Genomic DNA, 56,026 nt, shown 5'->3' with positions numbered 1-56,026 from the left:
CGAGGTCTCATCGACCAGCTGCAGCGGACCGAGCGGCATGCCCATCATCTTGGCGGCGTTCTCGATCAGCGTGGGGTTCACGCCCTCGGCCACCATGCGGATCCCCTCGTTGATGTAGGGGATGATGCAGCGGTTGGCATAGAAGAACCGCTCGTCGTTGACGACGATGGGGGTCTTGCGGATCTGGCGCACGAAATCCAGGGCCTTGGCGACGGCCACCGGGCCGGTCTGTTTGCCCTTGATGATCTCGACCAGCGCCATCTTGTCCACCGGGCTGAAGAAGTGGATGCCGATGAACTGCTCGGGCCGCGCGCTGGCACGCGCCAAGTCGCTGATCGGAAGGGTCGAGGTGTTGGTGGCAAAGATCGCACCGGACGGGATCACGGCTTCGGCCTTCTTCGTCACCTCGGCCTTGACCGACGGGTCCTCGAAGACCGCCTCGACGATCAGATCGCAACCCTCAAGGGCCGCGTAATCGGTCGTGGCGGTGATGCGGGCCAGAACCTCGGCCTTCTTCTCCTCGGTCGCCCTCTTGCGGCTGATGGCCTTGTCCAGAAGGCCCGTCGAATAGGCCTTGCCGCGGTCCGCGCTCTCCTGCGCGGCGTCGATCAGCACGACCTCGATCCCGGCCATGGCGCTGACATAGGCGATGCCCGCGCCCATCATGCCCGCGCCCAGGATGCCGACCTTGCGGACGGACTGGTCGGGTGCCTCGGGGCGGTTCGCGCCCTTCTCCAGGGCCTCCTTATTGATGAACAGGCTGCGGATCATCGCGGTGGAGGACGGGTTCATCAGCACATGCGTGAACCAGCGCGCCTCGATCCTCAGCGCTTGGTCGAAGGGCACCTGCGCCCCCTCGTAGACCGCCGACAGCAGCGCCTTGGCCGCCGGATAGACGCCCATCGTCTTGCCATGCACCATCGCGGAGGCGCCGACGAAGGTCATGAAGCCCGCCGGATGGAACGGCTCTCCTCCGGGCATCTTGTAGCCTTTGGCGTCCCAGGGCTTGACGATGTCGGCATCGGTCGCCGACAGCACCCAGGCCCTGGCGGCGGCCAGCGGGTCCTCCACGACCTCGTCGATCAGACCGGCGGCCTTGGCCTTCTTCGGGTCCGACAGCTTGCCCTCCAGCAGGAAGGGCGCGGCCATCATCGCGCCCAGCTTGCGGGCCAGACGCGTCGTGCCGCCCGCGCCGGGGAAGATGCCGACCATGATCTCGGGCAGGCCGATCTTGGCCTTGGGGTTGTCTGCGGCAAAGATGCGATGAGTCGCCAGCGGCAGCTCCAGCCCGATGCCGAGCGCGGTGCCGGGCAGGGCGGCCGCGATCGGCTTGCCGCCCTTCTTGGTCTTGGGGTCCATCCCCGCCAGTTCGATTTTGCGCAGCAGGTGATGCAGCGTCATGACGCCGTCGAAGACGCCCTGCGCGCCGTTCGCGTCCTTCATGCCCGCGATGACCTTGAGGTCCATCCCGGCGGCGAAGTCCTTCTTGCCGCTGGTGATGACGATGCCCTTGACGGTCTCGTCGGCCAGCGCGTCGTCGATCAGCCCGCCCAGGGCGGTCGCGCCGTCCATCGACAGCACGTTCATCGACTTGCCCGGCACGTCCCAGGTGATGATCGCGACGCCGTCGGCGCCCTTCTCCATCGTGAAATCGGTCATGTTCTCTCTCCCTCGGTCGGATAGGGGGTTCCGTCCAGATGCGTATAGCCCTGCGGCGTGTCCAGCAGGTCCAGTCCGGGGTAATGGCAGGTGTTCCGGGGGTCCCGGCTGCCCGCGATCAGATAGGTGGCGGGCGCGCCGGTGTGGTTGCGCAGGCAATGGGCGACCGGATCGCCCGCCTTCCACGCGCAGGCGTCGCCCGGATGCAGCACGGTCTCTACGCCGTCCTCGATGACGGTCAGGCTGCCCTCCAGCAGATAGAGGAACTCGTCCTCGTGGCTTTCCCAATGCGGCTGGCTGGACTGCCGGCCCGGATGCAGCGTCTCCAGCGCGATGCCGAATTGCGTCAGCCCGCCGACCTCGGTCAGGTGGCGATAGTGCAGGTGGCCGCGGCCCAGGCCGAAGGGGGCCGGATAGTCCGACACCCCCTCGGTCAGCGCCACGTTGTCCTTGCGCAGCACGGTCATCAGACGCGTTCGATGATCGTGGCCGCGCCCATGCCGGACGCGATGCACAGGGTGGCCAGGCCGACCTGCTTGTCCTGGCGCTCAAGCTCGTCCAGCAGGGTGCCGATGATGATCGCGCCGGTGGCGCCCAGGGGGTGCCCCATCGCGATGGAGCCGCCGTTCACGTTGACCTTGGAATGATCGACGTTGAAGGCCTGCATGAAGCGCAGCACGACCGAGGCGAAGGCCTCGTTGACCTCGAACAGGTCGATGTCGCCGATGGCCATGCCGCTGTCCTTCAGGATCTTCTCGGTCACGGGCACCGGGCCGGTCAGCATGATCGTGGGATCGGTGCCGATCTTGGCGGTGGCGCGGATGCGGGCGCGCGGCTTGAGGCAATGGGTGCGGCCGAATTCCGCGTTCCCGATCAGCACGGCCGCCGCCCCGTCCACGATGCCCGAGGAGTTCCCGGCATGGTGGATGTGGTCGATATGGGTCAGATGCGGATATTTCAGCAGCGCGACCTTGTCGAAGCCGGGCATCATCTCGCCCATCTCCTTGAAGGCGGGCTTCAGCTTTGCCAGGTCATCCGCCGTGGTGCCGGGGCGCATGTATTCGTCGCGGTCCAGGATCGTCAGGCCGTTCTGGTCCAGAACGGGGACGATGGACTTTGCAAAGCGACCTTCGGCCCAGGCCTGCGCCGCGCGGCGCTGGCTTTCCAGCGCCAGGGCGTCGGCATCGGCGCGGGTGAAGCCGTATTCGGTCGCGATGATGTCGGCGCTGATGCCCTGCGGCACGAAATAGGACTTCATCGCCAGGCTGGGATCGACGGCAATGGCGGCGCCGTCGCTGCCCATGGCGACGCGGCCCATCATCTCGACCCCGCCGGCGATATAGGCCTGGCCCGCGCCGCCCTTAATCTGGTTGGCGGCCAGGTTCACGGCCTCCATGCCGCTGGCGCAGAAGCGGTTGATCGACAGGCCCGGGATGCGCTCGTCCAGGTCCGAGGCCAGAACGGCGCTGCGCGCGAGACAGCCGCCCTGCTCCTTGACCTGGGTAACGTTGCCCCAGATCACATCCTCGACCGCATGGCCTTCAATGCCGTTGCGCGCCTTGACGGCGTTCAGCAGGCGGGCGGACAGGGCCAGCGACGTGACCTCGTGCAGGCTGCCGTCGGGGCGGCCTTTGCCGCGCGGAGTGCGCGCTGCGTCATAGATGAATGCGTCGGTCATGGTTCCTCCTAGATCGCCCGGATGGCGCCGGGCCGAAACGGCCGGGGGGCTTCGCGCCCCCCGGACCCCCCGCGGGATATTTTCATGAAGAAGAAGGGGCGGGTTAACCCTTTCTCAACGATTCGCCCTGAAGCTGGCGGGTGCGGGACAGGCTGGGAAGCCGATGACCGCTGAAGGAGAAGTCCCCGGTCCGCGCATGATGCCGATGGCCGCGCGCGGGCCGGGGATGCTTCTTCTTCACTCAAATATCCCCGCCGGAGGCATCCGGATCATCGGCCCGCGCGACGGTCGCGCGGGCTCGACAAGGGATCAGAACGCCTCCGCTTCCAGCTCCATCACGGTGGCCGCGCCGGATTGGATGCGGGCCAGGTGTGTGGCCGTCATCGGCAGCTGACGCTTCATGTAGTAGCGTCCCGTGGCCAGCTTGGTCTTGTAGAACGCCTGATCGCCGGCGCCTTCCTCCAGCGCCTTGCGTGCCGCGACCGCCATGCGCGCCCACATGAAGCCCAGCGTGACGTGGCCGAACAGGTGCATGAAGTCGTAGCTGCCCGACAGCGCGTCGTTCGGGTTCTTCATTCCGCGTTCCATGAAGAACATCGACGCCGCCTGCAGGTCCTTGGACGCGGCCTTCAGCGGGTCGATGAAGTCGGCGGCCAGGGCCTCGTTGCCGGACTGCTCCTTGCAGAAGGATTTCACCATGTCGAAAAAGGCCATGACATGCTTGCCGCCGTCCTGGGCCAGCTTGCGGCCGACCAGGTCCAGCGCCTGCACGCCGTTCGCGCCTTCGTAGATCATGGTGATGCGGGCGTCGCGGACGAACTGGCTCATGCCCCATTCCTCGACATAGCCGTGGCCGCCGAAGACCTGCTGGGCCAGCACCGTCGCCTCGAAGCCCTTGTCGGTCAGGAAGCCCTTGATGACCGGCGTCATCAGCGACACCAGCCCCTCGGCGTCCTTGTCGCCGGCCAAGTGGCCGCGGTCGATCAGATGTGCGCCCCACAGCGCCAGCGCACGAGCGCCCTCAATGAAGCTCTTCTGGTCCAGCAGGCTGCGGCGGATGTCGGGATGCACGATCAGCGGATCGGCGGCGCCCTGCGGATTCTGCGCGCCGGTCACCGCACGGCCCTGAAGGCGGTCCTTGGCATAGGCCAGCGCATTCTGATAGGCGGGCACCGCCGCGGCATAGCCCTGCAGGCCCACGCCCAGACGCGCCTCGTTCATCATGGTGAACATGGCGCGCATGCCCTTGTGCAGGTCGCCCAAGAGCCAGCCCTTGGCTCCGTCATAGTTCATCACGCAGGTAGCGTTGCCGTGGATGCCCATCTTGTGCTCCAGCGCGCCCACGGACACGCCGTTGCGGTCGCCCAGAGAGCCGTCCGCGTTCACCAGGAACTTCGGCACGATGAACAGGCTGATGCCCTTGGTGCCCTCGCCGCCGCCCGGCGCCTTGGCCAGGACCAGATGGACCACGTTCTCGGCCATGTCGTGATCGCCGGCCGAAATGAAGATCTTCTGGCCCGTGATCAGGTAGCTGCCGTCATCCTGCGGTTCCGCCTTGGTGCGCAAGAGGCCCAGATCGGTGCCGCAATGGGGCTCGGTCAGGTTCATCGTGCCGGTCCAGTCGCAGCTGACCATCTTGGGCAGCCAGGTCCGCTTCTGGTCGTCGGTGCCGTGGGCGTGGATCGCGGAATAGGCGCCGTGGGTCAGGCCCTGATACATGTTGAAGGCCATGTTGGCCGACACGAACATCTCTCCGGTGGCCACGCCCATCGTGTAGGGCATGCCCTGGCCGCCATATTCGGGGTCGCAGTCCAGCGCGGTCCAGCCGCCTTCCTTGACCTGCTCGAAGGCCTCGCGGAAGCCCTTGGGGGTGCGCACGACACCGTTCTCCAGCACGCAGCCCTCCTGGTCGCCGGACAGGTTCAGCGGCGCCAGCACCTCGGAGGACAGCTTGCCCGCGGCCTCCAGCACGGCCTCGGTGAAGTCGGGGGCCAGCTCGTCATGGCCGGGCAGGTCGGTTTGCGACAGGTTCAGAACATCGTGCAGGACGAACTGCAGGTCGCGGATCGGGGGCGTGTAGGTCGGCATGTCGATATCCTCTACGGCTGTTCGGTGGGGGCTGCGGAAAGCCGGGTCCGGGCGTCCTCGATCTGGCTCCGAAGGTCGGCGATCGCCTCGCGCAGTTCGGCGTAATGACGCTCCATGTCGGCCAGGCGGTCGTGGCCCACCGCGATGGTGGCCGCGATCTGGGCGCGGTTGCCGCCGCCCGGCTCATAGAGTTCCAGCAGCTGGCGGATCTGCTCCAGACTGAAGCCGAAGCGCTTGCCGCGCAGGATCAGCGTCAGCCGCGCCCGGTCGCGCCGGTCATAGAGCCGGTGCTGCCCGCGGCGCTGCGGAAAGATCAGCTCGCGCGCCTCGTAGAAGCGCAGCGTGCGCGGCGTGACGTCGAAGGCGTCGCACATCTGCCGGATGGTCATCAGATCGTCGGACATGGGGTGCGGCTCCTCCTCAAACCGGCTTTCCGTCCTCAACCCACCATAACCCCAAGTTGACGCAAACGTAAGCAGGACGCGGCGTCACGGCGGGGGCTGCCGCCGCGTCACGACATGCGGTCCAACTCTTCGACTGTGGTGCGGCGCAGCTGGTCCAGATCGGCCCGCGCGGCGGTCAGCTCGGCGATCTGCCCGTCCAGCACGGCCAGCTGACGGTCGGCCATGTCGATCCAGACCTGATACTGCTCGCGCGAGCCCTGTCTGTCATAGATCTGCAGCCACTGGCGGATCTCCTCCAGGCTGAAGCCGAAGCGGCGGCCGCGCAGGATCAGCGTCATCCGCGCCACCTCGCGCGGGCCGTAGAAGCGCGCGCGCCCCTCCTTCCGGGGGGCCAGCAGCTCGATGTATTCGTAATAGCGCAGCGTGCGCGGCGTCACGTCGAAGCGCGCGCACATCTCCTTGAAACTGATCCGGTCCTCGGTCACCCGTGGCCTCCTGCACGATTTCCCTTTGCGTCAACCTAAGCACAGCCGCATGCTTTCTCAACCGAATCGCGCGGGCCGGGGTTGCGCCGGATGCGCGCGGGACGCTACCGAGTGGCAAGGCGGCCGGGTGCGCACCCGGCCCAGCAAGGATGGCCCCGATGACCGACCCGACCGATCACGCCCGCATCGCCCAGCAGTTCATCGAGGCGATCCCCCACGCCCGCGCCCTGGGCATGCGCGTCGATGAGATCGGGCAGGGCCGTGCGGTCATCAGCATGCCCTGGGCCGAGCATCTGGTCGGCGATCCGCGCACCGGTGTCATCCATGGCGGGGTCGTCTCGGCGCTGATGGACACCTGCTGCGGGGCGGCGGTGATGGCGCATCCGACGAACCCGCGTTCGACCGCGACGATCGATCTGCGCATCGACTACATGCGGGCCGCGACGCCGGGGCAGCGCATCACCGCGCGGGCCGAATGCTATCACATGACCCGCAGCGTGGCCTTCCTGCGCGCCGTGGCCCTGGACGAGGACGAGGCCAACCCCGTGGCCTCGGCCACCGGTGCCTTCACGGCGGAGCGCTGATCATGGCCGACCGCAACGAACCCCTCCATCAGATCAAGTCGCGCCGCGATTCCGCGCTGGCCGCGCTGGTCACCGGCGTGCCCTACATGACCTGGCTGGGCATCCGCTTCGACCGCCGCGGAGATGAGCTGACCGCCATCCTGCCTTATGACGACAAGCTGATCGGCAACCCGATGCTGCCCGCGATCCATGGCGGCGTCACGGCGGCCTTCCTGGAGGTCACCGCAATCATCGAACTGGCCTGGACCGCCATGTGGGAGGACCTGGAATCGGGCCGGATCGCGCCGGACGCGGCGGTGCCCGACAGCCTGCCGCGCCTGCCCAAGACCATCGACTTCACCGTGGACTATCTGCGCTCGGGCCTGCCGCGGGACGCCTATGCGCGGGCCCGGGTGGTGCGGTCGGGGCGGCGCTATGCCAGCGTGCATGTCGAGGCCTGGCAGGACAACCGCGCGCGGCTGATGGCCCAGGCCACCGGGCATTTCCTGATGCCGCAGCCTTGACGGCGCTGACCCACGGCCGGGTGCTGCGCATCGCGGCGCCCATCGTGCTGTCGAACCTGACGGTGCCGCTGCTGGGTCTGGTCGATACCGGCGTCGTGGGACAGCTGGGCCAGCCGCAGGCCATCGGCGCGGTTGGCATCGGCGCGGTCATCCTGACCTCGATCTACTGGATCTTCGGGTTCCTGCGCATGGGCACGTCGGGGCTGGTGGCGCAGGCCCATGGCGCGGGCGACGCGCCCGAGGTGGGCGCCCATCTGCTGCGCGCGCTGACCATCGCGGCGGGGGCGGGGCTGGTCTTCGTCGCGCTGCAGGTGCCAATCTTTGCGCTTGCCTTCCGGCTGGCGCCTGCCTCGGACGCGGTCGAGGCGCTGGCCCGCGACTATCTGGCGATCCGCATCTGGGGCGCGCCCGCGACCATCGGCCTCTATGCGATTACCGGCTGGCTGATCGCGGTCGAGCGCACGCGGGCGGTGCTGGGCCTGCAGCTGATGCAGAACGGGCTGAACCTGGCGCTGGACCTGTGGTTCGTGCTGGGGGTGGGCCTGGGCGTCGCGGGGGTGGCCTGGGCCACGCTGATCGCCGAGTTGTCGGGCCTGGCCCTGGGCCTGTGGCTGGCGCGCGGCGTGCTGGCGCAGGCGCGGCGCGCGGCGGGGCTCTGGGCGGGGGACCGGCTGGCGCGGCTGGTGCGGGTGAACGGCGATATCATGATCCGCTCGGTCCTGCTGCAGGGCTGCATGACCAGCTTCCTGTTCCTGGGAGCGGGGCAGGGCGACGTGCCGCTGGCCGCCAATCAGGTCCTGCTGCAGTTCCTGGCCCTGACCGCCTATGCGCTGGACGGCTTCGCCTTCGCGGCCGAGAGCCTGGTGGGGCAGGCTGTCGGCGCGCGGCGCCCCGAGCGGGTGCGGCGTGCCGCGCGGCTGGCATCGGCCTGGGGGCTGGCCGGGGCGGCGGTGCTGGGGGTTCTGTTCGCCATAGGCGGCGGCGCGATCATCGACCTGCTGACCACCTCGCCCGAGGTGCGGCAGACGGCGCGGGACTATCTGCCCTGGCTGGTCGCGGCGCCGCTGGTTGGGGTCGCGGGCTGGATGCTGGACGGCATCTTCATCGGCGCCACCCTGACGCGCGAGATGCGAGTCGCGATGATCCAGTCCGTCGCCGTCTTCCTGCTGGGTGTACTGATCCTGCCGCCGGTCCTGGGCAATCACGGCCTCTGGGCGGCGCTGACGGCTCTGAACCTGGCGCGCGCCGCGACCATGCTGCGCCTCTATCCCCGCGCCGAGCGGGCCGCGGAGCCATGACGATCGTCGATGCCGAACGCCTGTGTCCAGGTCCTGACCGCGGTTGCTCACGGGAGTGACCAGTGGCCACGACCGGATCGCGGGCTCCGGCCTGTCCATCACTCGACGATGAGCGGCAACGAGAGATCGGGAATTGCGCGCGGTCGGGAGGGAATCCTTCCCATCCGTTATTTTTTGCATTTACCCAAGATGGGGAAGGTGCGTCGCATTGGAAAATCAATGCCATGCAATAGGGAGCTGTTCGCTGACCTGGGTAGCTCGTTCAACGAATGACGCTGAAATTGGCTCCGGCGGTAGGGATCGAACCTACGACCAATTGATTAACAGTCAACTGCTCTACCGCTGAGCTACGCCGGAACACGGGGCGGATATAGCAACCTCTATGGGGGGCGTCCAGTGGCCGCGGGCGCTTTTTTGTCATACGGGTGAAAAAATCGTGTCGAGGGACAATTCGCCCGTGAAATCAACGGCTCCGATCTGCCAGAGGGCGATCAGATGCGCCAGGACGTTGCGCGCGGCCGCCGGCAGCAGCGCGGGCGGGACGTCGTAGATCCGCCGGGCGAGGGACGGCGCTGAATCGGACTGCCCGCGCAGCGCCGTCAGGATCTGTGCGGTGCGCATGCGGCGGTGGCGGGCAAGCATCGCCAGATGGGGCAGGGGATCGTCGATCGCCGCGCCATGCGTCGGCAGCAGCCGCGCCGGGGCGAGGCCCGCCAGCCGGTCCAGCGAGCGCATGTAGTCCCCGAGGTCCCCGTCCGGAGGGGAGATCAGCGTCGAGGACCATCCCATCACCAGATCGCCGCAGAAGATCGCGTCGTCCCACCGAAAGCACAGATGGCCCGCCGCATGGCCGGGCATGTGCAACGCCTCGAGGCTCCAGTCCGGGGTCTCGATCCGGTCGCCGTCGCGCAGCAGCCGGTCGGGGGCGAAGGCATGGTCCAGCCCCTCGCCGCCGCCCATCGCGGCGTGGCCGTCGCGCGCAAGCCGCGTCATCACCGCCGACCGCCCGGCCAGGGCGTCGCCGAAGGCCAGCACCGGCGCCCCGGTCAGGCGGGACAGGCGGGTGGCCCCGCCGCTGTGGTCGCGATGGGCATGGGTCACCAGGATATGCCCGATGCGGCCGCCTCCGGCACGGGCCACGGCCTCGATATGGGCGGGATCGTCGGGGCCGGGGTCGATCACGGCGACATGCCGCGTGCCGATCAGATAGGTCGTGGTCCCCGGACCCGTCAGGGCCGAGGGGTTGGGCGCCAGGATCGGCAGCGGGTCTTTCGCGGGCGTGCTCATGGCGCTAGCCTAGCGCGGCAAGAAGGAGGCCGCCATGACCAACGACGCCGATCCGCGGGTGCCGCGCAAGCTGATCCCGCGCGGCCTCTATGCGCGGGCGGCGCTGATCATGTTCCTGCCGGTCGTGGTGGTGACGACGGTGGTCAGCGTGATGTTCCTGCAGCGCCATTTCGAGGGGGTGACGCGGCAGATGACCACCAGCCTGTCGCATGAGCTGGCCTTCGTGGCGCGGCTGGTCGACGGGGCGGCAGATGCCGAGGCCGCGCGGCGGGCGGGCGTGTCGGTCGCCCGGCCGCTGGAACTGGACCTGACGCTGCCGGCACAGCCCGCGCCGCAGGACAGCCGGCTGTTCTACGACTTCTCGGGGCGGGTCGTGACCGAGGTGCTGCGCGATGCGCTGCCGCAGGTGATCTCGGTCGATCTGGCGGGCGACGACCGGCGCGTCGTGGTGGCGCTGGAGGGACGGCAGGGGCCCTATGCGCTCAGCTTCGACCGGCGGCGGGTCAGCGCGTCGAACCCCCATCAGCTGCTGGTGCTGATGGTGTTCACCTCGCTGTTGATGACAGGGATCGCGACGATCTTTTTACGCAACCAGCTGCGCCCGATCCGGCGGCTGGCGGCGGCGGCCGAGGAATACGGCAAGGGCCGGATCGTGCCCTATCGTCCCTCGGGCGCGGTCGAGGTGCGGGTGGCGGGCATGGCCTTTCTGGACATGCGCAACCGGCTGGAGCGGCAGAACGAACAGCGCAAGCTGATGATGTCAGGGATCAGCCACGATCTGCGCACGCCGCTGACCCGGCTGCGCCTTGGGCTGTCGATGCTGGGCCCCGACCTGCCCCCCGAACCCGAGGACATCGCCGCCATGGAGGCCGACATCGCCGAAATGAACCGCATGGTGGACGGATTTCTGGACTATGCCCGCGACGATGCGCAGGACAGCCCGCCCCAGCCCGTGGCCGCGGCCCCCTTCCTGGAGGCGCTGGTCGCGGATGCGCAGCGCGCCGGACAGACCGCCAGCCTGATCCAGTTCGAGGGCGACCCGCAGGGGCTGGCGACCTTCCGGCCGGACATGCTGCGCCGCGCGCTGGAGAACCTGATCGGCAATGCCGTCCGCTATGGCAGCCGGGCCGAGATGGACGCGGCCCTGGGTCCTCGCAGCCTGCGCATCGGCGTCGAGGATGACGGGCCGGGTATTCCCGAGGACAGCCTGGAGACGGTGATGCGGCCCTTCACCCGGCTGGACGGCTCGCGCAGGCGCAACAGCGGGCAGGGGGCGGGGCTGGGCCTCGCCATCGCGGCGGATGTGGCGCGGGCGCATGGCGGGCAGCTGCGCCTGGGGCGCGGGCCGCGGCTGGGCGGGTTGCGCGCCGAGATCGTGATCCCGCGCTGAAGCCATAATAGGCAGCATTCTTGCTGTCATATTGAACGGCGCGGGCCATGGCCCTAGATTGTTCCCATGCAGAGGCCGCGCGTCGCCATGACGGGGCCGCGGCTTCGGGCAGAAAGGACATACCATGACGCAATTCACCACCCCCACCTATCCGGTGCTGCCCCTGCGGGATATCGTCGTTTTCCCGCACATGATCGTGCCCCTGTTCGTCGGCCGCGAGAAGTCGGTTCGCGCGCTTGAGGCGGTCATGGAGACCGACAGTCCGATCCTGCTGGCCGCCCAGAAGGACGCGGCCGTGGACGAGCCGACCGAGGAGGGCATCTTCCGCACCGGCGTCCTGGCCAACGTGCTGCAGCTGCTGAAGCTGCCCGACGGCACCGTCAAGGTGCTGGTCGAGGGGCGCGAGCGGGTCGAGATCACCGAGTTCGTCCCGCACGAGGATCATTTCGCCGCCCAAGCCCGCCCCATGGCCGAGACGCCGGGCGACGAGGCCACGGTGACTGCGCTGGTGCGCACCGTCAGCGAGGAGTTCGAGCGTTACGTCAAGGTCCGCAAGAACATCCCCGACGAGGTCGTCACCGCCGTCTCGGACGCGACCGAGGCCGGCAAGCTGGCCGATCTGGTGGCGGGTCACATGGGGATCGACTTGGACCGCAAGCAGGACCTTCTGGAGACGCTGGAGATCGCCGAGCGTCTGGAGAAGATCTATGGCCTGATGCAGGGCGAGATGTCGGTCCTGCAGGTCGAGAAGAAGATCAAGTCGCGCGTCAAGACCCAGATGGAGAAGACGCAGCGCGAATACTATCTGAATGAGCAGATGAAGGCGATCCAGAAGGAGCTGGGTGACGGCGAGGACGGCCAGAACGAGCTGACGGAACTGGAGCAGAAGATCGCCGCCACCAAGTTCAGCAAGGAGGCCCGCGACAAGGCCGAGGGCGAGCTGAAGAAGCTGAAGTCGATGTCTCCGATGTCGGCCGAGGCGACCGTCAGCCGCAACTATCTGGATTGGCTGCTGTCGCTGCCCTGGGGCGTCAAGTCGCGCACCCGCAAGGATCTGGGCCGCGCCGAGGCGATCCTGGACGCGGACCACTATGGCCTGGACAAGGTCAAGGAGCGGATCGTCGAGTATCTGGCCGTGCAGGCGCGCAGCAGCAAGCTGAAGGGGCCGATCCTGACGCTGGTCGGTCCTCCGGGCGTGGGCAAGACCTCGCTCGGCCGGTCGATCGCCAAGGCGACGGGGCGCGAGTTCATTCGCATCAGCCTGGGCGGCGTGCGCGATGAGTCCGAGATCCGCGGTCATCGCCGGACCTATATCGGCTCCATGCCGGGCAAGATCATCCAGGCGCTGAAGAAGGCCAAGACCACCAACCCGCTGATCTTGCTGGATGAGATCGACAAGATGGGCCAGGATTTCCGGGGCGATCCGGCATCCGCCATGCTGGAGGTGCTGGACCCGGAACAGAACTCGACCTTCGTGGACCACTATCTTGAGGTGGAATACGACCTGTCGAACGTGATGTTCGTGACCACGGCCAACAGCTACAACATGCCGGGCCCGCTTCTGGACCGGATGGAGATCATCGGCCTGTCGGGCTATACCGAGGACGAGAAGCGCGAGATCGCCAAGGGCCACCTGCTGTCCAAGCAGATCGCCGCGAACGGTCTGCGCAAGGGCGAGTTCAGCGTCACCGACGAGGCGCTGACCCACATGATCCGGTATTACACCCGCGAGGCCGGGGTGCGTTCGCTGGAGCGCGAGATCGCCAAGCTGGCCCGCAAGGCCGTGACCGAGATACTGAAGGGCAAGGTCAAGTCGGTCGATGTGACGCCCGAGAAGGTCGAGGAATACCTCGGCGTGCGCCGCCACCGCTATGGCCTGGCCGAGAAGGAGGATCAGGTCGGCGTGGTGACGGGTCTGGCCTGGACCTCGGTCGGGGGTGACCTCTTGCAGATCGAGGCGCTGCGCCTGCCGGGCAAGGGTCGCGTCAAGACCACCGGCAAGCTGGGCGAGGTGATGAAGGAATCGATCGACGCTGCTTCCAGCTTCGTGCGCTCGATCGCGCCGGATATCGGGGTCAGGCCCCCGGAATTCGACAAGCGCGACATCCATGTCCACGTCCCCGAGGGCGCCACGCCCAAGGACGGACCGTCGGCGGGCATCGCCATGGTGACCTCGGTCGTCTCGGTCATGACCGGCATCGCGGTCCGCAAGGACATCGCCATGACCGGCGAGGTGACGCTGCGCGGCAATGTGCTGGCCATCGGCGGGCTCAAGGAGAAGCTGCTGGCGGCGCTGCGCGGCGGCATCAAGACGGTGCTGATCCCGCAGGACAATGAAAAGGATCTGGTTGAGATCCCGGACAATGTCAAAGAGGGCCTGACCATCATCCCGGTCGGCAACGTCCGCGAGGTCCTGCGCCACGCCTTGGTGCGCCAGCCCAAGGCCATCGAATGGGACGAGGCCGCCGAGGAGGCCGCCGAGGCCGCCCGGATCGCTGCGCAGCGCGGCACCGATGGCCCCGGCAGCGCCGTCGCGCACTGATCCTGTCGCGGGCCGGAGACCCTCCGGCCCGCGCAAACCCGTTTGACGTAGCGTCAAACTGCGCTAGGCTTTCCGGATCGCATCTCCCATCGGAGGCTCGGACGATGACAGCGCAGGGCACCGGGGCCGATCTCCCGACGACCACCATCAACGAACCCCATGCGGCGATCGTCGTGCACAAGCGCGACTTCGTCGATCGCGTCGTCGCCACGACCGGTGCGCGACGCGCCGACGCGCGCCCGATCATCGAGGCGACGCTGCTGCAGCTGGGGCAGATCCTGTCGGCGGGGCAGACGCTGGCGGTGCCGCCCCTGGGCCGCGCGCGGATCAACCTGGAGCGGGACGCGCGCGGGGGCGACGTGATCACCCTGCGGCTGCGCCGGCGGCCGCTGCTGGGGGCTGCGCCGGATGAAAACAGCGCAATCGGCCCCTTGCACCCGGGCGAATCTGACGGTAATAGCCTGCCCAACGGGTGATTAGCTCAGTGGTAGAGCGCTTCGTTCACATCGAAGATGTCAGGGGTTCAAATCCCTTATCACCCACCATTCTCCTTCCGGTTTGCAGTTTCGGCCCGACGCGCCTATATCCGCGCCTCGCCCCTCTGCCATGACCGGACCCCCGCATGACCGACCCGATCGCTGACGCCGCGCGCCTTTCCGTCGCGCCGATGATGGACTGGACCGACCGGAACTGCCGGCGGTTCCACCGCATGATGTCGCGAAGGGCGCTGCTCTACACGGAGATGGTGACCGCCCCGGCGGTGATCCATGGCGACCGCGCGCGGCTTTTGGACTTCGATGCGGCCGAACATCCGCTGGCCCTGCAGCTGGGCGGGTCGGACCCGGCCGAGCTGGCGCAGGCCACGCGCATCGCCGCCGCATGGGGCTATGACGAGATCAACCTGAACTGCGGCTGCCCCAGTGACCGGGTGCAGTCGGGGGCGTTCGGCGCGATCCTGATGACCATGCCCGACCGCGTGGCCGCCTGCCTGCGCGCCATGCGCGACGAAAGCCCCGTGCCCGTCACGGTCAAGTGCCGCATCGGCGTGGACGATCAGGATGCCGCGACCGTCCTGCCCGAGTTTCTGGCGATGGTGCGGGATGCGGGCGTCCGGCGCGTCACCATCCATGCCCGCAAGGCTTGGCTGAAGGGCCTCAGCCCCAAGGAGAACCGCGAGATCCCGCCGCTGGACTATCCGCTGGTCCACGCGATGCGGGCAGCGTTCCCCGAGCTGCACCTGTCCATCAACGGCGGCATCGCCACGCTGGATCAGGCGCGGGCGCAGCTGGAGGTGATGGACGGCGCGATGATCGGGCGCGCGGCCTATCACGAACCCTGGAAGATCCTGGGCGAGGCCGACCGTCTTTGGGGCGACGTGCCGCCCTTTGCCGACCCGGCCGATCTGGCGCTGGCCATGCGGCCGCTGATCGTCGCGCATCTGGCCGAAGGTGGGCGGCTTCACCAGTTCACCCGGCACATGCTGGGCCTGTTCCACGGCCTGCACGGGGCCCGCGGCTGGAAGCGCACTCTGTCCGAGGGCGCCTCCAAGGGCGGGATCGAGGTCTATGACGCGGCCTTGGCGCAGGTGACGCAGGCGGCCTAGGCCTTGCGTTCGGCCGCCTTGGCGGCGTCCCACAGGCGATCCATCTCGGCCAGGTCGCTGTCCTCGGGGCGGCGGCCTTGGGCGGCCAATGCGGCTTCCACCGCGCCGAAGCGGCGCGTGAACTTGGCATTGGCGCGGCGGAGGGCCAGTTCCGGGTCGATCTTCAGGTGCCGGGCCAGGTTGGCCATCACGAACAGGAGGTCGCCGAACTCCTCCTCCATGGCCTCGGGACCCAGGCTGTCGCGCGCCTCGACCATCTCGGCCGTCTCCTCGGCGATCTTGACCAGCACCTCGCCGGGACCGGGCCAGTCGAAGCCCACGCGCGCCGCACGGTTCTGCAGCTTGATCGCCCGCGTCAGCGCGGGCAGGCCCAGGGCCACCCCGTCCAGCGTGCCGCGTTCGGCCTTGCCGGCGCGCTCGACCGCCTTGATCGCCTCCCAGTCCCTGACCTGCTGCTCGGCCGACTTGTCGCGGGATTCGTCGCCGAAGACATGCGGATGGCGGAAGATCAGCTTGTCGCTGATGCTGGCCGCGCAATCGGCAAAGTCGAACATCCCGGCCTCGCGCGCGATCTGGGCCTGGAACACCACCTGCAGCAGCAGATCGCCCAGCTCTCCCGGCAACTCGTCCCAAGCCTCGCGCTGGATCGCGTCCTCGACCTCATGGGCCTCCTCGATGGTGTAGGGGGCGATGGTGGCGAAGGTCTGCTCGATGTCCCAGGGGCAGCCCGTCCTGGGGTCGCGCAGGGCGGCCATGATGTCCAGCAGGCGGGCGATCTCGGTCGCGGGGTCGCGGGGGTCGGCCATTGCAATTCCCTTCGTCACGCGGATGATGGCCCCTCGACTGCCACAGCGAAAGGCCCAAGTCCACATGCCCGTCCTGAACCGCATCGCAGGCTTTGCCGATCAGATGACCGAATGGCGCCGCCATCTGCACCAGAACCCCGAACTGGGCTTCGACTGTCATCAGACGGCGGCTTTCGTTGCCGCGCGGCTGCGCGAGTTCGGCGTGGACGAGATCCACGAGGGGATCGGGCGGACCGGCGTGGTGGGCATCATCCACGGCCGGGGCGAGGGCCCGACCATCGGGCTGCGCGCCGACATGGACGCGTTGCCCCTGACCGAGACGACGGGCGCGCCCTGGGCCTCGACCGTGCCGGGGCGGATGCATGCCTGCGGCCATGACGGCCACACGACCATGCTGCTGGGCGCGGCGAAATACCTGGCCGAGACCCGCAACTTCGCGGGTCGCGTCGCGCTGATCTTCCAGCCCGCCGAGGAGGCCGGTGGCGGCGGCGACGCGATGGTGCAGGACGGCATGATGGAGCGCTTCGACATCGCCCGGGTCTTTGCCATGCACAACAATCCGGGCCAGACCGAGGGCAGCTTCCAGACCACGCCCGGCCCGATCATGGCCGCCGTCGACACGTTCGAGATCCATGTCCAGGGTCGCGGCGGGCATGGCGCCATGCCGCATCTGACCGCCGATCCGGTGGTCGCCGCCGTGGCCGTGGTGGGCGCCATCCAGACGATCAGCAGCCGCAACCACTATACCGGCGACGACCTGGCCCTGTCGGTGACGCAGATCCACACCGGCAGCGCCGACAACATCGTCCCCGACACGGCCTATGTCTGCGGCACGGTCCGCACCTTCGCGCCGCATGTGCGCGACATGGTGCGCCGGCGGATGACCCAGATCTGCGACGGGCAGGCGGCGGCCTATGACGTGCAGATCCGCCTGGACTATCAGGAGGGCTATCCCGCCACCGTCAACGACCCCGACCAGACCGGCTTCGCCGTCGCCGTCGCGCGCGAGATCGCGGGCGAGGATCAGGTCCTGCCCGATGCCGGGCGCGAGATGGGGGCCGAGGATTTCAGCTACATGCTGAATGCGCGGCCGGGCTGCTACCTGTTCCTGGGGCAGGGCGACGGGCCGGGGGTGCATCACCCGGCCTACGACTTCAACGACGCGGTGGCCCCGGTGGGCGCCAGCTTCTTCGCCCGCCTGGTCGAACGCGCCCAGCCCGTTCCGGCCTGATGGCGGGCGCCGATCACGGTGACGTTCGCGGCCCCCGGGCCGCGGCGGTCCGGCGCTTTCTTGCCAAGGACCGGCCGCGCCGCTAGGTTGCGCGCCAATCCTGACGCGGCCGCGGCTGCGCTCCCTGACCGAAAGGACGATCGATGTTCGTGACCCCAGCCTATGCCCAGGCCGCCGGAGGCGCTGGTGGCGCCGCCGCCTTCGCGCAGTTCATCCCGCTGATCCTGATCTTCGCGATCATGTACTTCCTGATGATCCGCCCGCAGCAGAAGCGCCTGAAGGCCCATCGGGCGATGGTCGAGGCCGTCAAGAAGGGCGACCGCGTCATCACCCAGGGCGGCATCCTGGGCAAGGTCACCAATGTCGGCGAGGAGGACCTGGAGGTCGAGATCGCGACCGGCGTGCGTGTCCGCGTCGTCCGCAGCACCCTGGCCCAGGTCGTGACCAAGACCGAGCCGGTCGCCGCCAACAGCTGATAAAGGCCCAAGCCAAAATGCTTCAGATCGACCGATGGAAGCGAATCCTGATACTCGGGATCTGCCTTCTGGGCCTGCTCTATGCGCTGCCCAACGCCTTCTACGCCCGTGTCGAGGCGCATAACGATGCCGTGGCCGAGATCGAGGCCACCGGCGTCGAGACGCCCGAACTGGTCGCGGCGCGCGACGGCTGGCCCTCGTGGCTGCCGTCCCATCTGGTCAATCTGGGGCTGGACCTGCGCGGCGGCGCCCATCTTCTGGGCGAGGTGCAGGTCGAGCAGGTCTACAAGTCGCGCATGGACGCGCTGTGGCCCGAACTGCGCCGCGCGCTGAGCGAGGCCCGCGACACCGTGGGCGCCGTGCGTCGCGTCGCCGCACCCGACGGCGTCCTGGCCATCGAGATCGGCAATCCCGACCAGATGGCCGCCGCGACCGAGATCGTGCGCGGATTCTCGACCCCCGTCACCACCCTGACCGGCGCGGGCCAGCAGTCGCTTGCGATCAGCACGCAAGGGGCGACCCTGACCATCCAGCTGTCGGATGCCGAGAAGGCCATCACCGACGACCGCACCATCCAGCAGTCGCTGGAGATCGTGCGCCGCCGCGTAGACGAGGTCGGCACCCGCGAACCCACCATCACCCGCCAGGGCGAGGACCGCATCCTGATCCAGGTGCCCGGCATCGGCTCGGCCGAAGAGCTGAAGGCGCTGATCGGCACCACCGCCCAGCTGACCTTCAACCCGGTCGTCGGCACCACCGCCGACCCGCAGGCCCAGCCCGGCGTCGGCCAGCAGATCGCGCCCTCGATCGACCAGCCGAACCTGTTCTACATCCTGGAGCAGAGCCCGGTCGTCACCGGCGAGGACCTGGTCGACGCCATGCCCGGCACCGACGAGAACGGCCAGCCCTCGGTCAACTTCCGCTTCAACCCCACCGGGGCGCGGGCCTTCGGCTCCTACACCTCGGCCAATATCGGCCAGCCCTTCGCCATCGTGCTGGACAACGAGGTCATCTCGGCCCCGGTCATCCGCTCGGCCATCACCGGCGGCTCGGGGCAGATCTCGGGGTCGATGACCTTCGACGAGGCGAACCAGCTGGCCGTCCTTCTGCGCGCGGGCGCCCTGCCGGCCGAGCTGATCTTCCTCGAGGAACGCACTATCGGCCCGGAACTGGGCCAGGACAGCATCGACGCGGGCCGCATCTCGGCCCTCGTGGCGACGGCGCTGGTCGCGGCCTACCTGATCGCCAGCTATGGGCTGTTCGGAGTGATCGCCTCGGTCGCGGTGACGGTCAACGTCATCCTGATCCTGTCGATCATGGGCATGATGGGCGCCACGCTGACGCTGCCCGGCATCGCGGGGATCGTGCTGACCGTCGGCACCGCGGTCGACGCCAACGTCATCATCTTCGAGCGCATCCGCGAGGAGCTGCGCCGCGGCAAGCGGCCGTTCCGCGCCATCGAGGACGGCTTCCGCGAGGCGATGAGCGCCATCGTGGACGCCAACGTCACCAGCTTCATCGCGGCGGCGGTGATGTTCTTCCTGGGCTCGGGGCCGGTCAAGGGCTTTGCGGTCACGCTGACCATCGGTCTGGTCACCTCGGTCTTCACGGCCATCTTCCTGACCCGACTGCTGATTCTCATCTGGCTGGAATGGCGCAAGCCGGCCCAGCTGGTCCTGTAAGGGGGCGCAATCATGGCTTTCCGTCTGAAACTCGTCCCCGACGTCACGTCCATCGACTTTTTCCGCTGGCAATGGCTGACGGTGGGCATCTCCGCCGTGGCGGTGGTGATCTCGATCCTGGCCACGGTGTTCATGGGGCTGAATTACGGCATCGACTTCCGCGGCGGCACCACCATCCGCACCGAAAGCACGACCGCCTTCGAGATCGGCGAATACCGGCAGGCGCTGGACGGCATGGGCTTCAGCGACGTGTCCATCACCGAGGTCTTCGATCCGTCCTTCGGGGCGGACCGCCATGTCGCCATGGTCCGCATCGGCACTACAGACGAGACCGGCTCGGTCTCGCCCCAGCAACTGAACGAAGTCGAGGCCGCGCTGCAGCAGGTCGATCCCGCGGTCACCTTCGTCTCGGTCGAATCGGTCGGGCCCAAGGTCTCTGACGAGCTGATCCGGACCGCGCTCATCGCCGTGGCGGCGGCGACCCTCGGCATCCTTGCCTATATCTGGCTGCGCTTCGAATGGCAGCTGGCCGTGGGGGCGGTCGTGGCGCTGGTTCACGACGTCCTGCTGACCGTGGGCGTCTTCGCGCTGTTCCAGTTCAAATTCGACCTGACCACCATCGCGGCGCTGCTGACGACCTTGGGCTTTTCGGTCAACGACACGGTCGTGGTCTTCGACCGGCTGCGCGAGAACCTGATCAAGTACAAGTCGATGAGGCTGGTCGACGTGATGAACCTGACCGTGAACGAGACCCTGTCGCGCACCGTGATGACCGCCGTCACAACCGCCATCGCGCTGACCGCGATGCTGGTCCTGGGCGGCGACGTGGTGCGCGGCTTCGTCTTCGCGATGCTGTGGGGCGTCTTCGTGGGCACCTATTCCACGGTCTACATCGCGAAAAGCGTCGTCCTGTGGCTGGGCGTGCGCCGTGACTGGGGCCCGTCCGATCCCAAGGACCCCAAGGCCAAGCGCAAGAACGTCTCGCCCTTCGAGGGGGCGGAGGAGGTCTGATGCCGCAGCTGATCCCCACCGACTTCGCCGGACAGAACGCGGTGGACAGCTATGGTCCCGGCTTCTTCCGCATCGCGGGCCAGGTGATCCGCGGCGCGGTGGTGGTCGAAGCCGGGCGCGTCACGCCCTGGCAGGGGCTGGACGACCGCGCGCCTCTGGCCGATCTGGCCGGGCGCGTGGACGTGCTGTTCCTGGGGCTGGGCCAGGATATCGGTCACGCCCCGCGCGATCTGGTCGCGGCGCTGGACGCCCTGGGCATCCGGGTCGAGGCGATGACCTCGCCCACCGCGGCGCGCACCTACAACGTCACCGTCTCGGAAGGCCGCCGGGTGGCCTGCGCGCTGCTGCCGCTGTGACGCTGCTCCGCGTCCAAGACCTGGCCGTGGCGCGCGGCGGTCTGCGGGTTCTGGAGGGCGTCTCCTTCGATCTGGACAGGGGGCAGGCGCTGATCCTGCGCGGCCCGAACGGGCTGGGCAAGACGACGCTGCTGCGCTGCGTCGCCGGGCTGCAGGCCCCGGTCGCGGGCCGCATCGCGATGCCCGAGGACGCCGCCGCCTATGCCGCCCATGCCGACGGGCTGAAGCCCGCCCTGACCGCGACCGAGAACCTGGCCTTCTGGGCGCGCCTCTTCGGGGGCGGCGATGTGGAGGGGGCGCTGGCCGCGATGGAGCTGACGGCGCTGGCCCGTCGCGCGGCCGGATCGCTCTCGGCGGGGCAGAAGCGGCGCTTGGGGCTGGCGCGGCTGCTGGTCACACGCCGCCCGCTCTGGGTGCTGGACGAACCCACCGTGTCGCTGGACGCGGCCTCGGTCGCGCGCTTCGCCGCGGTGCTGGCCGACCATCTGGGGCAAGGCGGGGCTGCGCTGATCGCCACGCATATCGACCTGGGCCTGCCGCAGGCGCAGGTCCTGGACCTGACCCCCTTTCGCGCGCGCCCCGGCGCCCCCGCCACCCGGCCCGCGGGCTTCAACGAGGCTTTCGCGTGATCGCCCTGCTGATCCGCGACCTGCGGCTGGCCACGCGTGCGGGGGGCGGCTTCGGCCTGGGCGTGGCCTTCTTCCTGATCCTCTCGGCGCTGGTGCCCTTCGGGGTCGGGCCCGACCGCGCCGTGCTGGCGCCCATCGCCCCGGGCATCCTGTGGGTCGGCGCGCTGCTGGCTTGCCTGCTGTCGCTGGACCGCGTCTTTGCGCTGGACCATGAGGATGGCAGCCTGGACCTCCTGGCGACCGCGCCCCTGCCGCTGGAGGGGGCGGTCGCGGTCAAGGCGCTGGCGCATTGGGTCACCACCGGCCTGCCGCTGGTCCTGGCCGCGCCGCTCTTCGGGCTGCTGCTGCACCTGCCGCCGCGGGCCATGCCGGCGCTGGTCCTGTCGCTGGCGGTCGGGACACCCGCCCTGTCGATGCTGGGCGCCTTCGGCGCGGCCATCACGGTCGGGCTGCGGCGGGGCGGGCTCTTGCTGTCGCTCTTGGTGCTGCCGCTCTATGTGCCGACGCTGATCTTCGGGGCCGAGATCACCCGGCGCGGGGCCGAGGGCCTGGCCATCGCCACGCCGCTGGTCTTTCTGGCGGGCATCACGCTGGCGGTCCTGGCGCTGATCCCGCTGGCGGCGGCGGCGGCGCTGCGGGTCAATCTGAGGTGAGGGCGCGCCACGCCCCTTGAAGGCGCGGCGCGAAACGGGGAAACAGGGACCATGTCGATCTGGGAATACGCAAATCCGGCCCGGTTCATGCGCACCACCGAAGGGGTCCTGCCCTGGCTGGTCGGCGGCGCCTCGATCTGCTGCGTGACCGGCCTGGTCTGGGGCTTTCTGACGCCCGACGACTTCCGCCAGGGATCGACGGTCAAGATCGTCTTCCTGCATGTTCCCGCCGCGATGATGGCCATCAACATCTGGGTGATGATGCTGGTCGCCTCGCTGATCTGGATCATCCGCCGCCACCATGTCAGCGCGCTGGCGGCCAAGGCGGCCGCGCCCATCGGGGCGGTGATGACCATGATCGCGCTGGCGACCGGGGCGATCTGGGGACAGCCGATGTGGGGAAGCTGGTGGGAATGGGACCCGCGGCTGACCTCGTTCCTGATCCTGTTCCTGTTCTATGTGGGCTATATCGCGCTGTGGTCGGCGGTCGAGGACCCCGACAGCGCCGCCGACCTGACGGGCGTGCTGTGCCTGGTGGGGTCGGTCTTCGCGCTTCTGTCGCGCTATGCGGTGCTGTTCTGGAACCAGGGCCTGCATCAGGGTGCCAGCCTGTCGGTCCAGTCTGGCGAACGCATGAGCCATGTCTATCGCTATCCCCTGTACCTGGCGATGCTGGGGTTCTTCCTGATGTTCCTGGCGCTGGTCCTGATCCGCACCCGGACCGAGATCCGCCGCCGCCGCCTGGCCGCCCTGCAAGCAAGAGAGATGCGCGCATGATCGACCTTGGACGATATGCCATCCCCGTCCTGTCCGCCTATGCCGTCAGCCTGGTCCTGATCGGCGGGCTGGTCTGGCATACCGTCGCCGCCAATGCCCGTGCGCGGCGCGCGCTGGAGGAGCATGGCCGCGATGGCTAGGATCGCGCCTCTGGTCCTGCTGCCGCCCTTGGCCTTCATCGCGCTGGCGGGGGTGTTCCTCTGGGGCATGGGGCGCGACGATCCGGGCGCCGTGCCGTCCGCCATCGTCGGACGCGAGGCGCCGCCGGTGCCCCCCACGACCCTGCCCGGCAAGACCGCGCTGACCGACGAGATGCTGCGCCAGCCCGGCGTCAAGCTGGTGAACTTCTGGGCCAGCTGGTGCCCGCCCTGCCGGATCGAGCATCCGACCCTGACCGCCCTGTCGCAGGAGATCCCGGTCTATGGCGTCGATCTGCGCGACATCGACGCCAACGCGCTGCGCTTCCTGGAGGAGGATGGCGACCCCTTCGCGGCCATCGCCACTGACCCGCGCGGCCGCACCGCGATCGATTGGGGCGTGACCGCCCCGCCCGAGACCTTCATCCTGGACGGCGAGGGGCGGGTCCTCTACCGCCATGCCGGCCCGCTTGTCGATGCGGATTACGAGAACCGCTTCCGCCCCGAACTGGAGCGCGCTCTGGCCGATCAGTAACCCCGCGCTTGCACCCGCGGGTTGTGCGCCCCATGCTGACCCCATCGACAGGCATGATGGGGGAGTTGCGGATGACACGGACGGGTTTGGCCTTGGCGATCCTCTTGGGAAGCGCGGGCGGGCTTGCGGCGCAGCAGGCGACGGATGCGGTGGCGCCCGAGGGCGCGTCGGCGGCGCAGGGAGCCGCCGCGGATTTCGGCCCGCTGGACGATGCGGCCCGCGCCGCGTTGGAGGCCAAGGCGCAGGGCATCCCGGTCCGCGGGCAGGACTGGATGGTCTCGGCCGCCCATCCCCTGGCCGTGCAGGCGGGCGCGCGCGTCCTGGAACGCGGCGGTAGCGCGGCCGATGCGATGGTCGCCGTGCAGGCGGTGCTGGGCCTGGTCGAGCCGCAGAGCTCGGGCCTGGGCGGCGGCGCCTTCCTGATTTGGTACGATGCCGCGACGGGCGATCTGACCACGCTGGACGGGCGCGAGACGGCCCCCATGGCCGTGACCCCCACGCTGTTCCAGGATGAGGACGGCCAGCCCCTGGAGTTCATGGCGGCGGTGGTCGGCGGCCGGTCGGTCGGCACGCCGGGCACGCCGCGCCTGATGGAGGTCGCGCATCGCAAATGGGGGCGCGCCAACTGGGCGGGGCTCTTTGACGATGCCATCGCCCTGGCCCAGGACGGCTTCACCGTGTCGCCGCGCCTGGCGACGCTGGTCGCGGCCGAGGGCGAGGCGCTGCAGCGCTACCCCGCCACGACCGACTACTTCTTTCCAGGCGGACAGCCCGTGGCGCCGGGCGCGCGGCTGACCAACCCGGCCTATGCCGATACGCTTCGCGTCCTGGCCGGGCAGGGGGCCGATGCCTTCTATCGCGGTCCCATCGCGCAGGAGATCGTGGCCGCAGTGCGCGGGGCTGAGGACAATCCGGGCCTGCTGTCGCCGGAGGATCTGGCCGCCTATCGGGTCATCGAACGCCCGGCGGTCTGCGTGGACTATCGCGACCACGATGTCTGCGGCATGGGGCCGCCGTCGTCGGGCGGGCTGACCGTGGGGCAGATCCTGGGCATGCTGGGCGGATACGAACTGGCCGCGATGGGCGCCGAAAGCCCCGATGCCTGGCGGCTGATCGGGGATGCCTCGCGGCTGGCCTTTGCGGATCGGGGGCGGTTCATGGCCGACAGCGACTTCGTCGCCATGCCGACCGAGGGGCTGATCGACCCGGCCTATCTGGTCGAACGCGGCGCGCTGCTTGCGGGCGACGACAGCCTGCCCGAGGTCGCGCCGGGCCAGCCCGGCTGGAGCCATGCGACGCTGTGGGGGCAGGACAGCGCGCTGGAACTGCCCTCGACGACCCACATCTCGATCGTGGACGGCGACGGGAACGCCCTGTCGATGACCACCACCATCGAGAACGGCTTCGGCTCGCGCGTGATGGCGGGCGGGTTCCTGCTGAACAACGAGCTGACCGATTTCAGCTTCGAGACGCATGATGCCAACGGCTGGCCCATCGCCAATGCCATCGCGCCGGGCAAGCGGCCGCGGTCGTCGATGGCGCCGACCATCGTGATGCGCGACGGCGCGCCCGCCATGGTCATCGGATCGCCGGGCGGCAGCCGGATCATCGGCTATGTCGCCCGCGCCATCGTGGCGCATCTGGACTGGGGCATGGACATCCAGGCGGCGGTCGCGGCTCCGAACCTGGTGAACCGCTTCGGTCCGATGGACGTGGAGGCGGGGCTGCCCGGCGCGCTGACCCGCGGCCTGACCGATCTGGGCTTCGAGCTGAACGAGACCGAGCTGACCTCGGGGCTGCAGGGTATCGTGGTCACGCCCGAGGGGCTGGAGGGCGGCGCCGATCCGCGCCGCGAGGGCATCGCCATCGGCGGCTGACACGCCCTCGCGCCCGGTTGCGGGCATTCGCCGGAGCCCGCGGCTCTTGCGCGGCGGGGCGGCGCGGCCTTTTCTGGTGGCGGGGCGCGCCGCCCCGCCACCGCTGGAACGGAGCGAGACATGCCCTCTGCCCCCCTCTGGCGCGACGGTCCCGACCGATATGGCCGGATCAGCCGTGCGCTGCACTGGATCATGGCGGCCCTTCTGGGGTGGCAGTTCCTCATCGCCGCGGCCGAACGTGTGGCCGAGGATGCGCCCGCGGTCGTCCGGCTGGCCGCGATCGGGCCGGGCCATGCCTGGATCGGCGTCACCGTCCTGGCCCTGCTGGGCCTGCGGCTGATCTGGACGGCGCTGAATCTGAACCGGCGGCCGGGTCATTCGGGGCGGCTCGGGCGCGCGGCGCGGGCCGGTCAGGGGCTGATGTATCTGCTGATGGCGGTTGTGCCGTCGCTGGCCCTGCTGCGGGCCTATGGCAGCGGCCGCGGCTGGCCGCGCGCCGATCCCTGGCTGATCCCCGCCACTGGGACCGAGGTGTCGTGGATGGTGCAGCTGGGCCAGGCCCTGCACGGAGAGCTGGCCTGGCTGTTCTTCGCGCTGATCCTGGGGCATGTCGGCATGGCGATCTGGCACCATCGGGTGCGGCGCGACGGGACGCTGTCGCGGATGCTGGGCCGCCGCTGACGGCGGCCGGTCATGACAAGGGCCCCCGGCGATGCGCCGGGGGCCCTGATCCGCTCTGGTGCGGGGCCGATCAGGCCGCGGCCAGGTTCCGCAGCACGTAATGCAGCACCCCGCCGTTCTTCAGATAGTCGATCTCGACCTCGGTATCGACGCGGGCCTTCAGCTGGATCGTCTTCACCGTGCCGTCGGCATAGGTGATGGTGCAGGGCACCAGGGACAGCGGCTTGAAGTCGCCCGCCAGACCCTCGATCGTGATCGTCTCGTCGCCGGTCAGGTTCAGCGTCTTGCGGGAGTCGCCGCCGGTGAACTCGAACGGGATGACGCCCATGCCGACCAGGTTCGAGCGATGGATGCGCTCGAAGCTCTCGGCGATGACCGCCTTGACGCCCAGGAGGTTCGTGCCCTTAGCCGCCCAGTCCCGCGACGATCCGGCGCCGTATTCGATGCCGCCGATGATCACCAGGGGCGTGCCCTGATCGACATAGGACATCGCGGCGTCATAGATCGCAACCTGGTTGCCGTCGGCGTCCTTGGAGAAGCCGCCCTCGACCCCGTCCAGCATCTCGTTCTTGATGCGGATGTTGGCGAAGGTGCCGCGCATCATGATCTCGTGGTTGCCGCGGCGCGAGCCGTAGCTGTTGAAATCGCGCGGGGCCACCTGACGCTCGGTCAGGTACTTGCCGGCCGGGGTGCCCGGCTTGAAACTGCCCGCCGGGCTGATGTGGTCGGTCGTGATCATGTCGCCCAGAAGCGCCAGGACGCGGGCGCCCTTCACGTCATGGATGACGCCCGGCTCCTTGGACATGCCGCGGAAATAGGGCGGGTTCTGGATGTAGGTGGACGATGCGGGCCAGTCATAGGTCTCGCTGTCGGTCACCTCGACCGCCTGCCAGCGCTCGTCGCCCTTGAACACGTCGGCGTATTTCGCCTGGAACATCTCGCGCGTCACGATGGTGTCGACCAGATCGGCGACCTCCTTGGAGGTCGGCCAGATGTCCTTGAGATAGACCGGCTTGCCGTCCGGCGTGTGCGCCAGCGGGTCCTTGGTCACGTCGATGTTCATGTCGCCCGCGATGGCATAGGCCACGACCAGCGGGGGGCTGGCCAGATAGTTCGCGCGCACGTCCGGGCTGATACGGCCTTCGAAGTTGCGGTTGCCCGACAGGACCGACACGGCGACCAGGTCGTTGTCGTTCACGGCCTTCGAGATTTCGGGCTGCAGCGGGCCCGAGTTGCCGATGCAGGTGGTGCAGCCGAAGCCCACCAGGTTGAAGCCCAGGGCGTCCAGATCCTCCTGCAGGTTCGCGGCCTTGAGGTATTCCTCGACCACCTGCGATCCGGGCGCCAGCGAAGTCTTGACCCAGGGCTTGCGGGTCAGGCCCAGGGCGCGCGCCTTGCGGGCGACCAGGCCCGCGGCCATCAGCACATAGGGGTTCGAGGTGTTGGTGCACGACGTGATCGAGGCGATCACCACCGAACCGTCACGCAGGACATAGTCCTCGCCCTCGACGGGGGCGCTGTTCAGATGGCCATGCGCGCCGCCGGGGATCTCCTGGGGCGCCGGGTCGGGCGATCCGGCCTCGGCGGTCATCTTGGCCTTCTGGTCGGCGGGAACCGACGGGGCGGGGCGCAGGCCCTTGATGTACTCGCCGAAGGCGCTGGCGGCCTCGGTCAGCGGCACGTGGTCCTGCGGGCGCTTGGGCCCCGAGATGGCGGGGACGACGGTGCTCTGGTCCAGCTCCAGCGTGGAGGAATAGACCGGCGCGTAATCGGCCGTGCGCCAGAAACCGTTCTCCTTGGCATAGGCCTCGACCAGCGCGATGCGGTCCTCGTCGCGGCCGGTCTGGCGCAGATAGCGCAGCGTCTCGTCGTCGATCGGGAAGAAGCCGCAGGTCGCGCCGTATTCGGGCGCCATGTTGGCGATGGTCGCGCGGTCGGCCAGCGGCATGTGGTCCAGGCCCTCGCCGTAGAACTCGACGAACTTGCCCACCACGCCGTGCTTGCGCAGCATCTGCACGACCTTGAGGACCAGGTCGGTGGCGGTCACGCCCTCGGCCAGCGCGCCGGTGATCTTGAAGCCCACGACCTCGGGGATCAGCATGGAGATCGGCTGGCCCAGCATCGCGGCCTCGGCCTCGATGCCGCCCACGCCCCAGCCCAGGACGGCCAGGCCGTTGACCATGGTGGTGTGGCTGTCGGTACCGACCAGCGTGTCAGGGTATGCGACGGTCTTGCCGGTCTGGTCGGTGTCGGTCCAGACGGTCTGGGCCAGGTATTCCAGGTTGACCTGGTGGCAGATGCCGGTGCCGGGCGGGACCACGCGGAAGTTGTTGAACGCCTTCTGGCCCCATTTCAGGAAGGTGTAGCGCTCCATGTTGCGCTCGTATTCCAGCTCGACGTTCTTCTGGAAGGCGCGGGGGGTGCCGAACTCGTCGATCATCACCGAATGGTCGATGACCAGATCGACCGGGTTCAGCGGGTTGATCTTCTGCGCGTCGCCGCCCAAGGCCTTGATGCCGTCGCGCATGGCGGCCAGGTCGACCACGGCAGGAACGCCGGTGAAGTCCTGCATCAGCACACGGGCCGGGCGATAGGCGATCTCGCGCGGGTTCTTGCCGCCAAGGGCCGCCCATTCGGCGAAGGCCTTGATGTCCTCGACGGAGACGGTGCGGCCGCCATCCTCGAAGCGCAGCATGTTCTCCAGCACGACTTTCAGCGCGGCCGGCAGTTTCGAGAAGTCGCCAAGCCCCGCCTCGGTGGCGGCGGCGATGGAGTAGTAATCGACACTCTGCGCGCCCGCGCTCAGCGTGCGGCGCGTCTTGGCGGTGTCGGTTCCGGTCTGGATGGGCATCAGGGCCTCCCTGTCTGCAAGAATGGATGGGTCCGGCGTGCCCCTGCTTTGCCCCATCGGGGGGCATGGCGCAAGGGATGCACAGCAAATTGTATGCGATTGCATACCATCTTTTCCCCTGTTGCTCAAGAGGCACGCATGACGCGAATGGCGCCGCTGACGCAGCGGTGATTTGGTGTTTCGGGCCGTCTGGCGGTAACACGCTGCCTGTGACATGGCACCCGACATATCCCGACCGCCCGACCCGTCCCGCCCGTGCATGGGCGCAGGGCGCGGCCGCCGCCTGCGCGGCGCTGTGGCTCCTGGCGCTGCCCGCGGCGGGGCAGGGGATGGGTGGGCAGGCAAACGTGACGGCCTCCCCCTCCGCCGGAACCGCACCGGACGCGAGCAACGCGCCGCTGATCCTGGCCCCCGAGGAGGCCGGGCGGCAGTCCCCGTCGGCGATGGGCATGCCCTATCCGGCGCTGGAATCGGGGGGCGTCAACGGCTTTGCGGCCGCGGATGCGGCGCCGCCGGTCGCCACCGCGCTGCCCTCGGCGACGCTGCCGGTGGTGGTCGAGCTCTTCACCTCGCAGGGCTGCTCCTCCTGCCCGCCGGCCGATGCGATGCTGACCGCGCTGACCGGGACGCCGGACGTGCTGGCCCTGTCCTATCACGTCGACTACTGGGACTACCTAGGCTGGGCCGACAGCTTCGCCCGGCCAGAATTCACCGAACGCCAGAGCGCCTATGCCCGCGCCTCGGGCGAGCGCTCGGTCTATACTCCGCAGATGATCGTGGACGGCCAGGACACCTCGGTCTCGCCCGGTCCGGCGCAGCTGATGGGCCTGATCGACGCGCACCGCTATGCCCCCGCCACCGTCAGCGTCCAGCGCGACCCCACCGATGCCGGAGAACTGATCGAGCTTCAGCCCCTGTCCGACCTGGGCGGCGCGGTGGACGTGATCCTGGTGCGCTATGCCCCCGAACGCCATGTCGACGTGATGGCCGGAGAGAATCGGGGCCGCACCGTGCTCTACAGCAACGTGGTCCTGACGCTGGAACACCTGTCGCGATGGGACGGGCGGCAGCCCCTGCGCCTGACCGTGCGCCCCGAGCTGATGGAGGACGGGGCCTGGCCGCCCGACACCCGCCACGCGCTGCTGATCCAGCAGATGCAGGGCGATGAGGCGCTGCCCGGCCCGATCCTGGCCGCCGTCCGGCTGGACTGATCGCGCGCGCGGCCCCGCGACCGGGGTTGCGTCGGGGGCGGGCAGGGGCCATCAGGCGGCATGGGCGATTTCTTCATCCAGATCGCGGGGACCGAGCAGGGCGCAAGGCTGGCCTCGGCCTTGGCGCTGTCGGCGGCGTTCCTGCATGCGGTCTTCGGCGCGCTGCAGAAGGGGCGCCACGATCCCTGGCTCAGCCGGGCGGCGATCGACCTGTCCTACCTGCTCATGGCGCTGCCGGTGGCGCTGTTCCTGGTGCCCTGGCCCGAGCCGGGCCTTTGGCCGGTCCTGCTGGGCGCCATGGGCATCCACATCCTCTACAAGGTGGCGCAGGCGCTGACCTATCAGCGCGGGGCCTATACGGTCGTCTATCCGGTGGTGCGCGGATCGGCGCCGCTCTTCGTGGTGCTGGTCGCGATGCTGGTCTTTCACGAACGCTTCACCGCGGGGCAGTGGCTGGGGCTGGCTCTGCTGGTGGGGGGCATCTTCGGGTTGGCGGCAAACAGCCTGCGCCGCCTGACCGTGGGGCGCGAGACGCTGGTCCCGGCGCTGGCCTGGGCGATGGTCACCGGGGCGATGGTCGCGGCCTATACCGCCTATGATGCCTGGGGCATCCGGCAGGCGGCCGATCCGTTCACCTTCCTGGCATGGTTCTTCGTGCTGGACGGGCTGTTCATGCCGCTGTGGAACGCGCGCCGGCTGGCCGCGCTGCCCGCCGCGCAGGTCGGGCCGCTGGCCATGCGCGGCATGATCGGCGCGCTGGTGGCCTTCGCCAGCTTCGGCTCGATCATGCTGGCCACGCGCATCGACGAGGTCGGCCGCGCCGCCGTCCTGCGCGAGACCTCGACCGTCTTCGCGGCCCTTGTCGGCTGGCTCATCCTGGGCGAAAAGGTGGGGCCGCGCCGGGTGGCGCTGATGGCGCTGATCGCCCTGGGCGCGGTCATCGTGGAATTCGCCGCCTGACGGGCGGTCAACAAAAGGCCGACCGCATGAGAGAGATGAAACCCTGGGTCAAGCCGGTGCTGGATCTGGGCCCGCTGGTCCTGTTCTTCGTGCTGTTCATGCTGTACCGCAACGACACCTTCGTGATCGGCGGCGAGAGCTATGGCGGCTTCATCCTGGCCACCGCGGCGCTGATCCCGGCGCTGATCGTCGCGGCGGGCATCCAGTGGTGGCTGACCGGCAGGCTGGCGCCGATGCAGATCGCGACGCTGGTCCTGGTCGTGGTCTTCGGCGGCCTGTCGGTCTGGCTGAACGATCCGCGCTTCCTGAAGATCAAGCCGACGATCATCTATCTGCTGTTCGCGGTCATCCTGGGCACGGGCCTGGCGCTGCGGCGCAACTGGCTGGGCGCGGTCCTGTCCGAGGCGCTGCCCATGACCGAGCTGGGCTGGCGCAAGCTGACCGTCCGCATGACCGTCTTCCTGGTCCTGCTGGCCCTGTCCAACGAGATCGTCTGGCGCACCCAGAGCGAGAGCACCTGGGTCTGGTTCGAGACCTTCGGCCTGCCCGCGGCGCTGTTCGTCTTCCTGATGGCCAATGCGGGTCTCTACAGCGCCCATGCGCTGCCCCCGGCGGAGACGTCCGATGACGATCGCGCCGTCTGACGCGGTGACGGTGCTGCCCCTGTCGGGGCGGCGCCTGGCGGTCTATCTGATCAACATGGCGGGCGCCGATGCCCGCCTGACGGCCATGCAGGCCAAGCTGGCGGCCCTGGACCTGCCCTTCGCCCGGATCGAGGGCGTGGACGGGCGGGCGCTGCGCTTTCCCATCCCGGAATTCGACGAACGCGCCTATCGGCTGCTGCACGGCCGCCGCACGACCCCGCCCGAGGTCGGCTGCTATCTGTCGCATGTGGCCTGCGCGCGGGCGCTGCTGGCGGGGGACGCCGACCTGGCGCTGGTGCTGGAGGATGACGTCAGCTTCGATCCCGACCTGGTCGCGGTCCTGGACCGGGCGGCGCTGAACGGCGATGCGTGGAACCTGCTGCGGCTGACCTCGGTCAATCGCGGCCGAAAGCACGCGATCCGCGACCTGGGGCCGGGGCGGCGGCTGGCCATCGCGCTGACGCGCGAGAAGGGCGCCGGGGCCTATGTGATCGACCGCCGGGCCGCGGAATGGATCGTGGCCGATCTTCTGCCCATGCGGCTGGCCTGGGACATCGCCTTCGACCTGGAGTTCCTGTCGGGGCTGCGCGCGGCTTTCGTCGATCCGCTGCCCGGCTCGCAGCGCTCCGATCATCCGACGCAGATCCAGGCGGGGCTGCGCGCCTACAAGCTGGGGCGGTCGCGCTATCTGACGGTGCTGCCCTATCGGGCCTGGCTGGAGGTCGCGCGGCTGGCCTGCCGCGGGGCGCGGCTGATGCGGGAAAGGCTGCGGCGGCGGGGCGGGGCGGTGACCGATGCCGGGTCCGCCGCGGACCCCGGACGGCAGGCCTGAGGGGGCGCATTCGGTTCGGCGGAGGACGGCCCATTCGGCCCGTCGCGGGGCAGGGGCGTTTTCGGCATTGAATTTTCCTGCCCCGGACCGCTATGCTGGCCCCATGCGCAGGGCGCAGCCCGGACCGGGACACGGTCCGCGGCCAGTCCCGCGCCGACAGTTTCGCAGCGCGGCACCTCTGATCCCGATCTCGGGCGAGCCATGTGCCCGCGGAAAACCAAGCCTCCGCCGCGCCACCGCCTTGCGGGACGGCGCAGGGGGTCCGACGAACAGCGGTCCTGCCTTGCGGCATCGGACCATCCTAGGGAACAGACGCGATGACGCGCGCTTTGGACGGCAGACTTCGGGACGGGCGGGCACGATGCCCCGTCGGACCGATGGTCTTCGACGGCGACGCGCCCGTGTCCTCATCACACCGCAGACCGAACCGGGGGGTGCCACTGGCTCCGCCCGGCCGTCGGCTGCGCGAAAGACATAACAATGGCAATGAAAATGCTGATCGACGCCACCCATGCCGAGGAAACTCGGGTGGTCGTGGTCGATGGAACCAAGGTCGAGGAATTTGATTTCGAGACGGCCAACCGGCGCCAGATCGCCGGGAACATCTACCTGGCCAAGATCACCCGGGTCGAGCCCTCGCTGCAGGCGGCCTTCGTGGATTACGGCGGGAACCGCCACGGCTTCCTGGCCTTCGCCGAGATCCATCCGGACTACTACCAGATCCCCGCGGCCGACCGCGAGGCGCTGAAGGCCGAGGAACGCGCCGAGGCCGAGGCCCAGGAGGCCGAGGAGGAGCGCGGCCGTTCGCGCCGCAAGCCCCGCGCCGAGGCCCAGGAGGCCGAGACCGGCGCCGAGACCGCCGGCGACGAGGCCGATCAGGACGACGAGATCGAATCGGTCGCCGACGAGGACGTGACCGAGGAGGTCCGCGCGCCCCGCAAGCCCCGCGCCCGCCGCTACAAGATCCAGGAGGTCGTGAAGGTCCGCCAGATCATGCTGGTGCAGGTCGTCAAGGAGGAGCGCGGCAACAAGGGTGCCGCCCTGACCACCTATCTGTCGCTGCCCGGCCGCTACTGCGTGCTGATGCCCAACACCGCGCGCGGCGGCGGGATCAGCCGCAAGATCACCAACGCCGCCGACCGCAAGAAGCTGAAGGACATCGCGAACGAGCTGGACGTGCCCAAGGGCGCCGGCCTGATCATCCGCACCGCCGGCAGCCAACGTACCCGGACCGAGATCCGCCGCGACTACGAATACCTGCTGCGCCTGTGGGAGCAGATCCGCGAGCTGACCTTCAAGTCGATCGCCCCCGCCGCGATCTATGAGGAGGGCGACCTGATCAAGCGCAACATCCGCGATCTCTACTCCTCCGAGATCGACGAGGTGCTGGTCGAAGGCGAGCGCGGCTATCGCGCGGCCAAGGACTTCATGCGCATGATCATGCCGACCCATGCCGACAGCGTGGTCCATTATCAGGACACGGTGCCGCTGTTCGCGCGCTATCAGGTGGAAAGCTATCTGGCGGGGATGTTCAACCCGGTCGTGCAGCTGAAGTCGGGCGGCTACATCGTCATCGGCATCACCGAAGCGCTGGTCGCCATCGACGTGAACTCGGGTCGCGCCACCAAGGAAGGCTCGATCGAGGAGACCGCGCTCAAGACCAACCTGGAGGCCGCCGATGAGGTCGCCCGCCAGCTGCGCCTGCGCGACCTAGCCGGTCTGATCGTCATCGACTTCATCGACATGGATGAGCGGCGCAACAACGCCGCCGTCGAGAAGCGCCTGAAGGACAAGCTGAAATCCGACCGTGCGCGCATCCAGATCGGCCGCATCTCGGGCTTCGGCCTGATGGAGATGAGCCGCCAGCGCCTGCGCCCCGGCATGCTGGAGAGCACCACCCAGCCCTGCCCGCATTGCCATGGCACCGGCCTGATCCGCAGCGACGACAGCCTGGCGCTGACCATCCTGCGCGCCATCGAGGACGAGGGCAGCCGCAAGCGGTCGCGCGAGGTTCTGGTGCGCGCACCGGTCGCCGTCGCGAACTTCCTGATGAACGCCAAGCGCGAGCATGTCGCGGGCATCGAGGCGCGCCACGGCATGTCGGTGCGCGTGGAGGCGGACCCGGCGCTGGTCTCGCCCGATTACGCGATCGAGAAGTTCAAGACCGCGACCCGCGTCGTCCCCGAGCCGGGCCATGTGCCCTTGGGCGTCAATGCCGATCTGATGGCCAGCATCGACGAGGAGGAGGATCACGACCTGCCCGCGATCGAGGCCGAGGCCCCCGAGGCGGAGACCGCCGTGTCCGAGGCCGCCGAGACGGCCGAGACCCGCGATGCGGATGGCGAGGAGGGCGAGGGCCGCTCGCGCCGCCGCCGCCGCCGCCGCCGGAAGTCGGGCGAGCGTCCCGAGGGCGACGAGGCGCAGGCCGACGATGCCGTGCAGGGCGAGGGCCAGGAGCCCGTCGCCGATGAGGCCGAGGCCGAGCCGGTCGCCGCGGAGGTCTCCGAGGCCGAACCCGCGGCCCAGCCCGAGGCCGAACCTGCAGCCGGGACCGATGACGCGCCGCAGGGCCGGACCCGGTCGCGCAGCCGCAGCCGGTCGCGCAGCCGCAAGCCGGTCGAGGCCCAGCCCCTCCCCGAGGTGGTGGACCTGGCCGAGGCCGACGACGCTCGCCCCGAGGCGCTGCCCCAGGCCGTGGTGACTGCGCCCGCGGAGACCGCCCCGGAGCCTGCCGCCCCGGTCGCGGAGACTGCCCCTGCGGAAACCGCTCCGGCCCCGGAGGCCGCCCCCGCGGAACCCGCCACCGTGGCCGAGGCGCTGGTCCAGTCCGCCGCCGCCCCGCAGGAGCCCGCGAACAGCCCCGCGCCCGCCGATGCGCCCCAGCCCCGCCGCCGTGGCTGGTGGTCCGGCCGCTGAGCCGACCGGCACGACAGACACAGGGGGGCGCGGTGCAAACCGCGCCCCTTCGCATATCCGCCCCACGCATCCGTGACGCGATGTCCCCTGTGCTTCGGCCCGCCACGCGGTAAGGTGCCGCCATGTTGGGAATCGACCTCGCCACCGCCGCCTTCCTGCCCGCCGCCGCCGTGGCGATGCTGGCGGGCATCCTGTCCTTCCTGTCGCCCTGCGTGCTGCCCATCGTGCCGCCCTATCTGGCCTACATGACCGGGGTGGGGGTGAACGGCCTCAAGGCGCGGGAACGCAGCGCCGTCCTGCCGGCGCTGTTCTTCGTGATGGGCCTCTCGACGGTGTTCCTGGTGATGGGCTTCGCCGCATCGGCCTTCGGGCGCGCCTTCCTGACCTATCAGGATGTGCTGGCGCGGGTCGCGGGGGCGATGGTCATCGTGATGGGCCTGCATTTCCTGCACGTCATCCGCATCCCCTTCCTGGATCAGGAAGCGCGGCTTCAGGCCGGCAGGCAGGGCGGCGGGGCCATGGGCGCCTATGTGCTGGGCCTGGCCTTCGCCTTCGGCTGGACCCCCTGCATCGGCCCGCAGCTGGGCATGATCCTGTCGCTGGCCGCGACCGGGGGAGAGCTGTCGCGCGGCACCGCGCTGCTGGCCGTCTATGCCTTGGGCCTGGGAATTCCCTTCGTTCTGGCCGCCGTGTTCATCGACCGCGCGATTGGGGTGATGAACCGCATCAAGCCTTGGCTCGGCATGATCGAACGGGTCATGGGCGCGCTGCTGATCGTGGTGGGGGTGATGCTGCTGACCGGCGCCTTCTCGGCCTTCAGCTTCTGGCTCCTCGAGACCTTCCCGGCGCTGGCCACCCTGGGCTGACCCGCACCGAACGCCGGCGCAGCCGGCCCCCGGCCGGGCGGCAGCGCGCCGGAGGCCGCTTGCGGGCTCCGGCTCCCCCGCGCGACCCCTGCGGCCGATGCCCCGGTCACGTTCCCGCAAGCGCTCAATCTGTGGTAGCGCCGCTGCGACATTCGCGCTATCCTTTCGGCCAGATCCGGGCAAACCGGACAGGACAGAGGCAGTGACGGCGGTATTCCCATGACCGAGATGGTCTTCGGCACGACGCCCGTGCGCGCGGGCGACCCGATTCTTCCCCGCTGGTGGCGGACGCTGGACAAGTGGTCTCTAACCTGCGTCCTGGGCCTCTTCGCCATCGGCCTTCTGCTGGGGCTCGCGGCCTCGGTGCCGCTGGCCGAGAAGAACAACCTGCCGCGCTTCTACTACGTCCAGCGGCAGATGGCCTTCGGCGGGCTGGGCCTGCTGGTGATGATCGCTATCTCCACGCTGAACCCGCGCCAGATCCGGCGCATCGGCGTCCTGGGCTTCGCGGTCTCGTTCCTGCTCATCGTGGCGCTGCCGGTCATCGGCACCGATTTCGGCAAGGGCGCCACGCGCTGGCTGTCCCTGGGTTTCGTCTCGGTGCAGCCGTCGGAGTTCCTGAAACCCGGCTTCGTCGCGCTCTGCGCCTGGTTCATGGCCGCGGCCCAGGAACCTGGCAGCCCGCCGGGCCGCGCGCTCAGCTTCGGCGTGGCGCTGACGGTGGTCGTGCTGCTGGCGCTGCAGCCCGACTTCGGCCAGGCCTCGCTGGTGCTCTTCTCTTGGCTGGTCATGTATTTCGTGGCGGGTTCGGGGATCATCGTGATCATGGCGGTGGCCGGGCTGGCAGGCGCGGGGGGGCTGCTGGCCTACAACCTGTCGGAGCACTTCGCCCGCCGCATCAACAGCTTTCTCTCCTCCGAGATCGACGCCAACACCCAGATCTACTTCGCTACCAACGCCATCCAGGAGGGCCGCTTCTTCGGTGTGGGCGTGGGCGAGGGTCAGGTGAAATGGTCGCTGCCCGACGCGCATACCGACTTTATCATCGCCGTCGCGGCCGAGGAATACGGCTTCATCATGGTCCTGGCGATCATCTGCCTCTACGCGGTGATCGTGCTGCGCTCGCTCCTGCGGCTGCTGCGCGAGCGCGATCCGTTCGCGCGGATCGCGGGCACCGGCCTGGCCTGCGCCTTCGGGGTGCAGGCGCTGATCAACATGGGCGTCGCCGTGCGCCTGCTGCCCGCCAAGGGCATGACGCTGCCCTTCGTCAGCTATGGCGGCTCGTCGCTGATCGCCTCGGGCATCGCGGTGGGCATGCTGCTGGCGCTGACTCGCACGCGGCCCCAGGGCGAGTTCGCCGAGATCCTGCGGCGGTCGCGCTGATGGCCGCCCCCCTTGCGCTGATCGCCGCCGGAGGCACCGGCGGCCATATGTTTCCCGCCCAGGCCTTGGCCGAGCTGCTGCTGGAGCGCGGCTGGCGGGTCCGTCTCTCGACCGACGACCGTGGCGCGCGCTATGCCGGTGCCTTCCCCGAAGCCGTCGAACGGCAGGTCGTGACCTCGGCCACCACGGCGCGCGGGGGGCTGGCGGGCAAGCTGTCGGCGCCCTTCAAGATTGCGGCCGGGGTGATGGCCGCACGCCGGGCCTTCCGGCGCGACCGACCGGCAGTCGTGATCGGCTTTGGCGGCTATCCGACCATCCCGGCGCTGTCAGCGGCGCATCTGATGGGCCTGCCGCGGATGATCCACGAACAGAACGGCGTCATGGGCCGCGTGAACCGCCTCTTCGCGGGTCATGTGCATCGCGTGGCCTGCGGCACCTGGCCCACCCAGCTGCCGCAGGGCATCGACGGCCGGCATGTCGGCAATCCGGTGCGCGGTTCGGTTCTGGACCGCGCGGCCAGCCCCTATGACGCACCGAGCGCGGGGCCGCTGCGGCTTCTGGTGATCGGCGGCAGCCAGGGCGCGCGCGTGCTGTCGCAGGTCGTCCCCGCGGCCATCGCCGCCCTGCCTGAGGACCTGCGCGTGCGCCTCCATGTCAGCCATCAGGCCCGCCCCGAGGATGCCGAGCAGGTCGTGGCCACCTATGCCGCGGCCGGGATCGCGGCCGAGGTGCAGCCCTTCTTCACCGACGTACCAGAGCGCATCGCCGCGGCGCATCTGGTGGTCAGCCGGTCGGGGGCATCGTCGCTGGCCGACATCACGGTGATCGGGCGCCCGTCGATCCTGATCCCCTTCGCGGCCGCGACCGGCGATCACCAGACCGCCAATGCCCAGGCCCTGGCCGAGGCGGGGGCGGCGCATGTCCATCCCGAATCCGTGCTTGACGCGGACAGCCTCGCGCGCGACATCCGCGCCATCCTGACGGACCCCGCCCAGGCCACGGCCATGGCGCAGGCGGCCCTGACCCTGGCGCGCCCCGATGCAGCGCGCCGACTGTACGACCTCGTCGAGGAGATCACGCGATGAACGCTGCCACCAAACTGCCCGGAGAGCTGGGCCCCATCCATTTCGTGGGCATCGGCGGCATCGGCATGTCCGGCATCGCCGAGGTGCTGCTGACCTTGGGCTACCGCGTGCAGGGCAGCGATTCGAAGAAGTCCAAGATCACCGACCGCCTGGAGACCCTGGGCGCCACCGTCTTCGAGGGCCAGCGCGCCGAGAACATCGCGGGCGCGGGCGTGGTCGTCATCTCGACCGCCATCAAGAAGGGCAATCCCGAGCTGGAGGAGGCGCGCCTGCGCGGCCTGCCCATCGTCCGCCGCGCCGAGATGCTGGCCGAGCTGATGCGCCTGAAATCCAACATCGCCATCGCCGGCACGCATGGCAAGACGACGACCACGACCATGGTCGCGACCCTGCTGGATGCGGGCGGGCTGGACCCGACGGTCATCAACGGCGGCGTGATCCATGCCTACGGCTCGAACGCGCGGGCCGGCGCGGGCGAGTGGATGGTGGTCGAGGCCGACGAATCCGACGGCAGCTTCAACCGTCTGCCCGCCGACATCGCCATCGTCACCAATATCGACCCCGAGCACATGGAGCATTGGGGCAGCTTCGACGCGCTGCGCCAGGCCTTCACCAATTTCGCCTCCTCCGTCCCCTTCTACGGGCTGGCCGTCTGCTGCACCGACCACCCCGAGGTCCAGGCGCTGGTCGGGCGCCTGACCGACCGCCGCGTGGTGACCTTCGGCTTCAACGCCCAGGCCGACGTGCGGGCGATGAACCTGACCTATGCCAAGGGCATCGCGCATTTCGACATCGCCCTGCAGAGCGAGGCCGTGGACGGCACCGTGCCCATGATCGAGGGCTGCACCCTGCCCATGCCGGGCGATCACAACGTCTCGAACTGTCTGGCCGCGGTCGCCGTGGCGCGCCATCTGGGCATCAAGAAATCCGAGATCCGCACCGCGCTGGCGAAGTTCGGCGGGGTCGGCCGCCGCTTCACCCGCGTGGGCGAGGTGGGCGGCGTGACCATCATCGACGATTACGGCCACCACCCGGTGGAGATCGCCGCCGTCCTCAAGGCCGCGCGCCAGGCCAGCACCGGCCGCGTCATCGCGGTCCATCAGCCGCACCGCTATTCGCGCCTGTCGAACCTGTTCGAGGATTTCTGCACCTGCTTCAACGAGGCCGACGTGGTCGCCATCGCCGACGTCTATTCCGCCGGAGAGGAGCCGATTGCAGGCGCCTCGCGCGACGATCTGGTGGCGGGGCTGATCGCCCATGGCCACCGCCACGCCCGCGCCATCCTGTCCGAGGACGACTTGGAGCGGCTGGTCCGCGAACAGGCGCGGCCCGGCGACATGGTGGTCTGCCTGGGCGCGGGCACGATCTCGGCCTGGGCCAACGCCCTTCCCGCGCGATTGCAGGGCCGCGCCGCATGATGGCTGCCGCCGACCTGGCCACCTGGATGCCGGTGCCCGTGGCGGCGGTGTCGATCTGGCTGCTGCTGGCCTGCCTGATGCCGCGGCTGCCGCGCCGCGCGCATCGCCGGGCGGGCTGGACGCTGGCGCTGGCGGGGGTGCCGGTGCTGGGCCTCTCGACGCTGAACTGGGGGCCGGGGGCGGGGATGCTGTGCCTGGGGCTGGGGCTTCTGCTGCTGCTGCGCCGCCCGGCGCCGCGCCGGGCCGCCCCCGCCGCGACCCCCGCCGTGACCCCCGAGGGACAGCCGTGAACCCTTGGATCATCGCCGGGCTGTGCCTGGCCGGGGCGGGGTTCATCGCTTGGGGCAACGCGCGGCTGCGCCTGCGCTGGCCGCTCTTGGTGCTGGCGCTGCTTCTGGCGGCGATTTCGTTGCAGCTGCTGAACGCGGCGCAGGGGCAGGGGGGCTTTCACGACCTGGCCGCCATCGTCGCGCAGAGCTTCACCGTGCTGCCTGCGTTGCTGGGCACCGCCCTGGGGCTGGCCTTGGCGGCGCTGCGCGGGCACGCTCCCGCATGGCGGCGGCCCTCCGGCTGGCTGTCGCTTCTGGCGCTTCTGGTGGCGGGGCTTGCCGCGGGCGCGACGCTGCTGATCTGACGATGCGCCCCTGCGGCGGTTGACGCGCGCCGCCGTGCTGGCTACCACCCGATGGTCATGAGCATCGACCTTCCCACCCCGCGCGGCAGCCTGATCCCCGACCGAAACCTGGACGGCCTGACCTGGCTGCGTGTCGGCGGCCCGGCCGACTGGCTGTTCCAGCCCGCCGACCAGGACGATCTGGCGGCGTTCCTGGCCGCGCTGGACCCTGCCGTGCCGGTCTTTCCCATGGGCGTCGGCAGCAACCTGATCGTGCGCGACGGCGGCATCCGCGGCGTCGTCATCCGCCTTGGCCGCGCCTTCAATGGGGTCGAGATCGCGGAGGGCGTGGTGACCGCCGGTGCCGCCGCGCTGGACGCGCAGGTGGCGCGGCGCGCGGCCGAGGCCGGGCTGGACCTGACCTTCCTGCGCACCATTCCCGGCAGCATCGGTGGCGCGGTGCGCATGAATGCGGGCTGCTATGGCAGCTATCTGGCCGATCACCTGATCGACGCCACCGCCGTCACCCGCGACGGCCGCATCATGACCCTGACCCCGGCCGATCTGCGCTTTGCCTATCGCGAGAGCCATCTGCCCGAGGGCTGGGTCATCACCGCCGCCCGGCTGCGCGCCGCGCCGGGCGATCCGGACGCGCTGCATGCCCGCATGGCCGATCAGCTGGCGCGGCGCGACGAGAGCCAGCCCACCCGCGAGCGCAGCGCCGGATCGACCTTCCGCAACCCGGCGGGGTTCAGCTCCACCGGGCAGGCGGATGACGTCCATGACCTCAAGGCCTGGGCGCTGATCGACCGGGCGGGCCTGCGCGGCCACAGCTGGGGCGGCGCGCAGATGTCGGAGAAGCATCCGAACTTCCTGCTGAACACCGGCGGCGCGACCGCCGCCGAGCTGGAGGCCCTGGGCGAGCTGGTCCGCCGCCGCGTGCTGGAGGAGAGCGGCCACGACCTGCAATGGGAGGTCGTCCGCGTGGGCGACCCGGCGCCCGGCACCGACTGATCCGCCCCGCGCAACATTCTGCGCAGGCGGCCGAATTTCGGCTTTTGCGGTTCGCGCTTTGCTTGTATCCTGCTGCGACATGACGTCCCCATCCAAGGGGACGCGGACGGATGAAGCCCGGATCAACCGGGCACGAAAGGCGAACAGTGGCGGGCAGGTCGAGCAGGACAGCCCACTCGGTCGCGGTCCTGATGGGCGGCCCCTCGGCGGAACGGGAGGTCTCGCTGTCGTCGGGGCGCGAATGCGCGGATGCGCTGCGGGTGGCGGGATATCAGGTGACCGAGATCGATCCGGGCGCTGCGCGCGGGGACCGGATCGTGCAGGATCTGCGCGAGGCCGCGCCCGATGTCGTCTTCAACGCGCTGCATGGCCGGTGGGGCGAGGATGGCTGCGTGCAGGGCCTGCTGGACTGGCTGGACCTGCCCTATACCCATTCCGGGGTGCTGGCCTCGGCCCTGGCCATGGACAAGACCCGTGCCAAGCAGGCCTTCCGCGCGGCCGGCCTGCCGGTCGTGGAGAGCGTGATCGCGGATGCCGACGAGGTCCGTCAGCGCCACGTCATCCCGCCCCCCTATGTGGTCAAGCCGAATGACGAAGGCTCCTCGGTCGGCGTCTACATCGTCCATGATGGCGCCAACGCGCCGCCGGCCCTGTCCCCCGACATGCCCGCCCGCGTCATGGTCGAGACCTATGCCCCCGGCCGCGAGCTTACCACCACCGTGATGGGCGACCGCGCGCTGGAGGTGACCGAGATCGTCACCGAAGGGTGGTACGATTATGCCGCGAAATACACGGTCGGCGGGTCGCGCCATGTGGTGCCCGCCCAGATCCCGGAGGAGATCCGGGCCGCCTGCCTGGAGATGGCGCTGTGCGCGCATCGCGCCCTGGGCTGCCGCGGGCTGACGCGCACCGACTTTCGGTGGGATGACAGCCGCGGCGTCGACGGGCTGATCATCCTGGAGCTGAACACCCAGCCCGGCATGACGCCCACCAGCCTGGCCCCCGAACAGGCGGCCCATGCCGGCATCGACTTTCCCGCGCTGATGCGTTGGATGGTGGAGGATGCGCTGTGCCGGTCGTAATCGATCACCGCCCCGGAAAGCAGATCACCCCACCGCCCCTGCGGCAGCGCCGCGACCCTGCGCCGTCGCGGCTGAAGTACCGTCTGGACCGGATGTGGCTGACGCCGCTGTACCGCCGAGTGTTCCGCATCGGCCTTCCGGCCTTTGTCCTGGCGATGGTCGCGGGGCTATGGCTGTCGGACGAGGACCGCCGCGCGCGGCTGAACGACGGCGTGGCCCAGGTCGTCACCCAGATCCAGAGCCGCGAGGAATTCCAGGTCCGCCAGATGACCATCGAGGGCGCCAGCCCCGTGGTGGACCGCGCGCTGCGCGCCATGCTGCCGGTGGACCTGCCCGCCTCCAGCTTCGACATCGACCTGGCGGCGTTGCGCCTGCAGGTGCTGCAGCTGGACGCGATCGAGACCATCGACCTGCGCATCAAGCCCGGCGGCATCCTGTCCGCCGTGGTCAAGGAGCGCACGCCCGCCGTCCTGTGGCGCCACGCGCGCGGCATCGACATGCTGGACGCGGGCGGCCACCGCGTCGCCACCGTCACCTCGCGCGACGTGCGTCCCGACCTGCCGCTGATCACCGGCGAGGGCGCCGATCTGGACACCGCCGAGGCGCTGGCCCTGATGGATGCCGCCGGGCCGATCCTGCCGCGGGTGCGCGGCCTGGTCCGGCGCGGCGAGCGGCGGTGGGATCTGGTCCTGGACCACGGCCAGCGCATCCTGCTGCCCGAGGAGGGGGCGGTGATCGCGCTGGAGGCCGCCATCGCGCTGCATCGCAGCGAGGACATGCTGGGCCGCGACATCGCCACCGTCGATCTGCGCGACCCCGAACGCCCGGTCCTGCGGCTCGGCATCGACGCGCGCAACACGATCCGCACCGCCCGGGGCCAGCCGCTGCTGGGTCCGGACGGCAATGTTCTGCCCGATGACAAGAAGACGGAGGGATAGCCGGTGACCGACCTGTATCACACGCAGCGCGCGATGCGGAACATCCGCCGGGCCGCCCTTCAGCGCGGCGTCATCGGCATCCTGGACATCGGCACGTCCAAGATCGCCTGCCTGGTGCTGCGCTTCGACGGCACCGGCACCTTCCGCGAGACGGACGGCGTGGGGCCGATGGCGGGGCAGGTGAACTTCCGCGTGATCGGCGCGGCCTCGACCCGCTCGCGCGGCATGCGCCGCGGCGAGATCGAGACCATGGCCGAGACCGAGCGCGCCATCCGCACCGTCGTCGCCGCCGCCCAGAAGCTGGCCGGGGTGCGCGTCGATCACGTCATCGCCTGCCTGTCGGGGGGGCGGCCCGCCTCCTACGGGCTGGCCGGAGAGATCGTGCTGGCCTCGGGCAAGGTCGCCGAACAGGACGTGGCCTCGGTGCTGGCCTCCTGCGACGCGCCCGATTTCGGCCGCGGCCGCGAGGTGCTGCATGCGCAGCCGGTGAACTTTGCCGTGGACAACCGCAGCAACCTGGCCGATCCGCGCGACCATCTGGGCAACAAGCTGTTCTGCGACATGCACGTCCTGACCGTCGACGGCGATTCGATCGGCAATCTGGTGCAGTGCATCCGCCGCTGCGACCTGGAGTTGGCGGGCATCGCATCGGCCCCCTATGCCTCGGCCCGCGCGGCCCTGGTCGAGGACGAGCAGGAGCTGGGCGCGGCCTGCATCGACTTCGGCGGCGGCGGCACCGGCGTGTCGATCTTCATCAAGAAGCACATGATCTATTCCGACCATGTGCCCATCGGCGGCAACCTGATCACCCAGGACATCGCCCAGGGTCTGCGCGTGGGCCTGCCCATCGCCGAGCGGCTGAAGACGCTGAACGGCGGGGTCGAGGCGACCGGCGCCGACGACCGCGACATGATCGACGTGGGCGGCGGCACCGGGGACTGGGAGGCGGACCGCCGCCAGGTCAGCCGCGCCGACGTGATCGGCGTCATGCGTCCGCGCGTCGAGGAGATCCTGGAGCATGTCCGCGAGGTGCTGGACGCGGCCGGTTTCGACTGCATGCCCAGCCAGCAGATCGTGTTGACCGGCGGCGGCAGCCAGATCCCCGGCCTGGACGGGCTGGCCGCGCGCATCCTGGGGCCGAACATTCGCTGCGGGCGGCCCATGCGCATCGACGGGCTGGCCCATCAGCTGACCGATCCCAGCTTTTCCAGCGCGGTCGGGCTGGCGCTGTTCGCGGCCCATCCGCAGGACGAATGGTGGGATTTCGAGATGCCCGCCGACCGCTATCCGGCGCGCAGCCTGCGCCGCGCCTATCGCTGGTTCCGCACGCGCTGGTAGGGGCGTGGCACGGCGGATGTGGTGTGGTGGAGGCCCTTCCACCACATTCGGCGCACATGGCAAGATGCCGCCTATTTCAAGGGTGAACGCGCCAGATTTTGCGGAGGTTTCGGCTTTTTCGAGTGACGGACCGATGCCGAATTGTTACGGTGCCTAACAAAGACCGGGATTCGAGCGGCATAACCGCCCCCCAATGGCATGCAGCGAGTACAGGCGGACACCATGAACCTCAATCTGATGATGAATGACGAAGAAGAGCTGAAGCCGCGCATCACCGTTTTCGGTGTCGGGGGCGCGGGCGGCAATGCCGTCAACAACATGATTCAGAAGCAACTCGACGGGGTCGAGTTCGTGGTGGCCAACACCGACGCGCAGGCCCTGCAGCAGAGCCGCGCCACCGCCCGCATCCAGATGGGTCCGAAGGTCACCGAAGGTCTGGGCGCGGGCGCCAAGCCCACCATCGGCGCCAAGGCCGCCGAGGAGACCATCGAGGACATCGTCGACCACCTGATGGGCGCTCATATGTGCTTCATCACCGCCGGCATGGGCGGCGGCACGGGCACCGGCGCGGCCCCGATCATCGCGCAGGCCGCACGCGAGATGGGCATCCTGACCGTCGGCGTCGTGACCAAGCCCTTCCAGTTCGAGGGCACCAAGCGGATGCGCCAGGCCGAGGAGGGCGTCGAGGCCCTGCAGAAGGTCGTGGACACGCTGATCATCATCCCCAACCAGAACCTGTTCCGGCTGGCCAACGAGAAGACCACCTTCACCGAGGCCTTCGCCATGGCCGACGACGTGCTGTATCAGGGCGTCAAGGGCGTGACCGACCTGATGGTGCGTCCTGGCCTGATCAACCTGGACTTTGCCGACGTGCGCGCGGTGATGGACGAGATGGGCAAGGCCATGATGGGCACCGGCGAGGCCTCGGGCGAGAACCGCGCCCAGGAGGCGGCCGAGCGCGCCATCGCCAACCCGCTCTTGGACGAGATCAGCCTGAACGGCGCGCGGGGCGTGCTGATCAACATCACCGGCGGCTATGACATGACGCTGTTCGAGCTGGACGAGGCCGCCAACGTCATCCGCGACAAGGTGGACAGCGACGCGAATATCATCGTCGGCTCGACCCTGGACCCGGACATGGACGGCGCGATCCGCGTGTCGGTCGTGGCGACCGGCATCGACGCTGCCGCCGCCGCCGCGGCCGAGGTTCCCGCCCCCCGCCGCGGCATGGCCGCGCCGCTGACTCAGAACCCGCCCATCGCGGCCCAGTCCGATGAGCCGGCCATCCCGGCGCGCCGCGTGGCCCCGCCCGCCGCCGCGACCGAGGCGCCCCGCGCCGAGACCCCGCGTGCCGAGGCCCCGCGCGCCGAGGACGACATGCCGCAGCCGGCCTATCAGCCGCGCGACGCCGCCCGCCAGACCGCCGTGCGGATCGAGGATGACGCCTCCGCCTTCGTGGCGCCCCGCGCGCCGCAGTCGCCGCGTCCGGGCCAGCCCACGCCCGAGGTGATGGACCGCCTGCGCCGCGCCGTGGACAATCACGGCCGCGCCGCCACCCAGGCCGCGCCGCAGCCCCAGCAGCAGCCCGCCACCAGCCGCATGAGCGGTCTGGGCGGTCTTCTGGAGCGCATGGCCGGTCACCGCACCGAGCAGGGCGGACAGAAACCCGCCGCCGCCTCGATCGCCGAGCGCGTGAGCGAGCGCGTGGCCGTGCGGGCGCGTCAACAGGATGCCGATTTCGACGATCTGGCCAGCCCCGACACCAGCGGCAAGGACAATGTCGAGATCCCGGCCTTCCTGCGTCGTCAGGCCAACTGACGGATCACGAAGCCTTCAGGGCTTCAACTCGAGGGGCTGCGGAAACGCGGCCCTTTTTCGTTTTTTCTGTGGTCCGGCGCGGCCTCACAGCGGGCGGGCCGAGGAATGTTTCACGCCGTTACAAATCGTTAATTGATTGGTCGGGGCGGGGCACCTAGCTGGAATGACAACGACGGGGGCAACGGTCCCCAAGGCTTATCCGAAGGCAGGCAGGTCATGCAGGCGACAGTGAACCAGACCGTGACATTCCAGGGCGTGGGGCTTCACTCCGGCGCGCCCGTCCTGCTGCAGATCCATCCCGCGCGTCCCGGCCACGGCATCGTCTTCCGCCGCACCGACCTGTCGCCCGCCGTGGACATTCCCGCGCTGTGGGATCACGTCACCCCGTCCAGGCTGTGCACGCTGCTGGACAACGGCCGCGGCGTGACCCTGTCGACGGTCGAGCATGTGATGGCCGCGCTGGCCGGCACCGGCATCCACAACGCGCTGATCACCGTCGACGGTCCCGAAGTGCCGATCCTGGACGGCTCCTCGGCGCCTTTCGTGGAGGCGATTCTGGACGCGGGCATACGCCGTCAGGCCGCCGCCCTGCGCGCCATCCGCGCGCTGCGCACCGTCGAGGTCCGCGAGGGCGAGGCCTTCGCCCGCCTGTCGCCCGCCGATCATCTGGAGATCGACTTCGAGATCGACTTCACCGATGCCGCCATCGGCCATCAGGAGAAGCGGCTGGACATGGCCAACGGCGCTTTCCTGCGCGAGCTGGCCGACAGCCGCACCTTCTGCCGCGCGGCCGATGTCGAGGCGATGCGCCGCAACGGCCTGGCCTTGGGCGGCACCTATCTGAACGCGGTCGTGGTCGATGACGGGCGCGTCCTGTCGCCGGGCGGCCTGCGTCACGCCGACGAGGCCGTGCGCCACAAGATGCTGGACGCGACCGGGGACTTGGCGCTGGCCGGGGCTCCGCTGCTGGCGCGCTATACCGGGCACCGGGCGGGTCACGCGATGACGAACCGCCTGCTGCGCGCGCTGTTCGCCGATCCCACGGCCTGGGCCTGGGAGCTGTGCAGCCCCGAGCTGGAGGGTCGTCTGCCGGGTGCGGGCGTCGCGGATTACGGGCGCCCGGCCATGGCCGCGACCTTCGCCGCCGAGTGACCCTGCGCCTTGGCGGTTCGGGGCCGAAATCAACGGATTGCCATTTTGCGCCCCCTGATGTTCTGTGCTAGAGCATGCCGGCGTCGCGGCCCGATGGGCTGCGCCGCGGCAAGAAATCGTAGGGCAGGATGAAGATGGCGCGCTCGAAACTCACGGCTTCGGTGATGGCTGCGGTGCTGGCGGGTCTGGTCCTGTCCGGCTGTGGCGGCAACCGGGACGCGGCCGCGCGCCAGAACCTGGACCGCTTCACCGCCGAGGAGATCTACAAGCGCGGCGAATACGAGCTGGAGAACAGCCGTCGTCCCGCCGACGCGGTGTTCTATTTCAGCGAGATCGAGCGGCTCTATCCCTATTCCGAATGGGCGCGCCGGGCGCTGATCATGCAGGCCTACGGGAACCACCGCGCCGGCAACTACGAGGAGGCGCGCGGCGCCGCGCAGCGTTTTCTGGACAACTATCCGGGCGACGAGGATGCGGCGTACGCGCAGTATCTGCTGGCCCTGTCCTATTACGACCAGATCGACGACGTGGGGCGCGACCAGGGCCTGACCTTCCAGGCGCTGCAGGGGCTGCGCACGGTGATCGAGCAGTATCCCGACAGCGAATATGCCCGCAGCGCCATCCTGAAGTTCGACCTGGCCTTCGACCATCTGGCCGCCAAGGAGATGGAGATCGGCCGCTATTACCTCAAGCAGGGACATTACGCGGCATCCGTGAACCGCTTCCGCGTCGTGGTCGAGGAGTTTCAGACCACCAGCCAGACCCCCGAAGCGCTGCTGCGCCTGGTCGAGGCCTATCTGGCCCTGGGCCTTCTGGACGAGGCGCAGACCGCCGGCGCGATCCTGGGCCACAACTTCCAGTCCTCGCCCTTCTACGACGACGCCTTCCGCCAGCTGCGCGGGCGCGGCCTGTCGGCCGAGGTGCGCGGCGACAGCTGGCTGACCAACGTCTACCGCCAGACCATCCAGGGGCGCTGGCTGTAATGCAGGCGCTCCGCGCGGGCCGTGGCCCATGCTGAGATCGCTGGACATCCGCGACATGCTGCTGATCGAGCGGCTGGACCTGGCCTTCGGGCCGGGGCTGAACGTGCTGACCGGAGAGACGGGCGCGGGCAAGTCGATCCTGCTGGATTGCCTAGGCTTCGTGCTGGGCTGGCGGTCGCGGGCCGATCTGGTGCGCCAGGGCGCGGCCCAGGGCGAGGTGCAGGCGGTGTTCGACCTGCCGCGCGACCACCCGGCCCGCGCCATCCTGGCCGAGGCCGGGATCACCATCGACGATGACGAGCTGATTTTGCGCCGCGTGAACGGGCTGGACGGGCGCAAGACGGGCTGGGTCAATGACCGCCGCGTCTCGGGCGAGGTGCTGCGCCAGCTGTCCGAGGTCCTGGTCGAGCTGCATGGCCAGCATGACGACCGCGGGTTGCTGAACCCGCGCGGGCACCGGCTGCTGCTGGACGCCTTCGGCGCGCTGGACCTGTCGGCGGTGCGGGCCGCCTGGTCGGCGCGCCGCGCGGCCGAGCGCGATCTGGCCGAGGCCGAGGCCGCCCTGGCCGCCGCGCGGCAGGAGGAGGAGTTCCTGCGCCATTCCGTGGCCGAGCTGGACAAGCTGACCCCCGAGCCGGGCGAGGAGCAGCGCCTGGACACCGCCCGCCGCGCCATGCAGGGGGCCGAGCGCATCCGCGACGACGTGGCCCGCGCCTTGCAGATGCTGTCGGGAGACGGGGCCGAAGGGGCGATGGTCGATGCGGCGCGCTGGCTGGAGGGTGCCGCCGACCGCGCCGAGGGCCGCCTGGACGAGCCTCTGGCCGCCCTGTCCCGCGCGCTGATCGAGCTGGGCGAGGCCACAAAGGGGGTCGAGGATACCCTCGCCGCGCTGGATTTCGACCCGCATGCGCTGGAAAGCACCGAGGAGCGGCTGTTCGCGCTGCGCGCCCTGGCGCGCAAGCATGACGTGCTGCCCGACGATCTGGCGGGGCTGGCCGACCGGCTGCGCGACCGGCTGGAGCGTCTGGACGCCGGAGAGGCCCGCATGGGCCAGCTGCGCCAGGCCGCGCGCGCGGCGGAGGCCGCCTATGACGACGCCGCCGCCGCCCTGAGCGATGCGCGCCGGGCGGCTGCCGAACGGCTGGACCGCGCGGTGACCGCCGAACTGGTCCCGCTGAAGATGGAGCGGGCGGTGTTCCGCACCCTGGTCGGTCCCGCCGATCCGGGTCCGGACGGGCGCGACGCGGTGTCCTTCACCGTCGCCACCAACCCCGGCGCGCCGTCGGGACCGCTGGACAAGATCTCCTCGGGGGGCGAGCTGTCGCGGTTCCTGCTGGCGCTGAAGGTCTGTCTGGCGCGCGGCAACGACGCGCTGGTGATGATCTTCGACGAGATCGACCGCGGCGTCGGCGGCGCCACCGCCGATGCGGTCGGCCGCCGGTTGCAGAACCTGGCCGAGGGCGCTCAGGTCCTGGTCATCACCCATTCGCCGCAGGTCGCGGCCTTGGGGACCGAGCATTTCCGGGTGTCGAAATCGGTGACGGACGGGATGACGACCTCGGTCGTGGTGCCCCTGAGCGCGCCCGAGCGTGTGGCCGAGATCGCGCGGATGCTGTCGGGCGATCGCGTCACCGATGCGGCGACGGACGCCGCGCGCGCGTTGCTGGCAGGCTAGTCCAAGACCCGCGGCATCGGGCGCAGCACCGAGACGACGCGGCCATCCTCGCGGTCGATCCGGACCAGCTGACCTGCGATGACGGCATAGGCGTCACCTTCGGGCGGCTGCGCCAATCCGTAGCGTCCGGGCGCGGTCACGATATGAACATCCGTGTCGCTCTGCACACCGATGACCGATGCGTCGCCGGTGCCGCCGGTGCAGGCGACCGAACAGACCGGTGCCTCCAGCCCGCGCGTGGGCGTCGTGTTCGGGGCAGTCAGGGCGGCCAGTCCAAGCACCGTCCCGGCTGCCGCAGCAGCAAGGGGGTGCAGCGGCGTCATGATATCCTCGTCTCTCTCTGACGGATCAACCCGGAGGTGAACCGCAGGGTTCCCCGCCGCGGTGCTCATGACGGCCATGCGTGGCCGCCATGACACGTCTGCCCGCGGATTCAGCCCGCGGCGCCGCCGCGTGCCGCCAGCCGGGGCAGCATCGCCGAGAAGTCGCGCCCGCGCCCGTCCTCGTGCTCGACAAAGGCCTCGTATTCCTGCCGGGCCAGCGCGCCCATCGGCGTGGCGGCGCCCACCGATTCGGCAGCCATCCGGGCCAGCGTCAGGTCCTTGAGCATCAGCTCGGCCGCGAAGCCCGGACGATAGTCGTTGTCCGCCGGACTTTTCGGTCCGACGCCCGGCGCCGGGCAATAGGCGTTCATCGACCAGCTGTAGCCCGAGCTGGTCGAGACCACGTCGAACATCTTCTGCCGGTCCAGACCCAGCTTGTCGGCCAGGGCGAAGGCCTCGCAGGTGGCGATCATGGTGACGCCTAGGATCATATTGTTGCAGATCTTGGCCGCCTGTCCCGCGCCGCTGTCGCCGCAATGGACGGCCTTCTGGCCCATGATCTCGAACAGCGGCGCGACGGTCGCGAAATCCTCCGCGCCGCCGCCCACCATGAAGGTCAGCGTGCCTGCCTGCGCGCCGCCCGTCCCGCCGGAGACAGGTGCGTCCAGCGCGCCCAGGCCCGCGTCGCGCGCCATCTGCGCCACCGCGCGGGCGCTGTCCACGTCCACGGTCGAGCAGTCGCACAGCACCGCGCCCGCACGCATAGCGGGAACGATCTGTTCCGCCACGCTGCGCAGGATCGCGCCGTTCGGCAGCATGGTGATGACCACATCCGCGCCGGTGACAGCCTCGGTCGCGCTGGACGCCGCGGTGACGCCCGCGGGGGCGGGGGCGGCGGTGTCGAAGCCCGTCACCTCATGCCCGGCGGCGGCCAGGTTCGCGGCCATGGGCGCGCCCATGTTGCCCAGTCCGATGAATGCGATCTTCATTGCCCGTCCTCCCAAGACAGTTCCTCGGCGCCGAGCGGCGCCAGCAGTGCCGCCACCCCGTCGGGGGTCGCCGCTGCGGACCATGCCGGGGCGCGATCCTTGTCGATGATCTGCGCGCGCACGCCCTCAAGAAAATCGCTATGCGCGGTGGCGCGCGCGGTGAAGCGGAACTCGCGGCTCAGCGACTGCTGCATGCGCTGGTCCTCGCGCGCGGCCCGCACCATGGCCAGGCCCGCGGCCATGGACAGGGGCGAATTGCGCGACAGCGCCTCCAGCGCGTCGGCGTCGCGCACGGGTTCCAACGCGGCGCGGATGGCCGCCACATCCGTAGCACCGAAGGCCGACAGGTCCCGGTCCGCCAAGGGGGCTGCGGGCGCCTCATGGCCGCGCAGCACGGCCACGTCGCCCTCGCGCTCCAGCGCGGCGATCAGGTCGGGCCATTCGGCCTCGGGGATGTAGAGATCGGCGAATCCCGCATGGATTGCGTCGCCCGGACCCATCCGCGCGCCCGTCAGCGTCAGATATTCCCCGATCCGCCCCGGCGCGCGGGACAGAAGCCACGTGCCGCCCACGTCGGGGATCAGGCCGATGCCGCTTTCGGGCATGGCGATGCGGGTCGTGTCGCCGACCACGCGGTGGCTGGCATGGCCGCCCACCCCCACGCCGCCGCCCATGACGAAACCCTGCATGAAGGCCACGATCGGTTTCGGATAATCCGCGATGGCCGCGTTCATGCGGTATTCGTCGCGAAAGAAGGCGCGGCCCAACTGATGGTCGCCCGCGCGCCCCGCGTGATAGACCGCCGCGATGTCGCCGCCCGCGCAGAAGGCGCGATCGCCCTCGGCGTCGATGACGACCAGCGCCACGGCCGGATCGTCGCGCCAGTCGTCCAGCGCCCGGTGCAGCGCCAGCGCCATGTCATGGGACAGGGCGTTCAGCGCCCGTGGCCGGGTGAAGGTGATGCGGCCCGCGCGGCCCGCGATGCGGATGTGCAGGTCCATGCCTCAGCCCCTTTCGGCCAGCAGGGCGCGGCTGACGATCAGGCGCATGATCTCGTTCGTGCCCTCCAGGATCTGGTGGACGCGCAGGTCGCGGACGATCTTCTCGATCCCGTAATCGGCCAGATAGCCGTATCCGCCATGCAGCTGCAGGCACTGGTTCGCGACCTCGAAGGCGCGGTCGGTGACGTGCAGTTTTGCCATGGCGCAGAACTTGGTGGCATCCGGCGCGCCCTGATCCAGCTTCCACGCCGCCTGGCGCAGGAAGATGCGGGCCGATTGCAGGGCGGTCTCCATCTCGGCCAGGCGGAACTGCAGGGCCTGGAACTGGTCCAGCGACTTTCCGAAGGCCTTGCGGTCGCCCATATAGGCCAGCGTGCGGTCCAGCGCCGCTTGCGCGCCGCCCAAGGCGGCGGCGGCGATATTCAGGCGGCCCCCGTCCAGCCCGGCCATTGCGTAGCTGAAGCCGCGGCCCTCTTCGCCCAGCAGGTTGTCGGCCGGCACGACGCAATCGTCGAACTGGACCTGGGTCGTGGGCTGCGAGCGCCAGCCCATCTTGTCCTCCAGCCCCCCGAAGGAGAGACCCGGCGTGCCGTTCTCGACGATGACGGTGCTGATGCCCTTGGGGCCGTCGCCGCCGCTGCGGACCATGGCGACATAGACGTCGCTGTAGCCGCCGCCGCTGATGAAGGCCTTGGTCCCGTTCAGCCGCCAGCCCTGGTCGTCGCGGTCCGCGCGGGTGCGCAGCGCGGCTGCGTCCGAGCCGGAACCCGGTTCGGTCAGGCAATAGCTGAAGATGCGGGTCATCGAACACAGGTCGGGCAGCCAGCGGTCGCGCGCCTGATCGCTGCCGAACTTGTCGATCATGCCGCCGCACATGTTGTGGATCGACAGGAAGGACGCGACCGAGGGGCAGGCCATCGACAGCGCCTCGAAGACCAGCGTGCCGTCTAGGCGCGACAGCCCCGTGCCGCCGTGATCCTCGGAGACGAAGATGCCGCCCAGGCCCAAGGCCGCCACGTCTGGCCAGAGGTCGCGCGGGATGGTGCCCTGACGTTCCCAGTCCTGCGCATGGGGCGCGATGCGGTCGGCCCCGAAATCGCGGGCCATGTCGAAGATGGCCTGCTGTTCCTCGGTCAGTGCGAAATCCATCGGCAGCCCCTCCCCGGACCGGTGTGAATTGAACAGCTGTTTAATTGCCAGATGTTGCGACAGTGTTGCAAGCGGTCAGAGGTCGCGGGTGAACTCCTGCACCAGATGGCGGGTGACGGCGCGCAAGGCGTCGTCGCGGTCGGCCCCGGCCTGACGGGCGCGGGCATGGACGGCGCGCTGCGCCTCGGCCGCGGTGCCATGCGCCACCATCTCGCGCAGGCGGGCGACATGGGGCTGACAGTCCAGCGCGTCGGCATCCTGCGCGATCAGGCCCAGCCAGTCGTCGGCGATCTGCTCGAAGGGGATGATCCGGCCCGCGCCGAAATCGATCAGCCCCTCGGTCGTGCCATAGCGCAGTGCGCGCCAACGGTTCTCGGCCAGAAGGAAGGGCTCGTATTGCCGCCAGCGCTGATTGGCGCGCGACAGGCGCCACAGCATGCGCAGGGTGGTCTGGATCAGCGCGGCCAAGGTCAGCGCATCCTCCAGCCGGGGGCAGGCGTCGCAGATGCGGGTCTCCAGCGTGGGATACTTGCTGCTGGGGCGCAGGTCCCACCAGATCTTGCTGCTGTCCTCGATGATGCCCAGCTCGGTCAGGGCCTGGACCGAGCGTTCGAATTCGTCCCAGCTGCCCATCTGCGGCGGCAGGCCGGTGCGGGGCATGTCGCCGAAGACCGTGGTGCGATAGGAGGCGAGGCCCGAATCCTCGCCCAGCCAGAAGGGGCTTGAGGCGGAGAGCGCCAGCAGATGCGGCAGGAAATAGGCCAGCTGGTTCATCAGGTCGATGCGCTGCGCGGGGTCGGGGATGCCCACATGGACATGCATGCCGCAGATCAGCATGCGCCGCGCCACGCCGCCCATGTCGCGCGACAGCTGGTTGTAGCGGTCCTTGTCGGTATGGTCCTGTTCGCGCCAGTCGGCCTGCGGGTGGCAGGAGGCGGAGATGGGCGCCAGCCCGTGTTCGGCGGCGCGCCGGGCGACGGTGCCGCGCAGGTGGCGCAGGTGTTCGCCCGCGGCGCGGATGTCGGGGCTGACCGGGGTGCCGATCTCGACCTGGCAGCGCAGGAATTCGGGGCTGACCTGGTCGCCGAGATCGGCCTTGAGCGCCTGCATCAGCGCCTCGGGCGCCGCGGCCAGCTGGAGGGTTTCGGCATCGACGAGGAGGTATTCCTCCTCGATGCCCAAGGTGAAATCGGGGGTGAGGTCGCGATCGGTCGTCATGGGTCCGTCCTGGTTGCCGTGGACGCGCCGGGCGTGCGTCCCGCGACGTGCCGGGGGGCTGGCTGCCCCCCGGACCCCCCGCGCAGCGCCCCCCACATCGGGAGGACCGGTTCCGGCGTCAGTCCATGGCCTTGAAGTTGAACTCTCCGCCTTCCTTGATCCCCGACGGCCAGCGCGCCGTCACGGTCTTGGTCC

General features: G+C 69.6%; 53 protein-coding genes and 2 tRNA genes (2 of these 55 running past the window's edge). 39 read left to right on the top strand and 16 right to left on the bottom strand.

Annotated elements, in window-relative coordinates:
* The 6 genes from AC2SGK_RS09360 to AC2SGK_RS09335 all read right to left on the bottom strand — a co-directional run.
* Positions 1-1,659 carry the 5' portion of a 3-hydroxyacyl-CoA dehydrogenase NAD-binding domain-containing protein gene (locus AC2SGK_RS09360; RefSeq protein WP_488323301.1) on the bottom strand. Its footprint begins 528 nt before the window's first position, so only the first 1,659 of its 2,187 coding nucleotides appear in the window; the start codon lies at positions 1,657-1,659; its stop codon lies beyond the left edge, outside the window.
* Positions 1,656-2,126, bottom strand: a complete 471-nt coding sequence (locus AC2SGK_RS09355; RefSeq protein ID WP_488323300.1) for a cupin domain-containing protein — start codon at positions 2,124-2,126, stop codon at positions 1,656-1,658. The genes AC2SGK_RS09360 and AC2SGK_RS09355 overlap by 4 nt, the downstream gene beginning before the upstream one ends.
* Positions 2,126-3,337 (bottom strand): acetyl-CoA C-acetyltransferase, encoded by a 1,212-nt coding sequence (locus tag AC2SGK_RS09350; RefSeq protein ID WP_488323299.1) that lies wholly within the window; start codon positions 3,335-3,337, stop codon positions 2,126-2,128. Before AC2SGK_RS09350 ends, AC2SGK_RS09355 begins: the two co-directional genes overlap by 1 nt.
* Positions 3,338-3,646: 309 nt before the next feature.
* On the bottom strand, positions 3,647-5,425 hold the full coding sequence (locus tag AC2SGK_RS09345) for an acyl-CoA dehydrogenase C-terminal domain-containing protein (RefSeq protein ID WP_488323298.1): 1,779 nt from the start codon (positions 5,423-5,425) through the stop codon (positions 3,647-3,649).
* A gap of 11 nt (positions 5,426-5,436) precedes the next feature.
* Entirely contained in the window at positions 5,437-5,829 is a 393-nt protein-coding gene (locus AC2SGK_RS09340) for a MerR family transcriptional regulator (protein ID WP_488323297.1), read from the bottom strand.
* Positions 5,830-5,936: 107 nt separating this feature from the next.
* Entirely contained in the window at positions 5,937-6,314 is a 378-nt protein-coding gene (locus AC2SGK_RS09335; protein ID WP_488323296.1) for a MerR family transcriptional regulator, read from the bottom strand.
* A gap of 158 nt (positions 6,315-6,472) precedes the next feature.
* Between AC2SGK_RS09335 and AC2SGK_RS09330 the strand changes: the two genes are divergently transcribed.
* From AC2SGK_RS09330 to AC2SGK_RS09320, 3 genes are read left to right on the top strand one after another with little or no spacing between them, the layout of a single operon-like run.
* Positions 6,473-6,898 (top strand): PaaI family thioesterase, encoded by a 426-nt coding sequence (locus AC2SGK_RS09330; protein WP_411838736.1) that lies wholly within the window; start codon positions 6,473-6,475, stop codon positions 6,896-6,898.
* Between the two features lie 2 nt (positions 6,899-6,900).
* Positions 6,901-7,401 (top strand): PaaI family thioesterase, encoded by a 501-nt coding sequence (locus AC2SGK_RS09325; RefSeq protein ID WP_488323295.1) that lies wholly within the window; start codon positions 6,901-6,903, stop codon positions 7,399-7,401.
* Entirely contained in the window at positions 7,398-8,699 is a 1,302-nt protein-coding gene (locus AC2SGK_RS09320; protein WP_488323294.1) for an MATE family efflux transporter, read from the top strand. Before AC2SGK_RS09325 ends, AC2SGK_RS09320 begins: the two co-directional genes overlap by 4 nt.
* A gap of 282 nt (positions 8,700-8,981) precedes the next feature.
* Here the strand turns inward: AC2SGK_RS09320 and AC2SGK_RS09315 are convergent.
* Together AC2SGK_RS09315 and AC2SGK_RS09310 are read right to left on the bottom strand one after the other, a co-directional pair.
* Positions 8,982-9,056 (bottom strand) — tRNA-Asn (locus AC2SGK_RS09315).
* 60 nt (positions 9,057-9,116) lie between these two features.
* A complete protein-coding gene (locus tag AC2SGK_RS09310; protein ID WP_488323293.1) occupies positions 9,117-9,986 on the bottom strand; it encodes an MBL fold metallo-hydrolase in 870 nt (289 codons plus the stop codon).
* 34 nt (positions 9,987-10,020) lie between these two features.
* Here AC2SGK_RS09310 and AC2SGK_RS09305 point away from each other — a divergent pair, with 34 nt between their 5' ends.
* From AC2SGK_RS09305 to dusA, 5 genes are all read left to right on the top strand, one after another.
* On the top strand, positions 10,021-11,376 hold the full coding sequence (locus AC2SGK_RS09305; protein WP_488323292.1) for an ATP-binding protein: 1,356 nt from the start codon (positions 10,021-10,023) through the stop codon (positions 11,374-11,376).
* Positions 11,377-11,500: 124 nt separating this feature from the next.
* Positions 11,501-13,918, top strand: a complete 2,418-nt coding sequence (lon, locus tag AC2SGK_RS09300; protein WP_488323291.1) for an endopeptidase La — start codon at positions 11,501-11,503, stop codon at positions 13,916-13,918.
* A gap of 104 nt (positions 13,919-14,022) precedes the next feature.
* Positions 14,023-14,394, top strand: coding sequence for an HU family DNA-binding protein (locus AC2SGK_RS09295; protein WP_488323290.1), 372 nt, complete (start codon positions 14,023-14,025; stop codon positions 14,392-14,394).
* A tRNA-Val gene (locus AC2SGK_RS09290) sits at positions 14,389-14,463 on the top strand. The genes AC2SGK_RS09295 and AC2SGK_RS09290 overlap by 6 nt, the downstream gene beginning before the upstream one ends.
* Before the next feature lie 77 nt (positions 14,464-14,540).
* Positions 14,541-15,521: a tRNA dihydrouridine(20/20a) synthase DusA gene (gene dusA / locus AC2SGK_RS09285; protein WP_488323289.1), complete on the top strand. Its 981-nt coding sequence runs from the start codon at positions 14,541-14,543 to the stop codon at positions 15,519-15,521.
* Here the strand turns inward: dusA and mazG are convergent.
* Entirely contained in the window at positions 15,518-16,327 is an 810-nt protein-coding gene (gene mazG, locus AC2SGK_RS09280) for a nucleoside triphosphate pyrophosphohydrolase (RefSeq protein WP_488323288.1), read from the bottom strand. The two genes, dusA and mazG, sit on opposite strands and share 4 nt — an antisense overlap.
* A 64-nt stretch (positions 16,328-16,391) precedes the next feature.
* On the opposite strand from mazG, the gene AC2SGK_RS09275 reads away from it, so the two are divergent.
* The 12 genes from AC2SGK_RS09275 to AC2SGK_RS09220 all read left to right on the top strand — a co-directional run bounded on the left by AC2SGK_RS09275 (position 16,392) and on the right by AC2SGK_RS09220 (position 26,372).
* Positions 16,392-17,558, top strand: a complete 1,167-nt coding sequence (locus tag AC2SGK_RS09275) for a M20 aminoacylase family protein (protein WP_488323287.1) — start codon at positions 16,392-16,394, stop codon at positions 17,556-17,558.
* 143 nt (positions 17,559-17,701) lie between these two features.
* On the top strand, positions 17,702-18,034 hold the full coding sequence (gene yajC, locus AC2SGK_RS09270; protein WP_411838746.1) for a preprotein translocase subunit YajC: 333 nt from the start codon (positions 17,702-17,704) through the stop codon (positions 18,032-18,034).
* 17 nt (positions 18,035-18,051) lie between these two features.
* The gene (gene secD, locus AC2SGK_RS09265) at positions 18,052-19,716 is read left to right on the top strand and encodes a protein translocase subunit SecD (protein WP_488323286.1); all 1,665 of its coding nucleotides are present in this window, start codon (positions 18,052-18,054) and stop codon (positions 19,714-19,716) included.
* A gap of 12 nt (positions 19,717-19,728) precedes the next feature.
* Positions 19,729-20,727: a protein translocase subunit SecF gene (gene secF, locus AC2SGK_RS09260; RefSeq protein ID WP_488323285.1), complete on the top strand. Its 999-nt coding sequence runs from the start codon at positions 19,729-19,731 to the stop codon at positions 20,725-20,727.
* Positions 20,727-21,083: an Mth938-like domain-containing protein gene (locus AC2SGK_RS09255; protein ID WP_488323284.1), complete on the top strand. Its 357-nt coding sequence runs from the start codon at positions 20,727-20,729 to the stop codon at positions 21,081-21,083. Before secF ends, AC2SGK_RS09255 begins: the two co-directional genes overlap by 1 nt.
* Positions 21,080-21,712 (top strand): heme ABC exporter ATP-binding protein CcmA, encoded by a 633-nt coding sequence (gene ccmA / locus AC2SGK_RS09250; protein WP_488323283.1) that lies wholly within the window; start codon positions 21,080-21,082, stop codon positions 21,710-21,712. Before AC2SGK_RS09255 ends, ccmA begins: the two co-directional genes overlap by 4 nt.
* The gene (gene ccmB / locus AC2SGK_RS09245) at positions 21,709-22,365 is read left to right on the top strand and encodes a heme exporter protein CcmB (protein WP_488323282.1); all 657 of its coding nucleotides are present in this window, start codon (positions 21,709-21,711) and stop codon (positions 22,363-22,365) included. The genes ccmA and ccmB overlap by 4 nt, the downstream gene beginning before the upstream one ends.
* Before the next feature lie 51 nt (positions 22,366-22,416).
* The gene (locus AC2SGK_RS09240; RefSeq protein WP_488323281.1) at positions 22,417-23,142 is read left to right on the top strand and encodes a heme ABC transporter permease; all 726 of its coding nucleotides are present in this window, start codon (positions 22,417-22,419) and stop codon (positions 23,140-23,142) included.
* Positions 23,139-23,282, top strand: a complete 144-nt coding sequence (gene ccmD / locus AC2SGK_RS09235; RefSeq protein WP_411838755.1) for a heme exporter protein CcmD — start codon at positions 23,139-23,141, stop codon at positions 23,280-23,282. Before AC2SGK_RS09240 ends, ccmD begins: the two co-directional genes overlap by 4 nt.
* Positions 23,275-23,814, top strand: a complete 540-nt coding sequence (locus tag AC2SGK_RS09230; RefSeq protein WP_488323280.1) for a DsbE family thiol:disulfide interchange protein — start codon at positions 23,275-23,277, stop codon at positions 23,812-23,814. The genes ccmD and AC2SGK_RS09230 overlap by 8 nt, the downstream gene beginning before the upstream one ends.
* Before the next feature lie 71 nt (positions 23,815-23,885).
* The gene (gene ggt / locus AC2SGK_RS09225; protein ID WP_488323279.1) at positions 23,886-25,691 is read left to right on the top strand and encodes a gamma-glutamyltransferase; all 1,806 of its coding nucleotides are present in this window, start codon (positions 23,886-23,888) and stop codon (positions 25,689-25,691) included.
* Positions 25,692-25,811: 120 nt separating this feature from the next.
* Positions 25,812-26,372 carry a cytochrome b gene (locus tag AC2SGK_RS09220; protein WP_488323278.1) on the top strand — a complete coding sequence of 187 codons (561 nt, stop codon included), beginning with the start codon at positions 25,812-25,814 and terminating at the stop codon, positions 26,370-26,372.
* 70 nt (positions 26,373-26,442) lie between these two features.
* On the opposite strand, the gene acnA is transcribed toward AC2SGK_RS09220, so the two are convergent.
* Complete coding sequence (gene acnA, locus AC2SGK_RS09215) at positions 26,443-29,223, bottom strand: aconitate hydratase AcnA (RefSeq protein ID WP_488323277.1); 2,781 nt, start codon at positions 29,221-29,223, stop codon at positions 26,443-26,445.
* A 209-nt stretch (positions 29,224-29,432) separates the two neighbouring features.
* Here acnA and AC2SGK_RS09210 point away from each other — a divergent pair, with 209 nt between their 5' ends.
* The 19 genes from AC2SGK_RS09210 to recN all read left to right on the top strand — a co-directional run bounded on the left by AC2SGK_RS09210 (position 29,433) and on the right by recN (position 51,151).
* Positions 29,433-30,434 carry a DUF1223 domain-containing protein gene (locus AC2SGK_RS09210; protein WP_488323276.1) on the top strand — a complete coding sequence of 334 codons (1,002 nt, stop codon included), beginning with the start codon at positions 29,433-29,435 and terminating at the stop codon, positions 30,432-30,434.
* Between the two features lie 60 nt (positions 30,435-30,494).
* Entirely contained in the window at positions 30,495-31,394 is a 900-nt protein-coding gene (locus tag AC2SGK_RS09205; protein ID WP_488323275.1) for an EamA family transporter, read from the top strand.
* Between the two features lie 26 nt (positions 31,395-31,420).
* Positions 31,421-32,038: an inner membrane-spanning protein YciB gene (locus tag AC2SGK_RS09200; RefSeq protein WP_488323274.1), complete on the top strand. Its 618-nt coding sequence runs from the start codon at positions 31,421-31,423 to the stop codon at positions 32,036-32,038.
* Complete coding sequence (locus AC2SGK_RS09195; protein ID WP_488323273.1) at positions 32,019-32,870, top strand: glycosyltransferase family 25 protein; 852 nt, start codon at positions 32,019-32,021, stop codon at positions 32,868-32,870. Before AC2SGK_RS09200 ends, AC2SGK_RS09195 begins: the two co-directional genes overlap by 20 nt.
* A 480-nt stretch (positions 32,871-33,350) precedes the next feature.
* A complete protein-coding gene (locus AC2SGK_RS09190; protein ID WP_488323272.1) occupies positions 33,351-35,786 on the top strand; it encodes an Rne/Rng family ribonuclease in 2,436 nt (811 codons plus the stop codon).
* 122 nt (positions 35,787-35,908) lie between these two features.
* On the top strand, positions 35,909-36,652 hold the full coding sequence (locus AC2SGK_RS09185) for a cytochrome c biogenesis CcdA family protein (RefSeq protein WP_488323271.1): 744 nt from the start codon (positions 35,909-35,911) through the stop codon (positions 36,650-36,652).
* 219 nt (positions 36,653-36,871) lie between these two features.
* A complete protein-coding gene (gene ftsW, locus AC2SGK_RS09180) occupies positions 36,872-38,035 on the top strand; it encodes a putative lipid II flippase FtsW (protein ID WP_488323270.1) in 1,164 nt (387 codons plus the stop codon).
* The gene (locus AC2SGK_RS09175) at positions 38,035-39,120 is read left to right on the top strand and encodes a UDP-N-acetylglucosamine--N-acetylmuramyl-(pentapeptide) pyrophosphoryl-undecaprenol N-acetylglucosamine transferase (RefSeq protein WP_488323269.1); all 1,086 of its coding nucleotides are present in this window, start codon (positions 38,035-38,037) and stop codon (positions 39,118-39,120) included. Before ftsW ends, AC2SGK_RS09175 begins: the two co-directional genes overlap by 1 nt.
* Positions 39,117-40,538 (top strand): UDP-N-acetylmuramate--L-alanine ligase, encoded by a 1,422-nt coding sequence (gene murC, locus AC2SGK_RS09170; protein ID WP_488323268.1) that lies wholly within the window; start codon positions 39,117-39,119, stop codon positions 40,536-40,538. The genes AC2SGK_RS09175 and murC overlap by 4 nt, the downstream gene beginning before the upstream one ends.
* Entirely contained in the window at positions 40,535-40,828 is a 294-nt protein-coding gene (locus AC2SGK_RS09165) for a DUF2484 family protein (protein WP_488323267.1), read from the top strand. The genes murC and AC2SGK_RS09165 overlap by 4 nt, the downstream gene beginning before the upstream one ends.
* Positions 40,825-41,172: a hypothetical protein gene (locus AC2SGK_RS09160; RefSeq protein ID WP_488323266.1), complete on the top strand. Its 348-nt coding sequence runs from the start codon at positions 40,825-40,827 to the stop codon at positions 41,170-41,172. The genes AC2SGK_RS09165 and AC2SGK_RS09160 overlap by 4 nt, the downstream gene beginning before the upstream one ends.
* 57 nt (positions 41,173-41,229) lie before the next feature.
* Positions 41,230-42,165, top strand: coding sequence for a UDP-N-acetylmuramate dehydrogenase (murB, locus tag AC2SGK_RS09155; RefSeq protein ID WP_488323265.1), 936 nt, complete (start codon positions 41,230-41,232; stop codon positions 42,163-42,165).
* Positions 42,166-42,356: 191 nt separating this feature from the next.
* Positions 42,357-43,247, top strand: a complete 891-nt coding sequence (locus tag AC2SGK_RS09150; RefSeq protein ID WP_488323357.1) for a D-alanine--D-alanine ligase — start codon at positions 42,357-42,359, stop codon at positions 43,245-43,247.
* On the top strand, positions 43,235-44,185 hold the full coding sequence (locus AC2SGK_RS09145; protein WP_488323264.1) for a cell division protein FtsQ/DivIB: 951 nt from the start codon (positions 43,235-43,237) through the stop codon (positions 44,183-44,185). Before AC2SGK_RS09150 ends, AC2SGK_RS09145 begins: the two co-directional genes overlap by 13 nt.
* Positions 44,186-44,188: 3 nt before the next feature.
* A complete protein-coding gene (ftsA, locus tag AC2SGK_RS09140) occupies positions 44,189-45,523 on the top strand; it encodes a cell division protein FtsA (protein WP_488323263.1) in 1,335 nt (444 codons plus the stop codon).
* A 222-nt stretch (positions 45,524-45,745) separates the two neighbouring features.
* Positions 45,746-47,341, top strand: a complete 1,596-nt coding sequence (gene ftsZ / locus AC2SGK_RS09135) for a cell division protein FtsZ (protein ID WP_488323262.1) — start codon at positions 45,746-45,748, stop codon at positions 47,339-47,341.
* A gap of 216 nt (positions 47,342-47,557) precedes the next feature.
* The gene (lpxC, locus tag AC2SGK_RS09130; RefSeq protein WP_488323261.1) at positions 47,558-48,493 is read left to right on the top strand and encodes a UDP-3-O-acyl-N-acetylglucosamine deacetylase; all 936 of its coding nucleotides are present in this window, start codon (positions 47,558-47,560) and stop codon (positions 48,491-48,493) included.
* A 134-nt stretch (positions 48,494-48,627) separates the two neighbouring features.
* Positions 48,628-49,476, top strand: coding sequence for an outer membrane protein assembly factor BamD (locus AC2SGK_RS09125; RefSeq protein WP_411838777.1), 849 nt, complete (start codon positions 48,628-48,630; stop codon positions 49,474-49,476).
* Positions 49,477-49,504: 28 nt separating this feature from the next.
* Complete coding sequence (gene recN, locus AC2SGK_RS09120; RefSeq protein ID WP_488323260.1) at positions 49,505-51,151, top strand: DNA repair protein RecN; 1,647 nt, start codon at positions 49,505-49,507, stop codon at positions 51,149-51,151.
* Here recN and AC2SGK_RS09115 read toward each other — a convergent pair.
* From AC2SGK_RS09115 to AC2SGK_RS09090, 6 genes are all read right to left on the bottom strand, one after another.
* A complete protein-coding gene (locus AC2SGK_RS09115; RefSeq protein ID WP_488323259.1) occupies positions 51,148-51,474 on the bottom strand; it encodes a hypothetical protein in 327 nt (108 codons plus the stop codon). The two genes, recN and AC2SGK_RS09115, sit on opposite strands and share 4 nt — an antisense overlap.
* Before the next feature lie 110 nt (positions 51,475-51,584).
* Entirely contained in the window at positions 51,585-52,463 is an 879-nt protein-coding gene (mmsB, locus tag AC2SGK_RS09110; RefSeq protein ID WP_488323258.1) for a 3-hydroxyisobutyrate dehydrogenase, read from the bottom strand.
* The gene (locus AC2SGK_RS09105) at positions 52,460-53,464 is read right to left on the bottom strand and encodes an enoyl-CoA hydratase/isomerase family protein (RefSeq protein ID WP_488323257.1); all 1,005 of its coding nucleotides are present in this window, start codon (positions 53,462-53,464) and stop codon (positions 52,460-52,462) included. Before AC2SGK_RS09105 ends, mmsB begins: the two co-directional genes overlap by 4 nt.
* Before the next feature lie 3 nt (positions 53,465-53,467).
* Entirely contained in the window at positions 53,468-54,613 is a 1,146-nt protein-coding gene (locus tag AC2SGK_RS09100; RefSeq protein ID WP_488323256.1) for an acyl-CoA dehydrogenase family protein, read from the bottom strand.
* Positions 54,614-54,688: 75 nt separating this feature from the next.
* Complete coding sequence (locus tag AC2SGK_RS09095; protein WP_488323255.1) at positions 54,689-55,831, bottom strand: carboxylate-amine ligase; 1,143 nt, start codon at positions 55,829-55,831, stop codon at positions 54,689-54,691.
* Between the two features lie 118 nt (positions 55,832-55,949).
* Positions 55,950-56,026, bottom strand: the end of a protein-coding gene (locus AC2SGK_RS09090; protein WP_488323254.1) for a CoA-acylating methylmalonate-semialdehyde dehydrogenase. Its footprint extends 1,423 nt past the window's final position; the window shows 77 of its 1,500 coding nt (coding positions 1,424-1,500); its start codon lies beyond the right edge, outside the window; it ends in the stop codon at positions 55,950-55,952.

This window comes from Paracoccus sp. NIOT.M2S5SZ12, from assembly GCF_057748165.1.
Note: the sequence above shows the minus strand (reverse complement) of the source record. Positions and strands in the feature narration are given on the sequence as shown.

Bases quoted from the DNA above. Each gene is read 5' to 3' on its own strand.
- AC2SGK_RS09125 (WP_411838777.1), top strand. From the start codon at position 48,628: ATGGCGCGCTCGAAACTCACGGCTTCGGTGATGGCTGCGGTGCTGGCG.
- AC2SGK_RS09275 (WP_488323287.1), top strand. From the start codon at position 16,392: ATGCCCGTCCTGAACCGCATCGCAGGCTTTGCCGATCAGATGACCGAA.
- dusA (WP_488323289.1), top strand. From the start codon at position 14,541: ATGACCGACCCGATCGCTGACGCCGCGCGCCTTTCCGTCGCGCCGATG.
- AC2SGK_RS09355 (WP_488323300.1), bottom strand. From the start codon at position 2,126: ATGACCGTGCTGCGCAAGGACAACGTGGCGCTGACCGAGGGGGTGTCG.
- AC2SGK_RS09310 (WP_488323293.1), bottom strand. From the start codon at position 9,986: ATGAGCACGCCCGCGAAAGACCCGCTGCCGATCCTGGCGCCCAACCCC.
- mmsB (WP_488323258.1), bottom strand. From the start codon at position 52,463: ATGAAGATCGCATTCATCGGACTGGGCAACATGGGCGCGCCCATGGCC.
- recN (WP_488323260.1), top strand. From the start codon at position 49,505: ATGCTGAGATCGCTGGACATCCGCGACATGCTGCTGATCGAGCGGCTG.
- AC2SGK_RS09195 (WP_488323273.1), top strand. From the start codon at position 32,019: ATGACGATCGCGCCGTCTGACGCGGTGACGGTGCTGCCCCTGTCGGGG.
- AC2SGK_RS09205 (WP_488323275.1), top strand. From the start codon at position 30,495: ATGGGCGATTTCTTCATCCAGATCGCGGGGACCGAGCAGGGCGCAAGG.
- AC2SGK_RS09190 (WP_488323272.1), top strand. From the start codon at position 33,351: ATGGCAATGAAAATGCTGATCGACGCCACCCATGCCGAGGAAACTCGG.
- AC2SGK_RS09345 (WP_488323298.1), bottom strand. From the start codon at position 5,425: ATGCCGACCTACACGCCCCCGATCCGCGACCTGCAGTTCGTCCTGCAC.
- AC2SGK_RS09115 (WP_488323259.1), bottom strand. From the start codon at position 51,474: ATGACGCCGCTGCACCCCCTTGCTGCTGCGGCAGCCGGGACGGTGCTT.
- AC2SGK_RS09105 (WP_488323257.1), bottom strand. From the start codon at position 53,464: ATGGACCTGCACATCCGCATCGCGGGCCGCGCGGGCCGCATCACCTTC.
- AC2SGK_RS09255 (WP_488323284.1), top strand. From the start codon at position 20,727: ATGCCGCAGCTGATCCCCACCGACTTCGCCGGACAGAACGCGGTGGAC.
- AC2SGK_RS09325 (WP_488323295.1), top strand. From the start codon at position 6,901: ATGGCCGACCGCAACGAACCCCTCCATCAGATCAAGTCGCGCCGCGAT.
- ftsW (WP_488323270.1), top strand. From the start codon at position 36,872: ATGACCGAGATGGTCTTCGGCACGACGCCCGTGCGCGCGGGCGACCCG.
- AC2SGK_RS09175 (WP_488323269.1), top strand. From the start codon at position 38,035: ATGGCCGCCCCCCTTGCGCTGATCGCCGCCGGAGGCACCGGCGGCCAT.
- AC2SGK_RS09200 (WP_488323274.1), top strand. From the start codon at position 31,421: ATGAGAGAGATGAAACCCTGGGTCAAGCCGGTGCTGGATCTGGGCCCG.
- AC2SGK_RS09340 (WP_488323297.1), bottom strand. From the start codon at position 5,829: ATGTCCGACGATCTGATGACCATCCGGCAGATGTGCGACGCCTTCGAC.
- AC2SGK_RS09295 (WP_488323290.1), top strand. From the start codon at position 14,023: ATGACAGCGCAGGGCACCGGGGCCGATCTCCCGACGACCACCATCAAC.
- AC2SGK_RS09095 (WP_488323255.1), bottom strand. From the start codon at position 55,831: ATGACGACCGATCGCGACCTCACCCCCGATTTCACCTTGGGCATCGAG.
- AC2SGK_RS09150 (WP_488323357.1), top strand. From the start codon at position 42,357: ATGGGCGGCCCCTCGGCGGAACGGGAGGTCTCGCTGTCGTCGGGGCGC.
- ggt (WP_488323279.1), top strand. From the start codon at position 23,886: ATGACACGGACGGGTTTGGCCTTGGCGATCCTCTTGGGAAGCGCGGGC.
- AC2SGK_RS09305 (WP_488323292.1), top strand. From the start codon at position 10,021: ATGACCAACGACGCCGATCCGCGGGTGCCGCGCAAGCTGATCCCGCGC.
- AC2SGK_RS09350 (WP_488323299.1), bottom strand. From the start codon at position 3,337: ATGACCGACGCATTCATCTATGACGCAGCGCGCACTCCGCGCGGCAAA.
- ftsZ (WP_488323262.1), top strand. From the start codon at position 45,746: ATGAACCTCAATCTGATGATGAATGACGAAGAAGAGCTGAAGCCGCGC.
- AC2SGK_RS09240 (WP_488323281.1), top strand. From the start codon at position 22,417: ATGTCGATCTGGGAATACGCAAATCCGGCCCGGTTCATGCGCACCACC.
- murC (WP_488323268.1), top strand. From the start codon at position 39,117: ATGAACGCTGCCACCAAACTGCCCGGAGAGCTGGGCCCCATCCATTTC.
- AC2SGK_RS09230 (WP_488323280.1), top strand. From the start codon at position 23,275: ATGGCTAGGATCGCGCCTCTGGTCCTGCTGCCGCCCTTGGCCTTCATC.
- secF (WP_488323285.1), top strand. From the start codon at position 19,729: ATGGCTTTCCGTCTGAAACTCGTCCCCGACGTCACGTCCATCGACTTT.
- yajC (WP_411838746.1), top strand. From the start codon at position 17,702: ATGTTCGTGACCCCAGCCTATGCCCAGGCCGCCGGAGGCGCTGGTGGC.
- secD (WP_488323286.1), top strand. From the start codon at position 18,052: ATGCTTCAGATCGACCGATGGAAGCGAATCCTGATACTCGGGATCTGC.
- AC2SGK_RS09100 (WP_488323256.1), bottom strand. From the start codon at position 54,613: ATGGATTTCGCACTGACCGAGGAACAGCAGGCCATCTTCGACATGGCC.
- ccmD (WP_411838755.1), top strand. From the start codon at position 23,139: ATGATCGACCTTGGACGATATGCCATCCCCGTCCTGTCCGCCTATGCC.
- mazG (WP_488323288.1), bottom strand. From the start codon at position 16,327: ATGGCCGACCCCCGCGACCCCGCGACCGAGATCGCCCGCCTGCTGGAC.
- murB (WP_488323265.1), top strand. From the start codon at position 41,230: ATGAGCATCGACCTTCCCACCCCGCGCGGCAGCCTGATCCCCGACCGA.
- acnA (WP_488323277.1), bottom strand. From the start codon at position 29,223: ATGCCCATCCAGACCGGAACCGACACCGCCAAGACGCGCCGCACGCTG.
- AC2SGK_RS09185 (WP_488323271.1), top strand. From the start codon at position 35,909: ATGTTGGGAATCGACCTCGCCACCGCCGCCTTCCTGCCCGCCGCCGCC.
- lon (WP_488323291.1), top strand. From the start codon at position 11,501: ATGACGCAATTCACCACCCCCACCTATCCGGTGCTGCCCCTGCGGGAT.
- lpxC (WP_488323261.1), top strand. From the start codon at position 47,558: ATGCAGGCGACAGTGAACCAGACCGTGACATTCCAGGGCGTGGGGCTT.
- AC2SGK_RS09220 (WP_488323278.1), top strand. From the start codon at position 25,812: ATGCCCTCTGCCCCCCTCTGGCGCGACGGTCCCGACCGATATGGCCGG.
- AC2SGK_RS09165 (WP_488323267.1), top strand. From the start codon at position 40,535: ATGATGGCTGCCGCCGACCTGGCCACCTGGATGCCGGTGCCCGTGGCG.
- AC2SGK_RS09330 (WP_411838736.1), top strand. From the start codon at position 6,473: ATGACCGACCCGACCGATCACGCCCGCATCGCCCAGCAGTTCATCGAG.